The organism is Mesobacterium pallidum (assembly GCF_019966535.1).
Taxonomy (GTDB): Bacteria; Pseudomonadota; Alphaproteobacteria; order Rhodobacterales; family Rhodobacteraceae; genus Mesobacterium; species Mesobacterium pallidum.
Genome location: NZ_JAIMID010000012.1, coordinates 114425 through 171501, shown reverse-complemented (window position 1 = coordinate 171501; position 57077 = coordinate 114425). Strand labels below are relative to the sequence as shown.

The following is a 57077-nucleotide window of genomic DNA, read 5'->3' as shown; positions in this document are numbered from 1 at the left end:
CGTGCAATGGAATTAGATGTTCCTCGCGCGGATTGGCGTCGCGTGCGCCGGGTGCCCGATCCCAAGCAGCCAGCATGGCGCGGCGCGCCCCGGGGTCTTCATGGGTCACCGCACCCGTGAGCCATCGGTCGAAGTCGCCGCCGTTCACCGGGCCATCGGGTCCGCCCCTCATCGCCCGCATCATCTTGCCCATGTTGTGATAGGTGTTGCCGGACCCGATGATCAGAACACCTTCGTCTCGCAAGGGCGCCAACGCGCGACCAGCAGCAAGATGCGCCTCAGCGTCGAGATCGTCGCGCAGGCTCAGTTGGACGGTAGGTATGTCGGCCTCAGGCAAAGCCACCTTTAGCGGAACAAACACCCCATGATCGAAGCCACGCGTAGCGTCGGCCCGGGTTTCAAAACCCGCGCCATTCAATAGCTCGCTTGCACGGGCCGCCAGCGTAGGATCGCCTAGCGCGGGCCAGGTCAGCTGATAAGTATGGGGGGGAAACCCCTGATAGTCGAACAGCAGCGGCGGCGCGGAGTTGGTCTGCACGGTAAACACCCGTTCCTCCCAATGGCCTGAGATCACGAGAAGCGCCTTGGGCTTTGCCGGCAGGCTCGCAGGCAAAGCCTCAAGGAATCTGCGGTGCCTGTCCCAGGTGTCAGGCGGGTTCCAGTCCATGAAGAAGCAAGGGCCGCCTCCATGGGGAACAAACACTGTCGGCTGCCTTTCGGTCATTCTGTCGTCCTTTTGAACCCCAAGCCCGAGGGTGGATGGCCAGCGCCGTGGCAACTCCGCATCGGATTAATTCGTCTCTGTCGGAAACGTCGGCGCATATGCCGACTTTACCGCACGCACGCGATTGGCTGTCATCCACGAGGCGATCAGGAGCACCCAGGTCGCAAGAGCCGGTGGCCAGCCTGGATCGCCCGCGCCCACATGCGCCCCGAACGCCAACACCAGATGCCAGAACATCGCCGCGTAAGCCCAGTCCGCCAGCATCGCCGAAGGGCGCCAGAGAATCACCACCGCGCCGACAATCTTCAAAATCGCGAGCGGCCAGATGATGTATGTGGGATAGCTCAACACCTCGCGATACATGCCCGCGACCATATCGTGGGATGAGATGTAGAAAGTCGCCGCACCCAGATAGACCAGCGCCACAAGGCCGGTCGCGATCCAGTAGACATACTTTGCCACGTTGTCACTCATCACCGCACTCCCTGTTTGCAAGGGCTTGTTCAGCCGCAGTTTCCGCTCTAAGTACCTTTAGGTGTCTTGCATCGTTCGTGAAAGTAGGCACTTAAAAGTAACTAGATTACTTTAACCGCGAGGATAATCCACGATGAAGAGCGTCCAGCCCCCCTCATGCCCGATGGAGGCGCTTCTGCGTGTCATCACAGGCCCTTGGACGATCTATATACTCTGGGTTCTGTCCGAGCAGGGACCGCAGCGTTTCGGCGCGCTCAAGCGTTTGGTGCCCGGCATTTCCACCCGGGTCCTGACCGAGAGGCTGAGAATGCTGGAACATGCTGGCGTTGTATGGCGCGAGCAGGCCATGACCATCCCACCCGCTGTCACCTACGGGCTGACTGAGCGCGGCGCGGAACTGCGCGGCGTGCTGGACAAGCTTGGCTCGATCGCACGCCGCTGGGAGGCCGAGGGTGCCTTTGTCGGGACCGCAAGCGCGGCAGAATGACGGTACCCCTCCTGTTCGCGGGATAATCCCGCGCCCGAGAACAACTCAGGCAGAATCAGACCCGAAGCTCATGACGAATTGAAAACGGCGCTAGAAAAAGCCGCCAAGCGGCGCTTGGTGGGGTAGATCCGCACAGCTTTACGCTTTGCTGCTAAATCAACTTCTATCTACTATACTCACTAGACGGTACAGTAAAGCTTGTAACCGCCTAGTCCTGCCTGGGATAGAGAGAACGAGATGCCCGTGAGAAAAATGGCCGACGTCATGATTGGTGCGCGCGAGGTTTTCTTCCGATGCGGTTACGAAGGAGCCACGGTCGATGCAATTGCCGCTGAAGGAAAAGTGTCGAAGGCAACCATGTATTCGTATTACCCGACCAAGGAGCAACTGTTCCTGAGCGTGGTTGAATCCGAATGCGGTCGGCTTGCGGACGAAATCCTCCGGCCCTTGATCGCGTCTTTGGAGCCGCGCGCCCAGTTGGAAGAACTCGCCCTTCGCATGGTCGACCTCACCTTGGACGACACCTACATCCGTCTCCTGCGAACGTGCGTTGGCGCCTCCGAGGCACTGCCCGAAGTGGGTGAGGTTTATTTTCGCGCAGGCCCGAAACCTGCCCGCGAACTCGTCGGTCGGATTCTGGAGCGCCTTACGCGCGAAGGCGCGCTCGATGTCGATGACGTCCGGCGCGCGTCCGATCACTTCATACACCTTTGCGTTTCGGGGCTACTTATGCCGCGCCTTCTCGCAGTGAAACGAGCTGTCCACCGCGAGCAACATGCGCGCGAAGCGGTCGCTGCATTCCTGCGACTTTACGGTAGCGGCCACAGAGACAAATTTTCAGATTGAGCTCGCTTGCCAAATACGGGGCAGCGCATTAGCTCGCCCAATGACTTAACCGACCGGACGGTACAGGGTGACTGCACAAGTGGAAAAGCAACCGAAGAACGCCTCGCCGAAGATTCTCGGCGCTGCGCGGGCGATTGCGCTGCGAGAAGGCGCGGGAAAGATCACGATCGACGCCGTCGCTCGGGAATCCGGCCTCAGCAAGGGTGGGGTGTTGTACAACTTCCCCACCAAGAAAGCGCTTCTGGCCGGGCTGCTCGACGAAATGCTCGCGGAGCACCGCGAACGTCTGGCGTCGGTCCCGGAAGGGCACAGTTCCCGCACCCTGCGCGGTCATCTCGAGACAGTTCTGCAAGCCGTAAGCACCGATGATGACCTTTCGATGGCTATTCTCGCGGTTTCGGCGTCGGATCCGAATCTTCTGGACCCGCTGAGAAGAGAGCTGTCCCGTGATGTCGAGCGCATCCGTTCGGACGCGCAGGACGACACTGCGGCGATGGTTCTTTTTTTGGCGATCCAGGGTCTTCGTTTCCAGAGGCTTCTTCGCCTCGCGGATGGTGACGACGATCAGCAAGACGCCGCCATCGACAGATTGAAGGACATGATAAATGAGCTTGAATAGAACCAGATACTTCCGAGGAGGTGCCGCTGGATTGGTCGCCCTTCTTCTCGCCATTGTCCTTCTCGTGCAATTCAACCCGGACATCGCATCCAAGGTCTTCGCGCAGACTACGGATGAGGTTTCCGGTGCCGATGCGCAAGGGAGCGCCGAGCAAGACATGGCCCAACCGGTCACGGTCGAAGTATCGCGTGCCGAGCTTCGCGATAGCGATAGGGCGCGCAGCCTGGCAGGCCGCGTGGAGCCCGCCCGGACCGTGGATATTGCCTTTCAGGTTTCGGGTCAGCTTTCCGACCTCGCGGTAGATGCTGGGACTCGGGTCGAGAAAGGCGATTTAATTGCCGCGCTCGACCCAGTCGATTTCGAATTGGCCGTGGATCGGGCGCAGGCCTCTTTCGACCTCGCAAAATCCGAATACGATCGTGCGTTGAGTCTGACCGAGAGGGGGGTGGCGACCGACGCCCGACTTGAAACGAACCGCGCGCAGCTTGCTCAGGCAGAAGTCGCCCTGCGTGAAGCGGAGCGACGCTTGGCTCAAGCCACGATCACCGCGCCCTTCGACGCCATTGTCGCGCGCATCTTTCTGGAGGAGTTTTCGAACGTCACCCCTGCGGCTCCGATTGCCAGGTTGCAGGACATCAGTGAAATGCGGGTGCGGATTTCGCTGCCCGAGGAACTCGCCGCGATGGCACGGGCCCAGCCCGATGCATTCAGGGTAACCGCCTCTTTCCCCGCCGTGCCGGGATATGACGCAACTCTGTATCTGCGGAAATTCGTGACCGATGCAGACCCCACAGCCCAAACCTATGACGTCGAGTTTGCAATCGAGGGCGCCATCGACCCGAGATTGCTGCCCGGAATGACGGCGAATGTGCGCGTAGCCGCCGCCGCGGAGGGTGCGCAATCGCGGTTGGTAGTCGTCCCGGTCTCGGCGATCGACACGACGAGCCGGAGCGAGCCGTCCATCTGGCTGTATGACGAGGGGACCGGCCGGGTGTCCCGTAAGACGATCCGCCTGGGGCTGCCGAACGACGACGAAATCGTCGTGCTTGAGGGGCTCTCCGGAGACGAACTGGTTGTGTCCGGCGGGTGGTGGCGCCTGAAGGAAAACGAAACAGTCGCGGTTCGCGGCCTCTGAACGATCCTGGACCGGAAAACCGAAACCATGACAATGAGTATTTCCCGCGCAAGCATCCGACGTCCGGTCGCCGTTTGGCTGGCAATTATCTTTTGCCTTCTCGGCGGTTTGTGGGGGCTGAACACGGTCGGACGCCTCGAAGACCCGAGTTTCACGCTCAAGACGGCGCTCGTTTTCGTGCCCTATCCGGGCGCGACGGCGATGGAGGTGGAAGAGGAAGTCACCGATGTCGTGGAAAGCGCACTCCAACAGATGAAGCAGCTCGACCGGGTGGAATCGAAATCCATGCCGGGCATGGCCCAGATCACGGTCGAGATCGAGATGACCTATGGGCCCGACGAGATTCCGCAGGTCTGGGACGAGATGCGCCGCCGTATCCGCGACATCGAAGGAGAGCTTCCCTCCGGTGCGCAGTCTCCGATCATCAATGACGATTTCGGCGACGTCTACGGCATGTTCTACGCTGTGACGGCCGATGGGTTGAGCGCCTCGGAACAGCGAGACCTCGCGACTAAACTGCGGCGCGACCTTGTCACCGTCGACGGGGTGGCCAAGATCGAGGTTCAGGGGCTGGCTGAAGAGGAGATCATCATTTCGATCCCTTCGGCGCGCCTGACCGAACTGGGCCTGCCACCGGACCAGATCCTCGGTATCATCGCCGACGAAAACCAGGTTTTCTCCAACGGCGAGATCAGCGAAGGGCTGTCTCGGCTGGGCGTGTCCGTTCCGCCGGGTTATGTCAGCGTCGAGGGCATAGAGGCGCTGCGGCTCGGCGCCCCCGGAGAGGTCGGGCAGATTGCGCTCTACGACATCGCTCGCGTGGTCCGAGAGGAGACAGAGCGGCCGAGCCAGATCGTGCGTCACAATGGCACGCGGGCCTTCACCCTCGGGGTCTCGGCGCTCGTGGACCGCAACGTTGTCGAGGTCGGCAGATCGGTCGAGGCACGGCTGGACCAGCTGAAGACCGAATTGCCGGACGGCGTCGAGATCGTACCGATCTATGAACAGCATAAGGTCGTCGACGAAGCGGTCTCGAGCTTCCTCGTCGGCCTCGGTCAATCCGTGGCCATCGTCATCGGGGCGCTGATGCTGACCATGGGTTGGCGCGCGGGTTTGGTCGTGGGTGCCACGCTGGGCCTCACGGTTTTTTCCACACTGTTTTTCATGTCTGTCTTCGGCATCGAGATGGAACGGATCAGTCTCGGGGCTTTGATCATCGCCATGGGCATGCTGGTCGACAATGCCATCGTGATCGCCGAAGGCATGCTGATTGGCATGGCGCGGGGCAAGTCCGCCGAAGACGCCGCCGCCGATACAGAGACCGCGACAGGGTTTCCCCTGCTTGGGGCCACCGTGATCGGGATCATGGCGTTTTCGGGCATTGGGCTATCGCCAGACGCCACCGGAGAATTCCTGTTCTCGCTTTTCGCGGTTATCGCGATTTCGTTGCTGATGAGCTGGATCCTCGCCGTAACCGTTACACCCTATCTTGGGAAGCTCCTTCTGAAGGCGCCAAGAGACACCTCCAAGGACCCCTATCGCGGCTTAGTCTATTCGGCTTATCGCGGTTTCCTCTGGATGGCGCTGCGCGCCCGCGTGCTCGTAGTCCTGACGGTCGTCGGAATCACGGTCTGGTCGGTCATGGCCTTCGGCCAAGTCAAGCAGGCTTTCTTTCCGGCGTCGAACACCCCGATATTCTACGTCGAATTCCAGATGCCACAGGGCACGGACATTCGAGCCACGAATGAAGAAATGGCCCGGCTCGAGGCGATCATCTTAGGCGAGGAGATAGTGACGGACGTTACAACGCTTGTCGGGCGAGGGGCCAGCCGCTTCATGCTGACCTACAACCCTGAGCAGGCCGATGCGAGCTACGGTCAGCTGATCGTGCGTGCGACCGATGCCACACTCATCCCCGATGTTGCGGCGCGTCTCAATCGCGAACTGCCGGCGCAATTCCCCAATGCTCTTATCCGCGTCGAGGAGATCGTCTTCGGTCCGCCTGCCGGGGCCGATGTCGCCGTTCGCTTTTCGGGACCCGATCCGGTAGTCCTCCGGCAGCTATCGGATAACGCGCTTGCGATCTTCGACGAGGCCGGCACGATCACAAACCCGCGCACAGACTGGCGACAGCGCGAAATTCTCGTCGAACCCATCGTCGACGAGGCTCGCATGCGGTTGGCCGGTGCGACTCGCGGATCGATTTCCGACACCGTGCAATACGGGACCTCGGGCCTGCGGGTCGGCACCCTGCGCGAAGGCGATGCCGAAATCCCTATGTATCTGCGGCTTCCCGAGGTCGAGCGCGACGGGCTGGATCGTTTGCGCGATCTCTCCGTCTGGTCGCCGGGTGCAAATGGCTATGTGCCGATGGCCAACCTCGTCTCCGGCTTTGAGCCCCGCCTCGTCGAGGCCCTTATCCACCGCCGCGACCGTGAGCGTACGATAACGGTCCTCGGCGGTGCAGGCGGCGACCTGACAGCAGATGAGGCCTTTCGCAGTGTCCGCTCTGATATCGAAGCCATTCGGCTTCCCGAAGGCTACACGATGGAATGGGGTGGCGAGTTCGAAAGCGCGGGAGAAGCGCAGGCAAGTCTCGGCAAACAGCTTCCCTTGGGCTTTCTGGTAATGCTGACAATTTCGATCCTGATGTTCAACAAAGTGCGCCAGCCACTGATCCTGTGGCTCGTGGTTCCGATGTCGGTCACGGGGATGGTTCTTGGTCTGCTGTTCACTGGGCTACCGTTCACGTTCACGGCGCTTCTCGGCTTCTTGTCCCTTTCCGGGATGCTGATGAAGAATGCCATTGTGCTGGTGGAAGAAATCGATCAGCAACGCGCCGAAGGTGTCGAGGACTATCAGGCGGTAATCGATGGCTCGGTCAGCCGTTTGAGGCCCGTCGTGCTGGCTGCGGGCACAACGATTTTCGGTATGACTCCGCTCATATCAGACGCCTTCTTCGCATCGATGGCTGTCACAATCATGGGTGGCCTCGCGTTCGCCTCGATCCTGACACTGGTCGCGGTGCCGGTATTGTATGCGCTGTTCTTCTTGATCAAGCCGCCTAAACAAGAAAACGCTCCTTCAGGTTCCCCAGCGACAGCCTGAACGCAGATGCAGTTATAAGCGTTTCTCTGAGCGCCCTCGACCCGTCTTAAGGACGGTGTAGGCATGTTCCGTCGCCTCAAGCGCGCCTTCGAGAAAACCGCCGAATGTCGGAGCCACTTCGGTGCCGCCAAAGACGAGCGCTTCGTCCCACAGGCCTGAAAGAACGCACGGCAGGCCATAGTTCGGGTGGGCAAAAAAGACAGCGAAACTGCGGCTGGCAGCACGCCAGGCGCACTCCCGCTCCATGGTCTAGGCCTTCAAGGCATGGACCGAGGCCCAACTGCTACGCATTCCCGGCAAGGACGGTCTCGCGAAGGCCTTCCGCTATGGTCTCAGCTGCTGGCCGTCATTCGAGCTCTTCCTTGGAGATGGCCGCGTCGGCATCGACGACACCACCGCCGAGCGCGTCATGCGCCCGATCAGCATCGGGCGAAAAAACTGACTTTTTGCAGGCTCCGACAGCGGTGGCGAAACGCTGTCCCGGGCGATGTCCCTTGTCGAGACAGCCAAGATGAACGGCCACGATCCGCAAGCCTGGCTGGCCGAAATCCTCGACCGCATCCACAATCACATGACCAACCCGCTCAACGAACTGCTTCCATGGAACTGGACGCCGATGAACTGATCCGCGGTAACAACCGGGCGGTTACGTTTTCGGGAAGGTGATTACCTTTGAATCTTGAGGTCCGACTTCGCCTTTGCTAGGAATCGAACAACAATTAGAAAAACAGCAAAGTCGAAAGTGCAGATGTCTGGACCCCTTGAGCAACTGAGGATTGTAGAACTTGGTCACGTAATTGCCGGACCACTTGCGGCAGCTTTACTCTCGGATTTTGGTGCAGATGTCATCAAGATCGAAGCCCCCAACCGGACGGATATGATGCGCGACCTTGGACCCAAGGCAGAGGATGGGGTGGGCGTCTGGTGGAAGACTTTGGGCCGCAACAAGAAAACACTAGGCCTGGACTGGAAGTCCGACGAGGGCCGGGACATCCTGCGCAGGTTGGTTGAAGATGCCGACGTGCTGATCGAAAATTTCCGTCCGGGTGTGCTAGAACGTGCTGGTGTTGGGCCAGACGTGCTGCACGATTGGAACCCGGACTTGGTTGTCTTGCGGGTTTCAGGTTACGGACAGGACGGTCCGATGCGCGACGTGCCAGCGTTTGGGCGTGCTGCAGAGGCCATGAGTGGATTAGCGCATCTGACCGGTTTTCCCGACGGGCCGCCGATGCACCCCGGCTTTCCGGCGGCCGACAGCACGACAGGGCTGATGGGCGCTTTGGGAATCATGATCGCGCTATTTGCTCGCGAAAAGGGCATTGCACGCGGTCAGGTCGTCGATCTTGCGGTGTTCGAGGCGTTGCTTCGGTTGATGGACTATCCTGTTCCCGCATTGACTGGCGCTAACCTCTCGCCGCGACGCAATGGGCTGCGCCAGCCGATGGACTTTGCTCCGGGGGGGATGTTCCGAACGTCCGATGGGGTGTGGCTGACCGTTTCGGCAGGGAGCGCGGAAACCGCGCAGCGCCTGTTGCGGGCGGTCGGAGGCGATGCCCTCGCCGATGACCCGCGGTTCGCGACATTGGGCGAGATGTCGCGGCACATGACGGTGGTCTTTGACGCGATCAATGATTTCGTCACGCAGCACACGGCTAAGGAAGTGGAAGCGGTATTCGCCCGCCATGATGCGGTTGCCTCGCGTGTGTTGAGCGTCGAAGAGATCATGACGAACGAGCAGATACGCCATCGTGGGGACATCGTGTCGGTCGACGGCAAACAGACCAAGGTCATCGGCCCGATCCCGCATCTAAGCGCCACACCTGGCGAAGTTCGCTGGCTGGGACGACCGCTTGGCGCGGACAGCCGAAGTATTCTGCGTGATCTTGGCTTTGACGATGATCGGATCATTGCCCTTTGTGAGGCAGGGCTCGTTAGTCTGGAAGAGAAGGGGACACCGTGACATTTCGAATGACGGACGATCAGAAGGAAATTCGCGACCAGATTCTGCGGATTTGTGCAAGGTTCGACGGCGACTACTGGCTGGACCGGGATCGTAACGGTGGTTTTCCCCATGATCTGCACAGGGCAATGGCCGATGGCGGCTGGCTGGGTATCGCCATGCCAGAAGCTGTCGGCGGCGCGGGTCTGGGGATCACCGAAGCGACCATCATGATGCAGGCAATTGCCGAGTCGGGGGCCGGCGCAAGCGGAGCCTCGGCCATCCACATGAACATTTTCGGGCTCAACCCGGTGGTGAAGTTTGGGACCGATGAGCAGCGCGCGCGTATGCTTGGCCCTCTAATAGCAGGCGATGAAAAGGCCTGTTTCGCCGTAACCGAACCGACGACCGGGTTGGATACCACAAAGCTGAAGACCATGGCGGTGCGGCAGGGGGACAGATATGTCGTGCACGGACAAAAAGTCTGGATTTCTACCGCGCAGGTGGCGGACAAGATGTTGCTTCTGGCCAGAACAACGCGGCTAGAGGATGTGAGCAGCCCGACCGAAGGGCTGAGCCTATTCTATACAGATCTCGACCGAAATTTCGTTGACGTGCGAGAGATCGAAAAGATGGGTCGAAAGGCTGTCGATTCGAACGAAGTCTTCATCGATGGATTGCCGATTCCGGCTGAGGACCTGATCGGGGAGGAGGGCAAAGGCTTTAGGCAAATTTTGCACGGGTTGAATCCCGAACGCATCCTGGTGGCCGGTGAATGCATCGGTATTGCGCGCAACGCACTGGCGCGAGCGGCGCATTATGCAAACGAACGTGTGATTTTTGACCGCCCGATCGGCCAAAATCAGGGTGTTCAGCATCCACTCGCCAAAGCCTGGGCGCGAGTGGAATCTGCCAATCTCATGGTGATGCACGCTGCAGCCCTCTACGATGCGGGAGAACCCTGCGGCGTCGAGGCGAACGCTGCCAAGCTTTTGGCCGCCGACGCCGCGGTCGAGGCGACCGAAGCCGCGCAAATTACATTTGGCGGATTCGGATACGCCAAGGAATATCACGTGGAGCGACTGGTACGGGAGGCTCTGCTGTTCCGCATCGTACCGGTGACACCGCAGATGCTTTTGTCGTTCATAGCAGAAAAAGCCCTTGGGCTTCCAAAGTCTTACTGATCGGAGATGACGGGCGGGGCTGGTGCGAAAAGTTGTCTTGACCAATTTTCTAACACCCGTTAGATTACTGGCAGCTGCCCCTAATGGGGAATGGGAGGAGGCGTCATGAATAAGACGCAGTTTGGGTCTTCGAGGGAGGACCTATTAAAACGTGCAACCGTTTACGCAAGCGGTTTATTCACCGGCAAAGTCGTTGTGGTGACCGGGGCCGGAGGCGGATTGGGGCTGGCAATTGCGACTCTGTTCGCAAGGCTCGGGGCCAATCTGGCGATCAATGGACGCAACGAAGAGAAACTGGCTTTGGCCAAGGAGTTCCTTGAAAGTTTCGGGGGCGAAGTTTTCGCTGTGCCTATGACCATCCGGGAGCCTGAGCAGGTCGAGGATTTTGTCGCCAAGACGAACCAGGAGTTCGGGGCGATTGACGTATTGGTGAACAATGCTGGGGGTCAGTTTCCGCAAGCAGCGTTGGAGTTTAGTCCAAAGGGCTGGAATGCGGTCATAGACACCAACCTGAACGGCACGTGGTGGATGATGCAATCCACGGCGCGCCACTGGGTTGCCAACAAGCAATCGGGCTCCATCGTCAACATCGTGGCCGATATCTGGCGCGGCATGCCCGGCATCGCGCATACCTGTGCGGCCCGGGCAGGGGTAGTTTACCTGTCCAAGTCGGTTGCGGTGGAGTGGGCCCCGCACGGTATCCGAGTGAACTGCGTGGCGCCGGGTTGCTGCGAAAGCAACGGTTTCGGGAACTACCCTCCGGAGGGTTCTGCGACCTTTCAGGACTCCAACCCGATGCGGCACGCCGGGGACGAATGGGATGTCGCTGAAGGGGTTGTCTATATGGCGGCGAATTCAGGGAAATTCGTAACCGGAGAAGTTCTGAACATCGACGGTGGGCAGCAATTGTGGGGGGATCCATGGCCAACGGGGCGGCCGGACTACTTCCGGATTACCTGATGTTGGCCGTGAACCTTAGGGGGACAATGATATCTAGATGACGACAAGGATTAAAACAGCAATCGGAGCCGATGATGGGGCGATACTGGAGTGCAGCGGGGTCGAACGACGGTTCGGCGGCATCGTCGCTGTCACCGGTGTTGACCTCGTTATTCGACAAGGGGAAATCTTTGGACTTGTCGGTCCGAATGGCAGCGGCAAGACAACGCTAACAAACGCAATTACCGGATTTTACCCGCCAAACGAGGGCAGGGTCCGGCTGGCAGGAAACGACATTACGGGTACGGCGCCTCACAAGGTTGCCAAGCTCGGCGTTGCCAGAACGTTCCAAAATCTTGCCCTGTTCAACGGGATGAGCGTTCTGGACAACATCCTGCTCGGGCGGCACATCCACATGAGCCCAGGCGTTTTGCGTACGGCGCTATATTGGTGGGCAGCACAGCGTGAAGAAATCGAGAACCGTAAAATCGTCGAGGAGGTGATCGAGTTTCTACAGCTCGAGAGCATTCGGCATGAGTTGGTCGATGGTCTTCCGATCGGGTTGAAAAAGCGGGTCGAGCTGGCGCGGGCATTGGTGGCCGAGCCACAGATGCTGATTCTCGATGAACCGATGGCCGGCATGAACCAGGAAGAGAAAGGGTATATGTCCCGTTTCATTCTGGATGCCCGTGCCGAACGCGGCGTCAGCGTTCTGCTGATCGAACACCATATGGATGTCATCACCGGCATTTGTGATCGGATGCTGGCACTGAATTACGGTGAAATGATCGCCAGTGGCATCCCCAAGGAGGTTGTGAAGGACCCGCGGGTCATCGAGGCATATATCGGAGGGTCGCATGACTGATTTGACGAAGAACCGGTCTTCAGGCGGCGAAACGATTGGTGCACTTCTGGCGAAGAACGCGTCGCTCCACGGAAAGGATATCGCCCGTCGCGAAAAAGAGCGTGGGATATGGAAAGAAACCACCTGGGCGGAATACGCCCAAGAGGTGGTGGCCTGTGCGGCTGGGCTTGAAAAAATCGGCGTGAAGCCTGGCAAAGCAGTGCTTGTTCTGGGCGATAACCGTGCGCGGCTCTATGGCGGCATGCTGGCTGTTTCGTTGCTTGGTGCCTACGCCATGCCCGCTTATCCGGGCGCAACTCTTGAGGAACTAAAGCACTTTCTTGGCGAAGTCGAGATCGTCGCGGCCATTGCGGAAGATCAGGAACAGGTTGACAAGATCCTGGAACTGAAGGACGCGGGCGCCGAGGGCATCGACCACATCATTTATGATGAAGCGCGCGGTCTTGGCTTCTACGAGGTTGAAGGGTTGTTGTCCTGGGATCACCTGATCGAAGTTGGTCAGCACGATCTGAACGAAACCCCGGGCCTGCGTGAGGAACTGCTTAGTCGTGCGAAGCCGGAAGATCCGGCCATTTTTCTGCACTCCTCCGGAACGACGGGCGCGCCGAAGGGCATCGTACTGAGTCAGAAGAACGTTCTTGCTGCTGCTCGGAATGGACATGCGGCGGGTGCCTTCGACGAAAATGAGGAGATCCTCGCGTACTTGCCGATGGCCTGGGTGGGAGACTACGCCATAACCGTTGCCGCGGCACTCCTTTGGCGTTTCACCGTGAATGTGCCTGAGCGCCAGGAAACGGTCGTGCGCGACATGCGCGAGATCGCTCCGACCTTCTATCTGGCGGCTCCGAGAAGCTGGGACCAGATGCTGACGACAATCCAGGTGGGTATCGAAAATTCGACCCCTTTAAAGAAACGGCTGTACCATTTTTTCATGGATCGGGCCATCGCGGCGGAAACGCGCAAGCTGAATGGCAAAAGCGGCGGTGTTCTTGAGCCTTTGGGCCGACTTTTGGGCGAGGCAATCATTTTCGGTCCGGTCAAGGACCAGTTCGGAATGAGCCGACTCAAGAACGCGTTCACCGGCGGTGAAGCAATCGGCGAAGACACCTTTGTTTTCTACCGAGCCTTGGGAATCAAATTGCGCCAACTCTACGGCCAAACCGAAAACAGCGCGATCAATGCAATTCAGTCTCCGGGTGAAGTGCGCCTTCATACGGTTGGCAAACCCGCGCCCGGCGTCGAGGTGACCATCGCCGAGGACGGGGAGATCTTGGTACGCTCGGACAGCGTATTCGAAGGGTACTTCAACAAACCCGAAGCGACCGCCGAAGCCCTTGAGGGCGGGTGGCTGCATACAGGTGATGCCGGGTATTTGGAGGAAGATGGACACCTGGTTGTTCTGGGGCGCGTCTCCGAGGTCATGCATACGGCCGGAGGCGAGCGGTTTGTGCCAAACTACATCGAGAACCGGTTGAAATTCAGCCCTTATATTAAGGATGCTGCCGTAATCGGCGCCGGGCTTGACGAATTGACGGCTATGGTCTGCGTGGATTTCGAAGCCGTTGGCCACTGGGCAGAGGTGAACGGCGTGCCCTATGTGTCTTATGCCGATCTTTCTCAGCGTGAAGAGGTCGCGACGTTGCTTCGCGAGGCCTTCCAACGGGTCAACAAGGCCGTCACCGAACCATTGCGCCTGCAACGCTTTGTAAGTCTGCCGAAAGAATTCGACCCGGACGATGGTGAAATCACGCGAACCCGAAAACTGCGGAGGAAGGTCGTTCAGGAACGCTATGCCGACGTGATCGCGGCGCTCTACGACGGTTCAAAAGAGGTCCATGTAAGCGCGCAGGTGACTTACGAGACCGGGGAAGTAGGGAAGGTCGAAAGAAGCCTTCCCATCAGGGAGGTATAAATGGACTGGGTCTTTCTATCAGAGCTTGCGATCAACGGAGCCTTGACGGGTCTGCTGTACTCGCTATTCGCCATCGGCCTTGTGCTGATTTACAAGGCATCTTCGGTGCCCAATCTGGCTCAGGGCGGGTTGACCATGGTCGGGGCCTATGTGGTCTTGGCGCTGGCACGCGACGTGGGTTTACCCTTGTGGCTGGCCATCCCTCTGGCTGCGGTTGTCATGTTCGGCCTTGGGTTCGGCATTGAGCGTGTTGCTCTGCGCCGTCTCGCAGGTCGGCCGGTTGTCATGATCTTGATGCTGACACTCGGCCTCGACATTTTCCTGCGGGGTACAACGCTTGCGATTTGGGGCGGGACGTCACGTTCGATGGAATTGGGCGTCAGCTATGATCCACTGTTTTTTGACGACATCTTCATCAGCCGCATCCATCTGGTTGGTGCCGGTGTTGCGCTCGCCTTGTTTGTCGCATTCATGCTGTTTTTCCGAACCCGGACCGGGATCAAGTTGCGGGCGATCGCGGATGATTACATGGCTTCGTGGTCGGTAGGTATCTCGGTTGAACGCGGAGTTGGCCTGTCCTGGGCGCTGGCATCCGTTGTTGCCGTCGCTGCGGGCGTTATCTGGGGCGAGATTCAGGGTGTCGATCAGGCGCTGTCGCTGTTGCTTCTCAAAGGTCTGACAGTTGCCGTTCTCGGTGGTCTCGACAGTATCCTTGGCGCCGTGATCGCAGGCATCATCCTGGGCGTCGTCGAAAACGTTGTTTCTGATTTCCTCGATCCGCTTGTCGGAGGCGGAAGCCGTGAGCTTATCGTCGCCGCCGTGCTCATTCTTACCGTCATGATCCGTCCGCACGGGCTGTTCGGTCGTCACGACATCGAAAGGGTGTAAGGGATGTTTTACAGACTTTCCGGCGTCCATCACGCCAACTACGTTTCGGACAGCCGTATCTTCAAGGTGCCTGCCGACAGAAATCTGACAGCATTCATCTTTCTGATCGGTCTTGCCGCGCCATTCATCATCCCGTCGCTTTATCTGAACAGCTACATGCTTCCCTGGCTGATCTGGACGGCCGCCGCGCTTGGATTGAATCTGGTGACAGGTTGGGCAGGCCAACTTCACTTGGGTTATGCTGCGGTCATGGCCGTCGGAGCGTATTCGTCGATCCATGCCGCGCGTTTCGGGGTGCCGTGGGAATTCGCCCTGATCATCGGCGGATTGACGTCATCCGTGATCGGCAGCCTGTTTGCTTTTGCCGCTTTGCGGGTCAAGGGACTGTATCTCGCCCTTACCACTCTTGCGATGCAATTCGTGATGGACTGGGTTCTGACCCACTCTCCGGCGATCTCGGGGGGTTCACACGCGTCGCTCCAGTCACCGACATTGGCTCTGCTCGGGCAAGAGATTACCACTGATACTGGCTTCTACTATGTCGCCTTCGGCTGGTGTGTGTTGGTGACGATCTTCATGCTTAATCTCAAGCGTACTGGACTCGGTCGCGCCTTGGTCGCTGTCCGGGAAAAAGACTTTGCGGCCGCGATCCTGGGTGTGAACAGTTTCTACTACAAAATCCTCGCGTTCGCGACTTCGTCGTTCATCGCAGGCGTCAGCGGTGCGTTGCTTGTTGCCACCTTTTTCTTTCTCGCCGCACCCGAGCAATTTTCGGTTGCCGTTTCGATCCAGGTTCTTGCGATGGTGATTGTTGGCGGCCTTGGCAGCATTATCGGTTCCTATTTCGGTGTTGCCCTGATCCTTCTTGTTCCGGGTATCGTGAACGGTCTCGTCGTCACGCTGAGTGACGGGCTTGGCATGCAGATCGATGTTGAAACACTCGCTCACATCCCGAACGCAGTCTATGGCGCACTGATCGTCATTATCCTTCTGATCGAACCACTCGGTTTGGGAAAACTCTACGGCAACATCAGAGACTATCTGATGGTCTGGCCCTTCGATCAGTTCAAGAAATAGGGGAATGCCGATGCAAGAAAAAGTTGAAGCCCAGAACATTCTATCCATGAACAGCGTCGAAGTACTGTACGACAATGTAATACTGGCGATCAAAGGTGTTTCGGTCCAAGTCCCAAAGGGCGAGATGATCGCACTCTTGGGATCGAACGGAGCGGGAAAAAGCACCACGTTGAAAGCGATCAGCGGTCTTTTGAAGGCTGAGCGCGGACGCATCAGCCGAGGTGAGATAACGTTCCAGGGAGTGGACATTACCGAAGCGCTCGCGCAAGAACGCGTCGAGATGGGCATCTGTCATGTCATCGAAGGGCGGCGGGTCTTCGAACATCTGACCCCCGACGAGAACCTGACCGCCGCCGCGCCGCGCGGAATGTCCCGATCAACGCTGAATGCGGAAAAGGACAAGATCTACGGATATTTTCCGCGGCTTGCCGAACGCAAAAGTTCGCAAGCAGGCTATTTGTCGGGTGGTGAGCAACAGATGCTTGCCATTGGGCGGGCCCTCGTGACCCAGCCGAAGCTGTTGATGCTTGATGAACCAAGTCTCGGGCTTGCTCCGTTCCTGGTCGAGGAGATCTTCGGCATCTTGCAAAAGATCAATAAGGATGAGGGCCTGTCCGTCCTGCTGGTGGAACAGAACGCCCTGGCGGCTCTGGAAATCGTTTCGCAAGGGTACCTTATCGAGAACGGCCGCGTTGTTATGCACGGCACCGCCGAGGCGCTCAAATCTAACTCCGACATTCAGGAGTTCTATCTAGGCGGCGGAGAGACCGACTTTCACAACGTCAAGCACTACAGCCGACGCAAACGTTGGTTGAGTTGAGGTACTAATCAGAAGTTGTTCAGGGAGGAACAAATGAAGAAATTTACCAAAGCGTTGGCTGTACTATCCATGTTCGGAGGAGCAGTGTTCAGCACCCAGGCGCTGGCCGAGCCATTCAAGATCGGCATCTGCTACGACCTCAGCAAAGCCTATACCTTTGCCACGCCGCAGGTTTCGCAGGCCGCGATGGACCTTGCCAAGCTCATCAACATGAAGGGCGGCATCGGTGGCGAACCGGTCGAAGTCATCGTGCGTGACCACGGGAACGAACCGCAGCGCGGAATCGAGTGCTACTCGAAACTCAGCCGCGAGGGCGTCTTTGTTTTCGATACCCTGTCCACTCCGGTGTCTCTGGCTATCCTGCCGCGGGCCATGGAAGACGGGCGTATCCTGATGCAGTCTCTTGTCGGGCGCGGCGATGCCGTTGATGGCACCGTCTTCGATTGGGTCTATCCGATCGGGCCGACCTATTGGGGACAGGCCGCCAACGATGTCGCCTACATCAAGCAATTGCATGACGGCGATCTGTCAGATGTGAAGGTCGGGTTTGTTTACTTCGATTATCCCTTCGGGCAGGAGCCGATCGAGATCCTGGAAACCCTGTCCGAGAAAGAGGGTTTCGAGCTTGAACTGTACCCCGTGCCACTGCCTGGCAGCGACCAGGCCGGCGTGTGGTCGAAGGTGCGCCGCGACAAGCCCGATCATGTGATCGTCTGGATGCTGGGCGGTGCCCATGTGGTTGCCTCGAAAGAGATGAAGCGCAATCGCATTCCGATGGACAAATACATCTCGGTCAACTGGCTGAACGAAGTCGATATCGCCAACATCGGTAAAGAGGCCGCCAAAGGTATCAAGCGCGGGACCAATGTCGTGGGCGGTCAGGATATTGCCCTGTATCAGGAAATCATGGCCGAGCTTTATGACAAGGGCGAGGGATCCGGCCCGATCGAGAAGACGCAGGACGTTTTCTACAACACCGGGCTGGCCATGTATTCGATCATGTTCGAAGCCGCGCGCAAGGCGGCGGAAGCCGAGGGGCTGCCGATCACTCCGACATCCTACAAGGCCGGACTGGAGTCGCTTGAGGGCTATGACGCGAACGGGCTGATGGCCCCCGTTACGGTGACGGCCGAAGATCATGGCGGCGGGGGCAAGACCCGTATCGAAATGTGGGACGGAGAGACTTGGGTGCCGCAAACCGACTGGATCTCTGCGTACACGGACGTTGTGTGGGGTGTGGTTAAAGAGAGTTCCGCGAAATACGAGCAGTGAAAGACTGGTAGCAGGAAGGGCGACGCTACGCGGGGCGGCAGCGGCGTTTACAAAGCGGTATCACCGCCCCAAACCAAACCAACGGGAGAGAGAAAACATGAAAGTCAAACAGCACATTAAGGCAGTGGTACTTGCTACTGCGCTGGCAGCAAGCGCGACTGTTGCCTCAGCGCAGGACAAGGAGCCGATCCGCTTCGGACTCTGCTTCGACCTCAGTAAATCCTACACGTTCATTTCGCCGCAGGTGGCCCAGGCCGCGCAGGACCTGGCGATGTACACCAACGAAAATGGCGGTATCGAAGGGCATCCGGTTGAAGTCATCATTCGCGATCACGGCAACGAACCGCAGCGCGGTGTGGAATGCTACGAGCAGCTCAAGCGCGAAGGCGTTTTCCTTTTCAATTTTCTGTCCACGCCGGTCACGAACGCGGTTCTGCCGCGTGCGATGAAGGACGGCAACGTGTTGATGCAGTCCTTTGTTGGCCGCGGTGACGCGGTGGACGGCGAAGTGTTCGAATGGGTTTTCCCGGTCGGTCCGACGTACTGGCAGCAGGCGGCAAATGACGTTGCCTTCATCAAGGGTCAGATGGGCGGTGACTTGAGCAAGGCGAAGATCGGGTTCATCTATCTGGATTATCCCTTTGGCCAGGAACCGATCGAGATCCTGAAAACGCTTTCCGAAAAGGAAGGGTTCGAACTGGAGCTGTATCCCGTGCCGCTTCCCGGGTCGGATCAGGCCGGCGCATGGAGCAAAATCCGCCGCGACAAGCCTGACTACGTGATCAGCTGGCTGCTGGCGGGCGGGCATGTGGTCGCCTCGAAGGAAATGCGCCGCAACCGTTTCCCGATCGACCGCTATCTGTCGGTGAACTGGCTGAACGAAGTTGATATCGCCAATATTGGCGCACAAGAGGCGAAAGGCATCCTGCGCGGGACCAACGTGGCCGGTGGCCAGGAAGTTCCGATCGTCAAGACGATGCTGGACACCTACTATGCCAATGGCAAGGGCAGCGGTCCCGAGAGCCTGGTGCGCGACGTGTACTACAACACGGGCATGGCGATCTACTCGGCCGGTTTCGAAGCCGCGCGGATCGCAATTACTGAAAACGGTTGGCCGATCACACCGGAAAGCATGAAGAATGCCTATGAATCGATCGAGGACTTCGATGGAAACGGCATCATGGCCCCGGTTACAGTGACCGACAAAGACCACGGTGGTGGCGGCAAGACTCGGGTCGAACAGTGGAATGGCGAAACCTGGGTTCCGCTGACCGACTGGAGCGCCGACTATCTCGACGTTGTTTGGGATGTCATCAAGCACAGCTCCGCGACGTTCACCGTCGAATAAGACAGAGCTTCCCCGCGGCAGACATGTCGCGGGGAAGCTTTCCGCAGTTAGATTGTCCCGAGAAAGCGAAGCAGGTATCATGAGCCCCATTGACGTGAAGATCGAAGACGGAATTGCGACCGTCTGTATCAACCGGCCCGAACGTAAAAACGCGCTTTCCGTGGCGGCGACGAACGGGCTGACCGATGCTTGGGAAAAGATCGAGGCGGATGACAGCGTTCGTGTGGCCATTCTGACTTCTGCCGATTGCGGCGTTTTCAGCGCCGGACTGGATCTGAAGGAAGCCACACAAATCGCACGCGACGAGGGTGTCGATATTCTGACCAAGATGCGCGACCCGTTTCACGAGACCATGCGCGCCTGCAAGAAACCGATCATCGCGGCGATGACAGGGTCGCTGATGGCGGGCGGCATGATGCTGACCTTGAATTGCGATCTGCGGGTCGGTCTCAAGGGGACCAAGGTCGGTATCACCGAAGTAAAGATCGGTCGTGGATCGCCTTGGGCATCGCCAGCATTGTCCATGCTGCCGCAGCCCATCCTTATGGAAATAGTTCTGACCGGCGACTTGATGCCGATCGAGCGCCTGCACGAATACGGGTTCACCAACTATATCGAAGACACTCCCGATGCTGTCCGCGCACGGGCCTTCGACCTTGCCAAACGCATTGCCAGCGCGGCCCCGCTGTCGGTTGTTGCCGCGAAAGGCAGTGTTCGCGCAACCATGGATCTGGGCTGTGCCGGTGGCCTGAAAGAGGGCAAGCGCCTGCACGAGGTGGTTTACGCCAGCAACGACGCGATTGAAGGCCCAAAGGCCTTTGCTGAAAAGCGAGCACCCGTCTGGACCGGGACCTGATGGAGACTTGAATGACTGAGCTTATTCGCCTGGACAGGGATGGCCCTGTCGGAATCCTGCGGTTTCTTCAGCCGACAAAACGCAACCCTTACAGCATCGGGTTCGTCGAAGAACTGGTGGCGCTTCTGCGCGAAGCCGAACGGGACGCTACGATCCGTGTCGTTGTCATGACCGGCGGCGATCATTTCAGCAGCGGCGGCGATCTTGTCGGGTTTCAGTCCGAGATCGCCAAAGGCGCGCGGGCGACGTCGGAAATGGTGGACCTGGTTCACGATGGCGGACGCGCGGCCTATCTGTTTCGCAAACCTCTGATTTCCGCGGTATGCGGCGTGGCTTTTGGCGCGGGCCTCAGCCTGGCCTTGTCGGCGGATATTGTCGTTGCCGCCGAAGATGCCCGGCTGTGCGAAGTATTTGCACGCGTCGGCGGTTGTCCCGACACGGGATCAAGCTGGCTGCTTCAGCAGCGCGCCGGTGCGGGCGTTGCCCGGATGCTTGTGCTCACGGGCCGTGAAATCGACGGGCGCACCGCCAGGGACCTGCGCGTTGTCGAAGAATGCGTGCCGGCCAACCAGGTCGAGGTACGGGCGCTGGAAATTGCCCGCGAGATTGCAACGCACCCGATGTTTGGCGTTCAGACCGCCAAGCGTGTGATGCGCGCCGCAGCCGAGTGCAGCTATCTCGAGGCGCTGGATATCGAGCGCGATGCCCAAAGCGTTTTGCTGTGCGCGCATGACTTTCCCGAGGCCATGAAAGCGTTTTCGGAAAAAAGAACTCCAGAATTCAAAGACCGTTAGCTCGGTTGAAACCTTATCGCAAAACTCAAGGAGACCACGCCAATGAAGGTACTCGTGCCTGTGAAGCGCGTGATCGACTACAACGTGAAGGTTCGTGTCAAAGCGGACGGAAGCGGTGTCGATCTGGCCAACGTTAAGATGTCGATGAACCCTTTCGACGAAATCGCCGTCGAAGAGGCGATTCGCCTGAAAGAGGCCGGCAAGGCCGAAGAAATCGTCGTGGTTTCCATTGGCGTCAAACAGGCGCAGGAAACCCTGCGCACTGCGCTGGCCATGGGTGCGGATCGTGCCATTCTGGTGGTTGCCGCCGATGATGTGCACACCGACATCGAGCCGCTGGCCGTCGCGAAAATCCTGGCCAAGGTGGTCGAGGAAGAGCAGCCCGGTCTGGTTCTGGCGGGCAAACAGGCCATTGACAACGACATGAACGCCACCGGCCAGATGCTGTCGGCGATCCTCGGTTGGAGCCAGGCGACCTTTGCCTCGGAAATGGGCATCGATGGCGACAGTGCCGTCGTGACCCGCGAAGTTGACGGCGGCCTGCAGACCATCAAGGTCAAGATGCCCGCGATCGTCACTGTGGACCTGCGCCTGAACGAGCCGCGCTATGCGTCGCTGCCCAACATCATGAAGGCCAAGAAAAAGCCGCTGGATGAGAAAACCGCCGATGATTACGGCGTTGATGTCACGCCGCGTCTGGAAATCGTCAAAACCTCCGAGCCCGCGGCACGCGCGGCCGGTATCATGGTCGGCTCGGTGGACGAGCTGGTCGCAAAACTCAAAGAAGCGGGGGCTGTGTAATGGCTGTTCTTCTTCTCGCAGAAGTCACCAATGGTGAACTGGCAATCGACGCAACCGCCAAGGCCGTGACCGCGGCCAAGGCCCTGGGCGATGTGACCGTTCTGTGCGCGGGCGCCTCTGCTGCTGCCGCAGGCGACGCCGCCGCCATGATCGACGGTGTGGCTAAGGTTCTGGTCGCCGAAGACGCATCGCTGGGTCACCGCCTGGCCGAACCGACCGCCGCGCTGATCGCATCGCTGGCCGGTGACTATGAACATATCGTCGCCCCGGCCACCACGGACGCCAAGAACGTCATGCCGCGCGTTGCCGCGCTGCTGGACGTGATGGTCCTGTCGGACGTGTCCGGCGTTGTCGATGGCAACACGTTCGAGCGCCCGATCTATGCCGGGAACGCGATTCAGACCGTCAAATCGTCGGATGTGAAAAAGGTCATCACCTTCCGCACCTCGACCTTTGATGCCGCTGGCGAAGGCGGGTCTGCCTCGGTCGAAAGCATCGGCGCCGGGGACGACCCCGGCTTGTCGGAATGGGTCGAAGACAAGGTCGCCGCATCGGATCGTCCCGAACTGACCTCGGCCGGTGTGGTCGTGTCCGGCGGGCGCGGCGTTGGCTCCGAAGAGAACTTTGCCCTGATCGAGAAACTGGCCGACAAGCTGGGCGCCGCCGTTGGCGCATCCCGCGCCGCCGTCGACTCGGGCTTTGCACCGAACGACTGGCAGGTGGGTCAGACCGGCAAGGTCGTGGCACCGGATCTGTACATCGCCGCCGGCATATCGGGCGCGATCCAGCACTTGGCCGGGATGAAGGACAGCAAGATCATCGTCGCGATCAACAAGGACGAAGAAGCCCCGATCTTCCAGGTCGCCGACTTCGGACTGGTCGCCGACCTGTTCCAGGCCGTCCCCGAACTGACCGAGAAGCTGTAAGGGCCACGGCCCAACCCGCCAAAACGCATCAAAGGCCCGCCGAACCCCCGGCGGGCCTTTTTTGGTACGAGCCGAATGGGCGGCGAGCGGATCGGACGGACCAGGATGCGCGCGGTCCTAAGCCTTGTGACGCCTCGTCAGAACGGCTCCGGTTCATTGTCAAGAAGCAAAACACTTGTTAGATTTTGGCTCAACACAAGCTTGAATCGATAGGAAAAATTCATGTCTCTGATTAAGAACTCCCCTAGCTGGGCAGTGGATGAACACAAGATGTTCGCCGATAGTACACGCAGGCTTTTCGATGCAGAGATGGCTCCGAAGATTGAAAAATGGACGGAACAGGGAATTGTTGACCGCGACTTCTGGAAAACAGTCGGTCAGCAGGGTGTCATGGGTGGCTCGATTGCCGAAGAATATGGTGGGTTCGGTGGCGGCATCGGGTTCGACGCGATTACCGTCTACGAGCAGGGGCGCACCGGTGATACGGGTTGGGGCTATGGGATCCAGTCCATCGTAATCCATTATCTCAACGCATATGGCAGTGAGGAACAGAAGAAAAAGTGGTTGCCGAAACTGGTCAGCGGCGACAGCGTTGCGGCGATTGCCATGACCGAGCCTGGAACGGGCTCTGACCTCCAGAACGTACAAACCTATGCGGAAAAGGATGGCAACCACTACAAGATCAACGGATCGAAGATCTTCATCACCAACGGGCACGCGGCGGATCTGGTTGTGATCGTGGCAAAGACCGACCGCAACGCCGGCGCCAAGGGCCTTTCGTTGATCGTTCTGGAAACCGAGGGTGCCGAGGGCTTTCGCCGGGGACGGAACCTGAAGAAACTGGGTATGAAAGGTTCGGATACGGCTGAGCTGTTCTTCGAAGATGTACGCGTGCCTACGGCGAACCTGCTTGGTCCGGAAGAGGGGCAGGGGTTCTACCAGCTGATGAAGCAGCTGCCTTGGGAGCGGCTGATGATCGGCATTACCGCGCTCGGTTTTATTGATTTTGCGATCGATGAAACGGTCAAATATGTTCAGGACCGCAAGGCATTTGGAAGCCGGATCATGGACTTCCAGAATACGCGCTTCAAACTGGCGGAATGCAAAACCAAGGCCGAATTGCTACGTTCCTTCGTCAATGATGGGCTCGCGCGTCTTGAAGCGGGCGAACTTGATACGGCCACGGCTTCGATGGCGAAATGGTGGGGCAGCCAGACGCAGAACGAGGTCATGCATGAATGCCTGCAACTGCACGGTGGTTACGGTTTCATGATGGAATACCCCATCGCGCGTCTTTATGCCGACAGCCGGGTCCAGATGATCTATGGCGGCACCAACGAGATCATGAAGGAATTGATCGCACGTTCGATGGACGTTTGATCCGTCCGGTGCCGGGTGGGGCTATTCCCTACCCGGCCCCAGAATTTCGTCGCTGTGTTCCCCAAGTCGCGGGGCCGGGCGATGATCATGTCGCGCCGGGGTCGCTGAGAAGCGTATCGGCGGGCGTGTCGTCCAGATCGCACCTTCGGTCGGGTGATCAATCCGTTGAAAGAACCCGGTCGCGGCAAGATGGGGATCGTTCGGCAAATCTGACAGGTTGCGCACCGGCATGGCTGGTATGTCTGCCTGCTCCATCAGGGCAAGCCAGTCATTCGTGGTCCGGGTCAGCGCAATCTGCGCCACCATATCGTATACCGCGCCGATGTTGCGGCTACGGGTGTCCATGTCCGTGACCCAGACATGGTCGATCATGTCATTGCGCCCAACCGCCTTGAAAAACCGTGCCCATTGTACGTTGGTGTAGGGCAGAATGGTGATGTAGCCATCAGCGGTCTGAACTGGACGCCGGTGCGGAACCAGCATGCGGGCATAGCCGAAATCCTGCGGAGTCTCTTCAAAGGTGGCCCCATCCATATGTTCGGCCAACAGGAAGGCGGCCAGCGTTTCAAACATCGGAACCTCGACATGCTGGGCCTCTCCAGTACGTTCGCGGTGGAACAGGGCACCCATCACGGCATAGGCGGCGGTGACCCCGCCAAGCTTGTCGGCGAGAATTGTCGGGGCATAAGCGGGCGGTACCCCAGGGTCGCGCAAGGTTGCCAAGCTGGCCAATCCCGACACCGACTGGACGGAATCGTCGAATGCAGGCTTGGCGGCATAGGGCCCGTCCTGCCCGAAACCGGTGGCGGATACCATGATCAGGTTCGGGTTTTCCTGGCGTAGAGTTTCGGGATCCAAAGACAATCTGGCCAGCGCCGCAGGCCGAATGCTCGAAATCATCACATCGGCATCGATGAGCAGTTTGCGCAACTGATCGCGACCGGTTTGCGTTTTTAGGTCCAGTACGACACTGCGCTTGTTACGGTTGGCCCCCAGAAAAGCGGCACCCATCAGCTTGTTGCGCGATGGCTGGACCTGGCGAAGAAGATCGCCCTCGGGGCCTTCCACCTTGATCACATCGGCCCCCAGATCGCCCAGCATCTGCGTCGCCAAAGGTCCGAAAACCACAGAAGTCAGATCGACGATCTTCACGCCTTGAAGAAGCCCCGGTTTGTTCTCAGCGGTCATTTGGTTGTCCACCCTTTTAGTTGCCCACCGTTTTTATGAACGACGGCCGAACTCGGCGCGAAGGGCTTTGCCTTGCGCATCGAAGGCCGGGCAGGGGCCCAGTGCCGTTTCGCCGAGGCTGCGCCGGATCGGGGGGGTCGGGACGTTGATTTCACCGGAAGGCGTGCGAATTACGGACCGGTCAAGCTGGGGGTGACCGGACAGGGTCGCCACGTCGTTCACCGCGCCCGAGGCAATGCCCGCAGCGTCAAGCCGCTTCAGCATCTCGGCGCGGTCATGCGAGGCGAACACGGCCTTGATGAGAACTTCGAGCGCGGGTTTGTTTTCAATTCGCGACGTGTTGTCATGGAACCGGGGGTCGGTTGCCAAAGCCGCATCGCCCAGTATGTGTTCACAGAACCGTTGCCATTCGCCGCTGTGCTGAACGGTAATGACGACAAGCTGACCGTCCTTGCATTCATAGGCCCCGTACGGGCAGATGACCGTGTGGTTCAGTCCGACACGAGGTGTCGGCTTGCCAAGGTGATCGTGATACAGCAGCGGAACCGACATCCAGTCGGCCATCACATCAAACATTGCCACGGAAACGCCGCTGCCCTTGCCGGTGCGATCACGCCCGACAAGTGCTTCGCAGATTCCAGCATGGGCTGTCATACCGGTGGCGATATCGCAGACCGACACGCCCACCCGTCCTGGTCCGTCGGGTGTACCGGTCACTGATGCCAGACCGCTCTCGCATTGCACCAGAAGGTCATAGGCCTTGGCGTCGCGCATCGGGCCGTCTTCGCCATATCCGGTGATGTCGCAGGTCACGAGACGCGGGAAGCTCTCTCGCAGAGTCGCGGAATCGAGCCCGAGCTTGGCCAGCGCGCCAGGCAGCAGGTTCTGAATAAACACATCTGCGTTTTCCAGCATCCTGAGCAGGATTTCACGGTCTTCGTCGGCTTTAATGTCCAAGGCGACCGATTCTTTGCCTCGGTTCAGCCATGTGAAATAGGCGCTTTCACCGTTGGCGGCGGTATCGTAGGCGCGGGCGAAATCGCCTGCGCCCTTGCGTTCGATCTTGATCACGCGCGCGCCGGCGTCGGCCAGCCGCGAGGAGCAAAAAGGCGCGGCGACTGCCTGTTCCAGCGCAACGACGAGTTTGCCGGAAAGGGGGGCTAAGTCTGAACCTGGCATGAGTTTCTCTCAATTGATCCTGAAAGGTTGACTAAATCTAACAATTGTTAGAAAGATTATCAATACGCTTAAACAATGACTGGGTCGCTTGAAGGAGAACACCTATGCAGGATGCCAAAGGACCAGACCAGCTTTTCCAACGCGCGCTGGCAGAGGGCGAGATTCTGCTGCCCAAGTGCGACGACTGCAGGGCCTATCACTTTTTCCCGCGAGTCTTGTGTCCACATTGTCATGGCACCGCGATTTCGTGGAAGCAGGCTGGCGGCAAGGGACGGGTCCACACCACAACAGTCGTGCGCCGAAAGCCCGAACGGGGCGGCGACTACAACGTATGCGTCGTCGAGCTGGACGAGGGTGTCCGGATGATGAGCCGGGTCGAGGGCATTGCCCCGGGTGAGGTCGTCATCGACATGCCTGTAACCGCATTCGTGGGCGAGGCCGAGGGTGTTCCGGCCGTGCTTTTCAAACCGTCGGAGGGATAGGCCATGACCACTGAACTTCGGGGAAAATCCGCCATCGTGGGAACCGGTCATGCCGGTTTCGGAGAGGCCCATGGCCTGACGGCCTATGATGTCATGGCGCAATCCGCGCTTGCGGCGCTTGGCGATGCCGGGCTGAAACTGTCCGACGTCGACGGGCTGTTCTGCACCATGATGGAAGACAGCATGCCGGCGCTTATGGCGGCGGAGTATCTGGGCATCCAGCCCCGGTTCATTGATGGCACGATGTCGGGCGGTTCGTCCTTCGTAAACTACCTGACGTCCGCGACCATGGCGCTGGACGCCGGTCTGTGTGATGTCGCGCTGATTGTTTATGGCTCCAACCAGCGCACCGCGTCGGGCAGACTGGTGACCGCTTCACGTCCGCCGGCCTACGAGGCGCCGTATAATCCGCGCTATCCGATCTCGGCCTATGCGATGGCGGCGGCGCGGCACATGCATGAATATGGTACCACCCGCGAACAGCTGGCCGACGTGGCCGTTGCCGCGCGGGCCTGGGCGCAGCGCAACCCCGAAGCGTTCGAGCGCGGCCCGCTGACCCGCGAGGACGTGTTGGGTGCGCGCATGGTGGGCGATCCATTGACCGTGCGCGACTGTTGTCTTGTCACCGACGGTGGCGGCGCGATCGTAATGGTCCGCGCGGACCGCGCCCGGGATTTCCCGAAGGCACCTGTCTATGTGCTGGGCAGTGCTGCGGCAAGCTCGCACCGGCAGATTTCCCAGATGAAGGATTTCACCGTGACCGCGGCCCGCGACTCGGGCGCGCGCGCCTTTGCGGCGGCCGGAGTGACCCCTGCGGATATCCAGGCGGTCGAGCTCTATGATGCCTTCACCATCAACACGATTTTGTTTCTCGAAGATCTTGGGTTCTGCGCGAAGGGCGAGGGAGGGGCCTTTGTCGAGGGCGGACGCATCGCGCCTGGCGGCGTGTTGCCGGTGAACACGAATGGCGGCGGCCTGTCCTGCGTGCACCCCGGGATGTACGGCATCTTCACAGTGATCGAGGCTGCTCGTCAGATCCGTGGCGACGCGCCGGGCATTCAGTTGAAGGATATCGACCTGGCGCTGGCGCATGGCAACGGCGGTGTGCTGTCCAGCCAGGTCACGGCGATACTTGGATCGCAAAACACGCTCTGACGGCAACTAAGGGAGGAAAGTAAATGCCATTGGATTTCGAGGCATTGTCGAACTGGGACTTTGAGGAAATCGAACAGACGCTGACCGAACGGGATACCATCCTGTATGCACTCGGCCTTGGGTTCGGCGAGGATCCGACCGACAAAAAGGAGCTGGCCTATGTCTATGAGGACGGGCTCAAGGCAGTTCCCTCGATGGCGGTCATTTTGGGGTATCCCGGCTTCTGGCTGCGCGATCCCAAGACCGGCGTAAACTGGCAGAAAGTGCTGCACGGCGAACAGTGGCTCGACATCTACAAGCCGCTGCCGACAACTGGCCGGATTGTCGGCCGCAGCAAGATCGACTTCATCGCCGACAAGGGCGAGGGCAAGGGAGCCGTCATTTACCAAAGCCGTGATATTATCGACGCGGACAGCGGTGAAAAACTGGCGCGCGTGGCGATGTCGGCTTTCTGTCGCGGTGATGGGGGGTTCGGCGGTGAAAACCAAGCGGGTCCGGCACCCGCAGTGCTGCCTGATCGGGCGCCTGATCATGTATGTGATATCGATACCCTGCCGCGCCAAGCCCTTATTTATCGTCTCAGCGGTGATTTCAATCCGCTTCATGCTGACCCGGATGTTGCCCGTTCTGTCGGGTTCGACCGCCCGATCCTGCATGGTCTGGCGACCTATGGGCTGGCGGCCCGGGCGATTCTAAAGACGTTGCTTGACTATGATTCTGCCCGGCTTGTCGGTCTGGATGTTCGGTTCTCGGCGCCGGTCTATCCCGGCGAAACCGTGCGGTTCGAAATCTGGGAAGAGGACGGCGAGGCCCGGTTTCGAGCATCTATTCCGGCACGCGACGTGGTTGTTCTGAACAACGGCGCGGCGCGCTTCGCCTGAGGCAGTGAAGATGGCTCAACCGCTCAAGGATATCCTGGTGCTGGATTTCAGCACCCTTCTTCCCGGTCCGATGGCGACGCTCATGCTGTCTGAGGCCGGCGCCGAAGTGATCAAGTTCGAGCGTCCCGGAGTCGGCGAGGACGCGCGCCACACGGAGCCAAAGATCGACGGAGAGAGCATCGGATTTGCTGTGTTGAACCACGGCAAGCGATCGGTGGCCATCGACCTCAAGTCAAGGGGCGCAGTGGAACGTCTGCGCCCCTTAATCGAGAAGGCCGATGTTCTGGTAGAGCAGTTCCGTCCCGGCGTGATGGACCGGCTCGGGCTTGGTTATGATGCTCTGCGCGAGATCAATCCCGGTCTCATCTATTGTTCGATCACCGGCTATGGCCAGACCGGACCAAAGGCCAGCGCCGCCGGCCACGACCTCAACTATGTTGGTGATGCGGGTATCCTGTCGCTCAGTCGCGGACCCGATGACCAGCCAACGGCACCGTTCGGGCTGGTCGCCGATATCGGAGGCGGAACCTATCCTGCGGTGATGAATATCCTGCTGGCCCTGATTGCGCGGCAGGCGAGCGGGCAGGGGACGCATCTGGATATCGCAATGTCCGAGGGAGCGTTCGCCTTTGCCTATTGGGCCCATGCCGAAGGTGTGATTGCCGGGCAGAACATCAAGAACGGTGGCAGCCGCCTGACGGGTGGCCTGGCCCGGTATCGGCTTTATACGGCCGCGGACGGGCGTCAGATCGCCGTCGGCGCGTTGGAAGAAAAGTTCTGGCAGTCGTTCTGCGATGTCATTGGTTTGCCGGTGGCGCTTCGCGATGACTGGTCCGATCCAAATGCCTGTGCCGCGGAGGTTGCACGTCGTCTGAGGGAACATCCCTCGACCCATTGGGAGGCTTTGCTGGCAGCGGCAGATTGCTGCTGTTCGGTCGTGAAAACGCCCGCCGAGGCGGCACATGACCCGCATTTCAAAGCGCGTGACGTGTTCGGGCGGGCCGTAAAAATCTCCGGCCGGAACGCGCCTGCTTTGCCGCTGCCAATTGCGCCGGAGTTCCGTTCTTCGGGAAATTCGGTCGGAGTTGCAGCCACTCTGGGCGAAGACAATACGCGTTATGGCGTGGACCAACCAAAGACAGAGTAAATCCCGTTGACGGGCAGGTTTTGAATCGGTAATCTAACATATGTTAGAAAAAGGGAGGGGCCAATGGACAAGTCTGACGATGACCTGCCGACAGAAGCTGAGCGTTATGTCATGCCATCGCGCTTTGTGGAAAGCGATAGCTTGGAAGTGCAGGGTTTCGTGACATCGGCTTTGCGTGATCTTCCTGTGGACGCAACCAATCGCGACAAGGCAATCCGCCTGTTCGAAGCGGTGCGCGACGATATTCGCTATGATCCCTATTGTTTTGCGCTGGATGAGGACTCTTACCGTGCCAGCCGTATCGCTGGGGCGGAAGCGGCGTTTTGCGTTCCCAAGGCAATTCTTCTGGCGGCTTGTTTGCGTGCTGTGGGTATCCCCGCCGCTCTGGGGTTTGCGGATGTGCGCAACCACCTGAATACACCCAAGTTGCAGGAGTTGATGGGGACCGATCTCTTTATCTACCACGGCTATGTTCAGCTGTGGTTGGGGAATGAGGCCTACAAAGTGACACCTGCATTCAACATGGAACTGTGTGAAAGATTCGGGGTCAAACCCCTGGTCTTCGACGGCTATCACGACGCGCTCTTTCACGAGTTCGACGAACAGAATCACCGGCACATGGAATATGTGAACGACCGTGGTCTCTATTTCGACGCGCCGATGGGTGAGTTCCTGGTGGCGTTCAAGGAAACCTATCCGAAGCTGGAAGAATTCAACCGCATCCGGATATCCAAGGATGCGAGCGGATACGATGACGGTTTCGCAAAGGAGGGTGCCTCTTGAGGTATCTGGAAGACTTCTCGCCGGGCCAAGTCTATCGCTTTCGCAGCGCTCCGATGAGCGCGGATTCAATAAAGGCGTTTGCCAAGGAGTGGGATCCGCAGCGGCTGCACACCGATGAAGACTATGCAACCGCCATACATGGCAGCCTGATCGCCTCGGGCTTTCAGACGATGCTGGAAGTGTTCAGGCCGGTCATGTCTGAAATGATGGTCGATGTCGCCAATATCGGTGGCATGGGCTTTGACAATCTGCGCTGGCTGCGGCCGGTGCGCCCGAACGAAACCCTTGATGTCGAACTGACGGTCAACGCGGTCACGCCGTCAAAAAGCAAGCCCGACAGAGGTGTTTTGCACTATACGCTCAGCGCCAAAAACCCTGCGGGCGAGGTCGTTTTTTCGACCGACACCCCCGTGATGATTCAGCGAAAACAAAATGACACAGACTGATATCCTTTCCAGCGAACAAGAAGACCTTCGCCTGTTGCGCGAGAGCGCGCGCACGTTGTTTGAACGGGCGGGCGGAAGTGACAGAGCCCGAAAACTTCGTGATGCCGGGGGCGGTTTCGATGCTGAGATGGTCCGGGAACTCGCCGAGGCCGGTGTTTTCGGCGTGGCGGTGCCCGAAGATCAGGGCGGGCTTGGCATGGGCCTAGCCGCCGGGGGTGTCATCGCCGAGGAAGTCGGCCGTGTGTTTGCCCCGGAACCGGTCGTGTCGACGATAGGTCTGAGCCTCGGCCTTCTGCGCCGCCTTTGTCCGGATCATCCGAAGATGGCACAGCTCATCGGCGGCGAAATTTCATTGGCGGTTGCCTGGCAGGAACGCGGCCCCGACGGGGCGCCTGCCGATGCGACCTGCCGATACGCGGACGGAAAGCTGACCGGTGGCAAGGCCTGGGTCGTCGGTGCGATCGGTTCGCACGGGTTCCTTGTCGTGGCCGAACAGGATGATGGTCCGGTTCTGGTTCTGGCTGAGGCAGACGCGCAGGGGCTTGTCATCGACAAGCGGACGCAGGCGGATGGCAGCTCTCTGGGCGAGCTTTCGTTTTCGGGAACTCCGGCCGCGGAATTGGCCAGCAGCGGTGCGGTTCTCACTGCACTGGCCGAGGCTGTCGCCGATGCAACGGCGCTTGCCGCGGCCGAGCTTGTCGGCGTGAGCGAGCGCGCCTTCGAGATCACGCTCGACTACATCAAGACGCGGGAGCAGTTCGACAAGCCGATCGGATCATTCCAGGTCATCCAGCACCGTGCCGTCGACCTCAACGTGATGTGCGAGGTCGCGCAGGCCGGAGTGCGGGAGGCGCTTGCGCAGATGGACAGCGAAACCGATCCAAAAGTCCGGGCGCGGCTTGCCAGCCGGGCCAAGGCTCGCGCGGTCACCGCCGCCAAGAAGATCACGCGCGACGCCATCCAGCTGCACGGGGCCGTCGGTTATACCGACGAGTTCGACATCGGGCTTTATCTGAACCGAGCGCTGGTTCTGTCCGCTTGGCTGGGCGATGACGCCTACCACAGACGGCTTTGGTTCGAGGCGCGAGAACAGGAAGGAGCCGCACAATGACCGACTGGAACGCAATGAGCGATGCGGATTTCCGCAAGGAAGTGCGCGCGTTCTTCGAGGCGGAATATCCCGAAGAGCTGCGCCACCTGCCGCACCGACCGAAGTTCGCCGAGATCGAACATTGGCACCGCAAGCTTCACGCCAAGGGCTGGGTTGCGCCAGCCTGGCCCGCTGAATTCGGCGGTATGGGCCTAAACGCTGCTAAGCTGCTGATCTTTTATGAAGAGCAGCAGCGCTGGGGCGTCAATCGCGGCCGCGACATGGGCGTGCAGATGGTCGGGCCGCTGATCATCAAATTCGGCACCCAGGAACAAAAAGATTACTGGCTGCCGCGTATCCTGAGTTGCGAGGACATCTGGTGCCAGGGCTATTCCGAGCCCGGTGCCGGGTCCGATCTTGCCAATCTGCGCACACGCGCGGAAATTGACGGCGACGATTTCGTCATTAACGGCCAGAAGATCTGGACGACGATGGCGCATGATGCCACGCACATCTTCATGCTGGTGCGCACCGATCCCGATGCGCCGAAGAAACAGCAGGGCATCAGTTTCCTTCTTGCTCCGATGGATCAGCCGGGGATCGAGGTGCGCACGATCACCACCCTTTCGGGTGAGACCGAATTTTGCGAGGTGTTCTTCGACAATGCCCGCACTCCCCGGGAAAACCTGGTCGGCGAACTGAACAAGGGCTGGACGATGGCCAAGGCGCTTTTGAGCTTCGAGCGCATCTTCATCGGCTCGCCAAGTCTGGCCCAGAACGCTCTGGGACAGCTTGAAAGCTTTGCCCGTGGCCGTGGCGCGTTTGACGATCCGGTGTTCCGTGACCGCTTTGCCCAAGCGGCACTGGATGTGGAAGATCATGCCGCGCTTTATGCCCGTTTTGCAGATCAGCTCAAACGTGGCGAGACGCTCGGTGCGGATGTGTCCATGCTGAAGATCTGGGTGACTGAATGCTTCCAGCGCATCACCGAGCTGATGATCGAAGCAGCCGGTCCCGATGGCGGCTCCATCGGGCCGCTTCAGGTTGGCAATGTTAGCGTCGACGTTTTGTCGAGCTTCTACAAGGCCAGACCTACCACGATCTACGGTGGATCGAACGAAATCCAAAGAAACATCCTGTCCAAGGCCGTCCTGGGACTGCCTGGCTGAACCCATACCCTGAGGAGGAAAAGACCTATGTCGGAGCGTTACGCAAAGTACGACAAACTGAAATTTGACTACCCGGCGGATCGCGTCCTGCGCATCACGTTCGACCGGCCCGAGACATTCAACTCGGTCGATGCCGAAACCCACACCCAGATGACGGACATGTGGATCGACATCGACCGCGACCCCGACATCAACGCGGTCATCGTGACCGGCGCGGGCAAGGCGTTTTCGGCGGGCGGCGATTTCAGCCTGATTGAGAAGATGATCGGCGACTCGCACGAGATCATGAAGACGTGGAAAGAAGCCAAGGATCTCGTCTACAACATCATCAACTGCAACAAGCCGATCATTTCCGCGATCAATGGCCCTGCGGCAGGCGCGGGCCTTGTGGTTGCCATCCTGGCCGACATCTCGATCGCCGGGAAACGGGCAAAGATTGTCGATGGTCATCCGCGTCTGGGCGTTGCCGCTGGCGATGTCGCGGCGATTATCTGGCCGCTGCTGACCTCGATGGCCAAGGCGAAATACTATCTGATGACCTGCAAGCCGGTGTCGGGCGAAGAGGCCGAGCGCATCGGTCTGGTGTCAATGTGCGTCGAGGATGACGAGCTTCAGCAGATCGCTTTGGACACGGCTGTCGAACTGGCCAACGGCTCGCAAAGCGCGATCCGCTGGACCAAGTATTCGCTGAACAACTGGCTGCGCCAGGCCGGGCCGATCTTTGATGCGTCGACCGCGCTGGAGATGCTTGGTTTTATGAGCGAGGACGTCAAGGAAGGTGTGTTGTCGCACCGCGAGAAGCGCGCGCCAAACTTCCGCAAGGACTGCCCGCTTTAACGCCCGATTGGACGAGGAGGCATGGAAATGTCTGATGATATCTACAAAGATATAGCGCAAGCCTATGCCGCTGCGGCCGAAAAAGCTCCTGGCCTGAAATCGCGATTTACGGCTGCCGGATTCGATCCGGCAGCCGTCACATCGGTGGCGGACCTCTCGCGACTTCCAGTGATGAAAAAAGAAGAGCTTCTGAAGATCCAGCGCGAGAACCCGCCTTTCGGCGGATTCCTTGCCTCGGATCTGAAGGATATTGGACGGATCTACGTGTCCCCTGGCCCAATTTTCGAGCCGGCCCTTTCGGGCGAGGGAGGTCATGGCCTGGACCTGCTTTTCAAGGCGGCAGGCGTGGGGCCGGGGGATATCATCCTGAACACCTGGATGTATCATCTTGTGCCCGCAGGCTTGCTGTTCGACGAAGCGGCACAGGCCGCAGGTGCCACGGTGATTCCCGGCGGCGTGGGCAATACCGAGCTTCAGGCGCAGATCATCGTCGAAACCGGCGTGACTTCGATCTGCGCCTCGACCGCGTTTTTCCTGACGCTGGCGGACAAGGTGATCGAAACCTATGGCCGCGACGCATGGAAGGTGAAGACAGCCTTCCTCGGCGGTGAGATGGGCGACTGGATGGCCAAGCGCCGCCGGATCGAGGCCGAATACGGCGTGTCCACCTGGGCCGCCTATGCCACCGCCGATCTAGGCCTTGTCGCCTATGAGGATGGCGGCGAAGGCTATCTGGTTCATCCCGACCGCGTGGTGCAGATCTGCGATCCGGTCAGCGGCGAACAGGTCGCCCATGGCGAACCGGGCGAGGTTGTCGTGACCGCGCGCGATGCCACCTGGCCGATGATCCGGTTCGGCACCGGCGACAGCGCCTTTGCCCTGGAAAGCAACGCGGATGGCACCGTCAGCCGGATTTCAGCATTGCAGGGACGGGTCGGGGCAGCGGTCAAAGTGCGCGAGATTTTCGTTTATCCGCGCGTGGTTGAAGAAGTTGTCATCGGCACGCCGGGCGCAAAGGCCGCGCAGGCCGTGGTAACGCGCGAGAACGATCGCGACATGATCCGCCTCTCGCTTGTGCTGGAAGACGGTGCCGACGCTTCTGCTGCGGAAGCAGCCGCCGCCAAAAACTTCAAACTGCATACACGAATTCGTGTCGACGAAGTGAACATTGTTTCGGAACTACCCGAAAATGCAGAACTGATCGTCAACCAAAAGGACCGCTAAGATCGGGTCTCGATCATTCGCGACAACCGCAGAAACAGATGGGCGGCCGGGCAACCGGCCGCCCTCTTTCGTCAGGAACAGAGCGCATCTTTGGCGACCTGGTATTCCCGGTCGAGACGGTCGACGTAGTCCGCCGTGGTCATCACCTCTTTCACCGCTCCGATCCCCTGACCGCTGCCCCAGATGTCACGCCAGGCCTTGGGGCGAATGTCGCCGGTGGCCAGATCGAGTTTGTTGCCGATCCCGGCCAGGTTGTCCGGATCGAGACCGACCGCCCGCACCGACGGTTTCAGATAGTTGGCATGCACGCCGCTGAAATAGTCGGTATAGACAATATCATCGGCCCCGCCTTCGACGATCATTTGCTTGTACTCCTCCGACGCGACCGCCTCGGTCATGGCAATGAAGGGGGATCCGATATACCCAAAATCCGCACCCATGGCCTGCGCCGCCAGAATTGAGCGCCCGGTCGCGATGGACCCGGACAGGGCAAGCGGACCATCGAACCATTCCCGGATTTCCTGAACCAGCGCAAAGGGTGACAAGGCCCCGGCGTGGCCGCCAGCGCCGGCGCAGACCGCGATCAGGCCGTCGGCGCCCTTGTCGATCGCTTTCCTGGCGTATTTGTTGTTGATTACATCGTGCAGTACAGTGCCGCCGCACTCATGTGCCGCCTGGTTGACGTCTTCCCGTGCGCCCATTGATGTGATCCAGACAGGCACTTTCCAGCGCGCACATATTTCGACGTCCCGCTCAATCCGATCATTCGATCGATGGACGATCTGGTTGACCGCGAATGGCGCGGCGGGCCGATCGGGATTGGCCTGATTGTGCGCGTCAAGCTCTTCAGTGATGCGCTTGAGCCAGGCTTCAAGCAGCGGCGGTTCACCTTCGGACTCGCGTGCGTTCAGCGCCGGAAAGCTGCCGATGACGCCGGCTTTGCACTGGGCGACGACAAGATCCGGCCCGGACACCAGGAACATGGGCGAGCAGATCACAGGCAGGCGCAAGCGGCCGAGAGGGGTGTCGGAGTACATTGTCTATTTCTTCTTTGCTGTTTCAACAGGGGGTGCCGAGGCCCGTAGCCGTGACGGGCGCGCATGGGAAGGGAAGCCGAAAAAACGTGCCAGCAGACCGCAAGGAAATACACAGAACGGGTGAATTTTACACATGTCTGATTTTCCGCACCGGACTATTGCCCGTCGCTCAATGCCACTCCTATCGTGTTCCATGCTAGCCCATTCCTGGGAGGAGGAAGCGGTGCCATTGCTCTACAGCCGCTCGGAAAGCGTTGGTCGGATGACTTTCGATTTTCCCGAGAAGAAGAATGCCCTTGATCAAGACGCACGCAAAGAGATGGAACGCATCGTCACCCAGGTGCGCGACGATGACCGCGTGCGCGCGCTGTTGATCACGGGTGCCGGGGGCGCGTTTTGCGCCGGAGGCGATATCAGCACCTTCGCCGGTTCTTCGCCTGTGGCCATGCGGGACCGCATGAAACAACAGCACCGCGTAACCCGGATGCTATATGATCTTGAAAAGCCGGTCGTCGCGGCGGTTGCCGGGCCGGCCTTTGGCGTGGGGTTCAACATTGCGCTTCTGGCTGACGTGATCCTGGCCGCGCCCTCGGCCCGCTTTTGCCAGGCCTATGCGCGCGTGGCGATCGTGCCCGACGGTGGCGGGCTTTACTTGCTGGCGCGGACGGTCGGGACGCAGCGGGCGAAGGCGATGTTCCTGACGGCCCAGGTGATCGATGCCCAAGAGGCGCACGACCTTGGGATCGTCCACGCAATCCACGAAGAAGACGCGCTCGACGCAGAGGCCGATGCGCTGGCCGTGCGTCTGGCCGAAGGGCCGACCCGAGCCTTTGGGCTGGGCAAGTCGATGCTGAACCGTGGCATGGATTGCGATTTCGCGACCTATCTCGAGATCGAGGCAACCGCCGAAGCCCATATCATGCAGACCGCAGATCACCGCGAGGCGGTCGCCTCTTTCAAGGAAAAGCGCCCGCCGGGCTTTGTCGGATCATGAACGCGGCGCCCGATTGTGGCCCGCTGGCCGGTCTTCGGGTGATCGACCTCGGGCAGGTCTACCTTGGGCCCTATTGCGGTCTGATGTTCGCGCTCATGGGGGCCGAGGTCATCAAGGTCGAGCCGCCCGGCGGCGACAGTATCCGCGGCATCGCGGGCGGGCGCGAGAACCCCGCAGCGATGATGCTCAATTCCAGCAAACAGAGCGTGACGCTTGATCTGGGGTCCGAGGGCGGGCGCAGCGCCCTGCTGGCGCTGGCAGATTCGGCCGATGTTCTAATCGAGAATTTCCGTCCCGGTACGATGGAGAAACTGGGGCTGGGGTGGGAAACACTCTGTGCCCGCAATCCGCGCCTGGTCATGGGGTCAGGAAAGGGTTACGCGGCCGATTCCGTCTATCGCGATGCGCCGGCGATGGATTTTCCTATTCAGGCCCTGACCGGGCTGATGTCGGTGACCGGGTTTCCCGATGGTCCGCCGGTGAAATGCGGCGCAGCGATCACCGATTTTCTGGGCGGTATCCACCTTTTTGGTGGCATTATGGCGGCGTTGCATGCGCGCGGCGCGACAGGGCGCGGGGACTTTGTCCAGATCGCGATGCAGGACGTCACGCACCACGCGCTGGCGTCGAATATCGCAAGCTATCTGCTGGCGCCTGACGGGTTCGCCGACCGGGCCGGCAACAGTCAGGCCGTGCTCAAGGTCGCACCCTACGACCTGTTTCCGGCGCGCGACGGGCAGGTGGCCATCATGTGCCTGAATGATCGCCACTGGCAGCAGCTGACCCGGGCCATGGGTCGCCCTGATCTGGCCGAAGATCCCGAACTGGCCGCGGGACCCGCGCGCTGCGCGCGGCGTGCCCAAGTCGATGGCTGGGTGACGGCGTGGACCTCAAGTCAGACCCGCGCCGAGATTTTCGCGGCCCTGAGCAGCGCACATGTGCCGGGCGCCCCGGTGCGCACGCTCGCTGAGGTGGTGTCGGACGATGACATGCGCGCCCGCGGCATGATCCATGACCTTCCGCATCCAGACCTGGGCACGGTCCCTGTTCCAGGGCTGCCGATGCGTTTCGCGGCTCACCCACAGGTCGCCCCTATCCCCGCACCAACCGTAGGCGCCGATACGGCGCGCATCCTGGCCGCGCTGGAACAGGACCTGCCCTCTGCTCAATCAAAGGACACCTACTGACATGTTCAAGCTCGATCCGGAATTGGAGGATTTTCGCAACGAGGCACGCAAGCTGGCTGAGCGCGAGTTTGCTCCCAGGGCCGCCCATTGGGACGAAGCCGAAGAGTTTCCAGCCGCGAACCGCGACAAGCTGGCCGAACTTGGCTATCTGGGAATGTTCATCCCTGAAGAATACGGCGGCTCCGGCGCGCCAGTGATCCAGGGCACGGTGTTTCTGGAAGAAATGGCGCGGGTCTGTTTCAACACGGCGCTGGTCTCGCAACTCTACCTGAACGGCCCATCCCGGGCAATCAGCGTTCTGGGCAGCGACGAGCAGAAAAAGCGGTTCCTGCCAGACATGGCGGCCGGCAAGAAATTCATCGCAATCGCCATCAGCGAGCCAGAGGCGGGGTCGGCGGTGACAGACCTGCGCACCACGGCCACAAGGGACGGCGACGGATGGGTGCTGAATGGCAACAAATGCTGGTCCACGGGCGCCCATGTGGCCGATTATGCGCTGGTCTTCTGCCGTTTCGGCAAGGCCAGCGGGGCGAAGGGGATTGGTGCCTTTGTCGTCGATCTGAAGAAGCCGGGCGCGCGGATCGGCCACATATCGCTGAAGATGGGTGGCCGGGGGCTGACCGAGGCCGAGATTATCCTTGAAAACTACAAGGCCGGTCCCGAGGATGTGCTGGTCGAAGGGGACCCGGAAAGCTCGCGCTCCTTCGCGCTGTTGATGAGCAGTTTCGGACCCGAGCGGGTGGGCAACGCAGCGATGTGCGTGGGGCTGGCGCAGGGCGCTTTCGATGCTGCAAAGTCGTATTCCGAGATTCGCCATCAGTTCGGGCGCCCGATCAAGGAATTCCAGGGCCTGCAATGGAAAATCGCCGACATGGCCACACAGATCCATGCTGCGCGTCTGATGGTCTATCGGGCCGCGACCAACCCCGCGCCGAACGGCTTTCCCGATCCGATGGATGCGACCATGGCCAAGCTTTACGCCAACGAAATGGCGCAGAGGGTCACGAACGAAGCGCTGCAGATCCACGGTCACAATGGTTACACGCGCGAATACCCGCTGGAACGTATGGTGCGTGACGCGCGCGGCTTCGCGCTTGGCGGTGGCACCGTCGAAATCCTGCGCAATACGATCGCCGCCATGGTCTACGGCCACAGCTTCGACCAGCGGCGGGGGTAGGGCGGATGCATCCCTCGTTGCTAACGACAGAACAGGTCGCTCTCAAGGATGCCGCGCGCAAACTGGCGCTCGGGGAATTCCGGGACCGCGCCGCACGCTGGGACCGCGACGGCATCTACCCCGAGGAAAACCACCATCGCCTGGGCGCGCTTGGCTATCTGGGCATGACCATTCCCGAAGAATACGGCGGTGGCGGTACGCCGCTGGTGGATTGCTATCTCGTGATCGAAGAACTGGCCAAGGTGGATTTCAATACCGCGCTGATCGTTCACGATCAGAACGTCTCGCCCCGGATCATCGCCACCTGCGGCAGCGAGGCGTTGAAGCAGGCTTTCCTGCCCCGCTTCGCCGCGGGCGAGATCGAATGCGCGATCTCCTGGTCCGAGCCCGAGGCCGGGTCGGACGCCACCGCGGTGACGACATCGCTGCGCCCGGACGGGGACGGGTTTGTGCTGAACGGCGGCAAGATCTTTACCACTTTCGGCGACAGGGCCGATTACCTTCTGGTCTATGCTCGGTTCTGCGAAAGCAAAGGCGCGCGAGGCATCGGAACCGTTTTGGTGCACCGCAAAAGCCCCGGCGTTTCGGTCCATATTCTTGAACAGAAGATGGGCGCGCGCGGCTGCAACGAATGCGAGATCCATTTCGACGATGTGCGGGTGCCGTCCGAAAACGTCGTGACCGAAGGGCTGGCCGGCAACTCCAGCGGCTTTGTCCGCCCGCTGGGTGTCTATAACGCCACGCGCGTCGGCATGGGGATACTGGCGCTTGGTGTCGCCGAGGGGGCGTTCGACCTTGCACGCGACTACATGAAGACCCGCCGGCAATTCGGCAAGGCGCTGTCCGAGATGCAGGGGCTGCAATGGATGATGTCGGACATGAAGGTGCAGATCGAGGCCGCGCGGTCGTTGTGTTATACGGCGCTGTCGCTGATCGACCGCGGCCAGCCCGATCCAACATTGTCTTCGATCGCCAAGGTTCAGGCCACCGAAATGGCACAGCGCGTCACCCATGACGCCATGCAGATGTTCGGTGGCTACGGCTATTTCGGTTCGCTTCCGTTGGAGCGGATGGTGAGGGATGTGCGGATGCTGACGATCACCGGGGGAACGACCCAGATACATAAGAACGGGATTGCTCGGGCGCTGTTCACTGACTGACGAATCTTCGCCAAAGGGAGGGGTGGTCATGACAAGCGATATCACTGTGGAACACTCAGAAGGTCTGGCCGTCGTGTCGTTGAACCGGCCCGACAAGCTGAATGCGCTGACCCTCGACATGCGCGTCGAACTCCTGGACGCGTTTCGCGATATCCAAACTGACCCGCGGATTCGCGCCGTATTACTGCGGGCCGAGGGCCGCGCTTTTTGTGCGGGTGCGGATATTTCGACCATGGGCAAGGACGATGTCTGGGGTGATCGGGCGCGCTTGTACAGGGCGCACCAGATGATCCTTTCCATATTCAATTGCGAGAAGCCTGTGGTTGCCGCGGTGCGCGGTCCGGCGGTCGGGATCGGTCTGAGCATGGCGCTCGCCTGCGACGTTATCCTGCTCTCCGAGACGGCAAGATTCGGTCAGGTTTTTCGCAAGATCGGGCTGGCCCCCGATGGCGGCGCGGCGTTTTTCCTTCAGAATCTGATCGGTCGGCAACGTGCGACGGACCTTGCCTTCTCAGCGCGGATGGTGCCGGCGGATGAAGCCCTGAGCCTGGGATTGGCAAGCCAGGTTCATCCCGATGATGCCCTCGACCGGGCGGCCCTGGACTATGCGACAGACCTGGCCGCGGGGCCAACCTTTGCCCTGGCCGGTACCAAGCGGCTGATGCGCGCCGCGATGCAACCGTCTCTGGAGAGCTTTCTTGAAACAGAAGCCATCATTCAGGGGCAAATCATCAAGAGCGCGGATCACGCCGAAGGCATCGACGCCTTTCTGAGCAAGAGAAAACCGGTTTTCCGTGGCGTATGACCAAGCGGATTGGCCCTTTTTACGACAGGGAAGAGATAGTGATGGAAACAGTCATTGCACGACTTGGCAGGGTGTCGCGGATTATCACCTATATTGCGACTGCCCTGGCGGCCCTGATGATGGTCCACGTCACGCTCGATGTCATCCTGAGCCAGTTCATCGCCGAGCCCCTGCCGGGCACGGTGGATTACGTGTCGTATTATTACATGGTCGGGCTGGTCTTTCTGCCGCTTCCCTTCGTCGAATACACCAACGAGCACATCAAGGTCGACCTGATCCACGATCTGCTCCCGACGGGGGCGAGGACCGCTCTCGACATGCTGGCTCTGGCGCTGTCTGCGGTGTTCTACGGGCTGCTCACCTGGCAGACCTGGATCGATGCCGTCGAAAAATACCTCATCGGCGAGCAATCCATGGGCATGGCGGCGGTGACCGTCTGGCCCGGTCGCTTCTGTCTGCCTCTTGGTGCGGGGCTGATGGTTCTGCTCTTGCTGGCCAAGCTGATCCAGAGGCCTTTCACCGACGCTGGCATGGCCGGCCCCAATCACGACATGTACGAATAGGAGTGGAACGGTGAGCTTTTTCCAGATCGGCCTTTGCGGCATCGTTTCTGTCATCCTGCTGGTCTTGCTGCGCGTTCCGATCGCGGTCGCGCTGGGTATCGTGTCCTTCTTCGGGTTCTGGGCGATGCTGGGAAGCGGCGCGGCTTTCGGCCTGCTGACGGCGGTGCCCTATGATTTTGCCGCGCACTGGACCCTCAGTTCGATCCCGATGTTCCTGTTGATGGGATACGTCTGTTACCAGACCGACATCACGCGCGGGATCTTCAAGGCCGCCCGGGTCTGGCTGTCATTCCTGCCGGGCGGGCTGGCGGTCGCCAGCGTGGGCGGCGCGGCGCTGTTTTCGGCGGCGGCCGGCTCCAGCCTGGCCTGCGCCGCGGCAATGGGCCGGATCGCGGTGCCGGAAATGCTGAAGCGCGACTACGATCCCGGGCTGAGTACCGCCGTGGTTGCCGCAGCCGGCACCATGGGGTCGCTCATCCCGCCGAGCATCCTTCTGATCATCTACGGTATTTTTGCCGAGGTCGCGATCAGCAAGCTGTTTCTGGCCGCGATCGTGCCGGGCGTACTGACGATGCTGGGGTACTGGGCCGTGATCATCGTTCGTGTGTGGATCAATCCCGCGCTCGCGCCGTCGCTCGACGAAAGCGCGACATGGTCCGAACGGCTGGAGGCCCTGAGCGAGACATGGCCCGTGATCTTGCTGGTGGTGGGCGTTTTCGGCGGTCTGTTCACCGGGATATTCACACCCACGCAGGCCGGGGCTGTCGGGGCGGCGTTGTCCTTCGTGATTGCGGCGGCGCGCGGCACCCTGAACTGGAAAGTTTCCAGGATCGCGCTGATGGACACTGCAAAAATGACTGCGGCGATCTTCATCATCGCGGTCGGTGCCAACCTGTTTTCGAGGTTTCTGGCGATCAGCGGTATCCCCGAAGCGATGACCGACCTGGTGATTGATATGGGGGCCAGCTATGTGATGCTGGTTTTCGGCACGGCCGTGATCTTTTGTCTGCTGGGCATGATCCTCGATCCGCTGGGCATCCTGCTGCTGACGCTGCCGATCCTTCTGCCGATCTACGAGGCGAACCATATCAGCCTGATCTGGCTGGGCGTGCTTGCAACCAAGCTGGTCGAGATGGCTCTGATCACCCCACCGGTGGGGCTGAACGTGTTCGTGATCAAGGGCATCGTCGGTGATGCGGTCCCGATTTCACTGATTTTCAAGGGTGTTTTGTGGTTTTTGGCTGCGGATGTGGTGGTCCTGATCATCATGGTCGCCTTTCCCGAACTGATCATGTTCCTGCCAGAGCTCGGCAACTGATTTGGCCATCCCGGCCGTGACGAACCCCGCGCAATAGCGGGGTCTTGAAAAAGAGGAGGAGACCACATGAAACTGACCAATGCGTTTGCCGCGCTGGCGGCGACGACCGTTCTAGCGGCGACACCGGCCCTGGCCGAAAAGCGGGTGACTATATCCAACTGGACGTCACCCAATCACGCGACATCGCGTGGCCATGCCGCCTTTGCCGAAATGACCGAATCTGAATTTCCGGATGCCTTCGACTTCAAGCTGTTTGCCGGCGGCGCCTTGCTTGGCCCCAAGCCAACACTGTCCGGCCTGCGCGACGGCGTCGCCGATGTAGGTCTGCTGGCGTTGACCTATTTCAGGTCGGAAATGCCCTATGCGCAGCTCGTCGCCGATCTCGCTCTTTTGGGCGAGGACCACTATGCCATGGCCGGCGCGACCAGCGAATTCGTGATGCTGCACTGCCAGCCGTGCAAGGACGAGTTCGCAAAGAACGGCATGGTGGCGCTGAGCGGGATCAGCACTGCGCCTTATGTATTGCTGACCACCAAGCCGATCGTCGAAATCAGCGATATGCAAGGGGTCAAGCTGCGCACGGGCGGGTCGGTCTGGGACCGCTGGGCGACACGCCTTGGGGCAGAGCCGGTAAACGTGCCGTCGAGCGAGATGTACGACACGATGAGCCACGGTGTCGTCACCGCTGCGGTGCAGCCGGTCGGTGCGCTCAAGGGGCACAGTCTGATCGAGGTTGCCAAGCACCTGACGGAGTTGCCGTTGGGCACCTATCATTCCGGTTCGATCTTTGCCGCCGGCCCGAAATTCTGGATCTCACTTTCGCCGGAGCAACGCGAGCAATTCGTCAAGAACATACCCGAGGCCGTGGCGCAGACCGAGGTGTACTACGAAACCGACGATCTCGACGTGCTGAAAGAGGCGGGTGGGCTTGGCCTGCAGGTACACCAGCCGTCGCCTGAGTTTCTTCAGGATCTCATTGATTTCCGCACCGCCGATCTTGAAGAGATCGCCCGCATCTCGCGCGAGGAACGCGGCATCGAAGATCCGGAACCGCTGATCGCAACCTATCGCGAGCTGATCGAGAAATGGCACGGTCTGGTTGAGCCGCTGCAACCGATCCGGGACAATCATCAGCCTTATGCAGACCTTCTGCGTCAGGAGATTTATTCCAAGATCGACTTCGCAACCTACCCGAACTGAGCCGTTTCAGGCCTGAATACACAGCGGCCCTTCGCAAGAAGGGCCGCTTCATTGCTTCCTTCGTCTGTTCAGAGGGTGGCTTCGGTGCCCAGGATATTCGTCACCTGGCTGGACAGGACACCGCCGTTGCCGTGGGCCAGGGCCAGTTCGGCACTGCCGATCTGGCGATCGCCAGCATCGCCGCGCAGTTGCCGCACCGCCTCGACCAGCGTGAAGATGCCGTACATCCCGGGATGCACGCATGACAGGCCGCCACCATTGGTATTGACCGGCAGGTGGCCGCCAGGCGCGATGCCGCCGTTCGCCACAAACGCACCGCCTTCGCCTTTCTTGCAAAAGCCCAGATCTTCTAGAAAAAGGATCACATTGATGGTGAACGCGTCGTAGAGCTGGACCACGTCGATGTCCGCGGGTTTGACACCCGCCATGTCCATGGCCGTTCGCCCTGATTGCGCAGCGCCGGTCACGGTCAGGTCCGCCATTTCGGAGATGTCGCGGTGCGTCGTGCCCTCGCCGCCGCCCAGCAAATACACCGGAGGTCTGGGGTGATCCTTGGCCGTCTCGGCCCGGCGCATCACAATCGCGCCACCGCCATCGGTCACAAGGCAGCAGTCGCGCACCCGCAGAGGGTCGGAAACCGGCCGCGAGGCGATGACATCCTCGCGCGTCAGAGGATCGCGCATGAAAGCGTCGGGGTTCTTTTGGGCCCAGGCCCGGGCCGCCACCGCCACGTCGGCCAGCTGTTCGCGCGTTGTGCCGAATTGCGTCATGTGACGGTCTGTGGCCAGCGCATAGGACGACAGCGGGAACAACGGTCGGTAGGGGGCCTCGTAGGTCGGCAGGCCAAGCGCAGTCATCAGCTTGCCCGAGGCGGTGCGCTGGTTCGATCCGTAGCAGATCAACACGGTATCAGCGAGCCGCAATTCGAGCAGCATCGCGGCCCAGAGCGTGTGCGACAGGAACGACGAGCCGCCCATGCGGTTGTTCATCGTGAACCTGGGGTTCAAGCCCAATTCCTGCGCCAGTGTAAGACCCGACAGCATATCCAGCGGCTGGCAGGTGGCAACGGCATCGACCTCGCCAAGTGCGATCCCCGCATCGGCAAGCGCGCCGTGCACCCCCTCGATTGTGATCTCCATCGAGCTTTTGCCATGGGCCTCGCCGCAGCCTGCCAGCGCTGCACCGACGATGGCGGCTTTTCCCCGTAAACTCAATTTGCTTCTCCTTCTGGCCGGAAAACCACGGCGGGGTCACCTTCGGCGCCTTCGCCGATCGACGCGGTTACTTTCAGCCCGGCGACAATCTGGTCATGCGCGATACCGTCGATGCGCGACATCATTCGTACCCCTTCCTCCAGGTCCACCAGAACCACGTTGTAATCGCCGCCTCGTTCCGGTTTTCGGCGCACGACCGTTCGCGCATAGACGGTGCCCCTCCCGGTTGGCGCGAACCATCCCAGATCCGCGCTGCCGCAGGCCGGACAGATCACGCGCGGATGGAATACATGGGTGCCGCAGCCGCCACATTTCTGAATCTCGAAGACGCCCTCGGCCAGCTTCGCGGCGAAGACGGCGTCCGGCCCTGGGCCTTGTCCAATGCCGGCCATCTCAGAACCCGATGTGGAAGCCACCGTTCACGCTCAGGTGCTGGCCGGTGATATAGGATGCCGCGTTGGACAACAGGAAACAGACGGGCTGCGCGACTTCTTCAGGGGTGCTCATCCGTCCCATCGGAATCTGCGCCATATACCTGTCGGCGAATTTTTCAGAGCGGATGGTCTCAGTCATTGGTGTCTCGACCATTCCGAAACAGACTGAATTGACGTTGATGCGGTAACGGCCCCATTCACGCGCGGCGCTCATTGTCAGGCCCAGAACCCCGGATTTTGCCGCGCCATAATTGATCTGACCGATGGTGCCGCGACGCCCGGCATCGGATGAGATATTCACGATGGCACGGCGCGCGGCGCTTTCGGGGTCTTTTTCGACCCGGTCCTTGTAATAGGTCCCCACGGCCTGAAGGCAGGCGAAGACACCGGTGAGGTTCACGTCGATGACCTGTTGCCAGGTGGCCCGGTCCATCTTGTGGATCATCGCGGCGCGCACGATCCCGGCGTTGTTCACAAGCCCGTTGATGTCGCCGAATTCGTCGAAGGCGAATTTCACGAGCTTCCCGGGAAAGTCCGGGTCGGCCACATTCCCCACGATGGCGCGGGCATTGCCACCGATCTGTTCGGCGGTTTCCTTGACGCCGTCCTCGTTCAGATCGTTCACCACGACCTTGGCGCCCAGCTCTGCCGACAGCGCCGCCACACCGCGGCCGATACCCTGTCCGGCGCCTGTGACGATAACCACTTGATTGTCCAATGCCATCGGGTTGATCATTTCTGTCTCCTTTTGTCCTTCGTTTGTTTGGTCTCGCTCACCATCGGTTCACTCAGGTGGTCACGACGGTGGTGCGAGCCGCTTGATCACGGCATCGCCATGGGCCAGATGGTGCCCGTCCTGATTGAAGATCTCGCCCTGTACAAAAACCAGTTTGCGTCCGCCCCCGACAATGCGCGCGCGGGCCGTCAGCGTGTCTCCTTCGGTCGCCGGGGCGACGAAACTGGTGGTAAGCGAAAGCGTAAGGCAGCGATGACCTGGGCGGCCATCCCCCGCGTAGGCCGCGCAAAAGGTGACCGCGTTGTCCAGCATGGTCGCGTAGACACCGCCATGCACCGAAAAAGCGCCGTTCAGGTGATCGCGTCCGATGGCCAACCGCAGCTCGGCTTTGCCATCGGACCACGAGACGAAGCGCACGCCGAGCAATGCGTTGAACGGGGCGGGGATGTCCGGTCTGCCGTCTTGTGCGCTCATATTACGCTGTCTCCTGCTTGGCCGAGACCATCACCAAAGCGACAGCCACTGCCGCCATAGCGGCACCTGCGCCCACCGCGCCGAGGATCGGAACCGCCAGACCCGCGTTCGAGGGAAAGGCGAAGGCCAGACCGGCAATACCAAGAAGGACGCGGGCGATTGTTCCTGGCAGTCCGGTTTCGATCCGCCCGACGCCAAACAGATACCCCTGAATACCGGCGCAGATCAGCAGAATGCCGAGACCGGCGCGCAGAACCGTAAGCAGGCTTTCGAGTGGACCGGCTTGCAGGATGAACGCCGGATCAAGGACGAAGAAGAAGGGAATTATATAGACGATGCTTCCAAGCTTCATCGCTTCGAAGGCCGTCGCAAAGGGTTTGGCCTGGGCGATGGCCGCCGCGGCGAAAGCCGCGAGCGCGACGGGGGGGGTGATATAGCTCAGCATGCTCCAGTAAAGGATAAATAAATGGACGCCGATCGGATCGAGCCCGCCGGCGACCAGGGCGGGTGCCAGCGACACCGCCAGAATCACATAGGCGGCGGTCACGGTCATGCCCATTCCAAGAATGAAACTGGTCAAAGCCCCCAGCAGCAGAAGCAGAAAGATGTTGCCGCCCGCGATGAACAGCAGATCGTTCGAGATCGTCCCGGACATCCCGGTCACCGCCAGTCCGCCGACGATCAGCCCGACCGCCGCAAGAATGGCAACAAGTTCGACGAACAACTGTCCCGTGGCGATCAGAAAATTCATCAGCTCCTTTCGCCCCCAGCGTGATTTTGAGAGCAGCTGGTTCAGGACAAGAAGCAGCGCGGTCGCATAGAATGGAGCGATCGCCTCGCGCTTGAGGTAGAGCAACATCCAGATCAGCAGCCCGAAGACGGCGAGAAAGTACCAGCCTTCGCGCAGCACCTTGCCGATCCTGGGAAGGTCGGCGCGCGGAACGCCTTTCAGTCCGTTGCGCGCCGAGTATGCGTCGATTTGTGCGAACAGGCCGAAAAAGTAGAACAGCGAAGGAAGCACCGCCGCCACAACGATGTTGGTGTAGTCGGTCGCCAGGAATGTCGCCATGACAAAGGCCGTGGCGCCCATGATAGGGGGCATCAGCACCGCCCCCGTCGACGCCGCCGCTTCGATCCCCGCCGCATAAGTGGGCCTGAACCCCACCTTTTTCATCGCTGGAATGGTAATTGATCCGGTCGTCAGCACATTGGTGATCACGCTGCCGCTCATCGAACCGGTCAGCCCGCTGGTCAGAACTCCTACCTTGGCCGGCCCGCCCCGGACATTTCCGAGCGCGGCAAAGGCGATGTCGATAAAAAACGGACCTGCGCCGGTATGTTGCATCGCAACGCCGAAGATCATGAACCCCACGACAAGATTGACAAAGCTGCGCATCGGTATGCCCAGCACACTTTCGCCGCTCATCGCGTGGAAGATCGCCGTTTCGACGGGCGAGCGCTGGAAGCCCTGGATCGGGCCGGGCGCATAGTTGGCGATCATGGGGTAGATGGAAAATACCAGGATTACCGCGAACAGCGTCCAGCCGCCGGTGCGGCGCGCGGCCACGAGCAGCAGGAACCAGAAGGCGAAGCTGGCGATCACGGCATTAAGAGGAGCGGCGAAATCCCACCCTTTGTTCACCACGCTGCGCCCGTAGTAGGCAAAGAAGGCGCAGGTGATCAGGGCCAGCAGGGCCAGAAAGTAATCCCACCATCGCGTCGATCCGTAAGGATCTGACTTTGAACAGGGAAAGACAAGGAACACCAGTGGCAGCGTCAGCAGAAGCATCACGTAGAGGTAGTGAATTTCAAGCAACCGGACGTTCATGAAGAAGCCCAGATTGAACAGATGGTTGACCGACGCCGCGGTCAAAAGCAGCGCCGAGACGACGAGCGACCAGCGAACAAACGCGGGCAGGGTGCCCATACCGGTCGGTTGCGCCGGCGCTTCCTGTGTTTCCTGTGCCATGCCCGTATTCCAGTTTTGTGCTGCGTTGCTTTGTGCAAGGCGCCTGTGGGGCGCCGCGCTGTGTCGCATCAGCGGAAAAAGACTTCGTGGCCGGCCGCTTCCAGTGCGTCGGCACGGGCTTTCATCCATGCAGCGGCAAATTCTTCTTCACCCTCTGGAGCGTCCCCGACAAATGTGCCCCAGGCCCGCAAGAGCACCTCTTGCCGTTCCACCAATTTGTCCTGGTTTGCCTGGGCTTCCGGTGTCCACAGACCCTTTTCCTTGAAGTAGGCAACGCTGCCATCGCTCCATGGCATCACCCAAGACAGGATCTGGCGATCAATCGCATACGCATTGGCACCGGGGGCGGCATCCTTGTAATCGTCGAACCCTGCGTCAAGCGCGGCTACGATGTTGCGCACCTCGGTGGAATCCTGATCGGAGTTAGTGACCAGGATCGGATAGGGGTACTGCGCCATGGGCAGTGGGGAGGCAGGGTCGATGCCCGGCCCCACAGACACCATATGCGGTGTCACGAAGGGCGTTACGCTGGTGTAGCGTTCCCATGCTTCTGTCTGGTCCGCGGGTGTTTCAAGCCATTTCAGGCCGCGCGGGCTTGACTCGATCTGGTAGTTTACGGTGGTCGTCGTCAGTGCAAAGGCGGCATCCACACGGTCTTCGAGAATGCCCTGGAGCGTGTTCACATAGCCCGAGAATTCCACTGCCTCCACGTCGTCCCATGTCAGGTCCGCAAAGGCCAGCAGCCCCTCCATGTTGACATCGATCGCCGGCGAACTGACGGCGCGACCGACCCGTTTGCCCTTGAGGTCCGTAATCGTCTCGATGCCGGCATCGGCCGCGACGGCGACACCCAGACCGTAGTCGCCGACAGCCTGAAGCACCGCGCGGATCGGCTGCGGGCCCCATTCAGGCGCAGCAAAAAGGAAAACCCCTTCGGCAGCGAAATAGGAGGCGATGCCGCACAGGCAATAATCGACCGTCCCGTTTTTGAGCGGCGTCATCCGCGAGACGTCGTTTCGCCCCGGAAGCACGCGGACCGTCGATCCGTATTTGCTGCGCATCATGTTGCCGATGGCTATGGAATGCGCATGACCGGCCGATCCCGTGTCATAGGCCGACCAAGCGATCACGTCAGGCAGATCGATGTCTTGCGCGCCAGCCGAGGTGGCCATTGCCAGGCATGCGGCAGCGATCCCGGTTATCTTGAACTTCATGATATTCTCCTCCTTGTTGGTCGTTGGTCCCGGGTGGCGCCCATTCAGATCAAAGCTCTGAAAACGCGACATCCTTGTCGACGCGTATTTCAGGCGGCAGCCCGAGAATGCGTTCGCCAATGATCGTGCGCTGGATCTCGTCCGATCCCCCCGCGATCCGGTTGCCCGGCGCGGTCAGGTATTCGTTTCGCCAGCGCGCCACGTCATCCCCGACCTTGGCTGATATGCCCGCCGAAGTTCCCGCCAGATCCATCCCGAAAGCGCCCATTTCCTGCCGCAGCTTGCCCAGCAACAGCTTGCCGATCGAGCCCTCTTCACCCGGTGCCTGGCCGCGCGAAAGCGACGTCATGACCCGGTAAGAGGTGAATTCCAGTCCGCGTTGACGCGCGATGAAATCGGCAATGCGCGCGCGCACCTCGTCGTCCTCGATGGCCGGGCGACCGTTCCGTTCGACACGGGTAGCCAGATCAATCAATTCCTCGGCCCGCGCACCGCCACTGGCCCGGCCGACGGAAATACTGAACCGTTCGTTCATGAGTGTGGTCAGCGCCACTTTCCACCCTTCGGATACACCGCCCAAGCGGGCGCTGTCTGGCACGCGCAGGTTGTCGATGAACACTTCGTTGAAACTGGAGCTGCCCGAAATCTGGCGAATAGGACGGGTTTCGATGGCCGGGTCGGACATGTCCACAAGGAACATGGTCATTCCCTTGTGCTTGGGCACCTGTGGATCGGTGCGCGCCAGCAGGATGCCGTGAGTGGAATAATGCGCCCCCGAGGTCCAAACCTTCTGACCGGAGATCACCCATTCGTCGTCTTCGCGGCGTGCACGGGTGCGGATACCGGCCAAATCGGACCCGGCGGCGGGTTCGGAAAAAAGTTGGCACCAGATGTCTTCGCCCGTGAGAGCCCGGGGCAGGAATCTTGTTTTCTGGTCTTCGGTGCCGTGGATCATGACCGTAGGCCCGACCAGCCCGATCCCGATCAGAAAGACGTTGGGCGGGACGGCGTAGCGCCCTTCCTCTTGATTCCAGATCACTTGCTCGATCGGAGTGGCGTCACGCCCACCGAAAGCACGGGGCCATGTCAGCCCCGCCCAGCCTGCGTCGGCCTTTCGTGCCTGCCAGTCGCGCGCACGGGCAACTTCGTCGGCGTCGCGGGCCATGAAATGGTCCTGGGCCTTTTCGCTTCCATTGCGGCGGGTCGCGGTGGCATCAAGCCAGTCGCGCGCCTTGGCGCGGAACGCGGCTTCTTCCGGGCTGTCGCTGAAATCCATCTGCACTTTGTCCTTGTCAGTTCGCGGCCCTTTGGCCGTCCGCCAGATTGCAAAGCAGCCGCTCGCGCCACAAATCGGCCAGGCCGAGTTCGGCCTTCAACTGCCATCCTCGCCGCAGAAACAAATGCGGGTCGGCCGCCCAGGTGAACCCGATCCCACCGTGAAGCTGCACCGATTCCTCAGTGGTGAATTGCACTGCATCGAGAGCCGCGAGGCGTGCTACCGCCGCCGCTTCGGACAGCCGTTCATCCCCGCTCGCCAGCGCCCAGGCGCCGAAAAAAGCATTGGACCGTGCCAGCTCGATCTTGGCGAACATGTCCGCGAGCCGGTGCTTGACCGCCTGAAAACTGCCGATCTGGCGTCCGAACGCCTGCCGCTCGCAGGCATAGTCTCTGGTCAGGAAAAGCGCCCGCTCGGCCAGGCCGATCTGTTCGAAGGCGGCCAACACTGCGGCGCCGTCCAGAAGAGTCCGGATCGCTGCGGGATCGGACCCGGGAAGCAGTTCAACCGGCGTGTCGTGAAAGACGATCTCGGACGTCGGACGGGTGCGGTCGATCGCATCCAGCGCGCTGATCGACACCGAGGGGTCCGAAAGATCCGCCAGATAAAGGCGCGCGGTGCCGCCTTCGTCCAGGGCGGCGACGATCGCGAATGACGCATCGGATGCGAACGAAACTGGCGATTTCCGTCCCGAAAGGCGATCCTGCAGCACTTTTGCCGAGACCCGTTCCGGTGCAGACCCTCCATCCTCGGCAAGCGCGACGGTAACGATCATGCGGCCTTCGGCGATCCGGGGAAGCAGATTTTCCCTTTGGCTTTGCGTGCCCAAGTCCTGAATCGCGGGGATCGCCAGGCCAAGAACCGGGCCAAAAGGTATGGCGGCCAGGCTACGGCCGATCTCTTCGGCGACAATGGCCAGTTCGATCGCCCCCATCGCCGCCCCCCCGTAGTCTTCGGCAATTGCAAGGCCCAGCCATCCGCCGTCCGCCAAGGCGGTCCAGGTTGCGGAATCGAACCCGTCGGCAGCCTCAAGACAGTCATGCGCCACCGCGAGAGTGGCGTGATCGCTCAGCATTCGTGCCAGCGTGTCGCGTATGGCATCGTGTTCGTCGGAAAAGCCGAAATTCATGCTGGTCCTCTTCGGGTCATGGCATTTGGCGCCTGTTCACAAAAAGGTAAGGTACGCGTTCGGTATGTCCCAAACGCTATCCGGCACCAGCCGCGTAAAACCACATATGTGCTGTGGCGTGGAAAAAGGGGCCACTGGAGCGAAGAATGCGATTCATCAAGAATGTGCTCAATCGACGTGAAAGCCGCAAAAACGAGGCAGTCGATTGATTGCTGCGGAGCTTGCCGCCTAACGTGAAGGAACCGGGGCGTGTTCCGGGCGCAGGACAGATGTGGCCGAACCCTCTCAGAAAATGGAACTGATCAAGGGAATTGTGCGAAATGGAAACTGTAGGACTCGGGTTTTGTTATGAAGATTTGCCAGTGGGGCGCAGGTTTCGGACCATTGGCCGCACCGTCACCGAAACCGATATCACGAATTTTGTAAGTGTTACCGGCATGCTTGAGGTCTTGTTCATCAATCGTGACTTCCGAGAGAAGGAATCCAATATCCCCGGTTTCGCCGCGCCCGGTGCGCTGGTCTATACCTTTATGGAAGGGCTCTTGACCCAATCCACAATGCAACATACCGGCTTTGCCTTTCTGGACATGGAACTGAAGGTCATGGGGCCCACATTTGCCGGGGACACCATCCATTGTGAGGTCGAGGTAACAGAATCGCGCCGGTCGAAGAGCCGTCCGAACCGCGGATTGGTGCGGACGCGAAACAAGGTGTTCAAGCAAACCGGAGAACAGGTATTGGAGTATACGCCGTTGCGGATGATCAAGGCCCGCATGACGGATAAAGAGCCAGGAAAGGCATAGGCCTGTTCCGGATAGCGGCACTGGAGACATGACTATGAAAACCGCGCAATCTGGCCCAGCCGAAGCCGCCGGGCGCACATCGGAAGGGCCCCGGTCCTTGACGCGTATCCTTGCGTTGTTCGATCTTTTGGCGCGCTGCAAACGTCACATGTCTCTTTCGGAACTCAGCATCGCGATTGATTGCCCCAAGAGCAGTTTGCTGGTGCTGCTTCGGCCCCTCACCGAGAAGGGGTATCTGATGCGCGAGGAAGACAATTACTTTCTGGGTCCGAGGATTTTTCAGTTCGCCCAGTCAATTCTGACCAACCACCCGTTCGAATCGGTCCTGCGCGGGGTGATGAATGATGTGGTTAACCAGACCGGTGAAACCATCCTGTTTGCTGTCCGGGACGGCGAGAAAGTCATTTATTCGTCGGTCATCGAAAGCCCCCAGCCCGTTCGGTATGTCGCCCAACAGGGGATCAACCGGCCATTGTTCTGTTCGGCATCGGGGCTGGTCATGCTGGCCTTTGACACGCAGCAGGAACTGGACGATTATTTTCGGCGCACTGAATTAAAGCCGCTGACGCCTAATTCGATCACCGATGAAAATGAACTGCGCGGGTTAATTTCGGAGATTCGCAAAACCGGGTATTCCAGTACAGCTGGAACCGCGCATGTAGATGCAGCGGGGTTCGGGGTTCCGGTCTTTCGCGCCGACGGACACTTGGCAGGAGCATTGGTGATTGGTGCTCCTCTGGAGCGCGCCAAGCGTAACAAGAAGCGATATGTTGCCGCTGCCAAAACGGCCGCTGAACAGCTCTCCCGAGCACTCGGCTATCGTTCGGAGGTTGGGGAAACCGGCCGGCACTAGACGTGTGCCGCCCGCCGTTGTTGTCATTCCGCAGGCGGGATCATCTCAGTCCGAGTCCCCGCGCAATGATACCGCGAAGAATTTCGCGTGTGCCGCCGCGCAACGAAAACGACGGAACGGCGAGTTCGGTATACGCCAGAACAGCCGCATAGCTATCGCTCCCGCCAGGCACCGCCGGGCGCGACACAAGACTTCGGGCCAGGCGCGGAATGTCCTGTTCGAAAAGCGCTCCCAGATCCTTGACAATGGCAGCCTGAAGTGACGGGTTCTCTCCTTCGTTCAACATTCCGGCCACCGATCGTGACATCTGCCGCAGCACCATCAGATGCGCGGACAAACGGCCAATCTCGGCCTGCTGCGCTTCGGTTGCGTCGTCGCGCAGCAATCGGATCAGTTCCTCGATCAGGGCAAACGACGACAGGAACCGCTCGGGGCCGCTGCGCTCGAACGCCAGTTCGCTCATGACCTGCGACCAGCCCTCGCCCTTTTCGCCCAGCAGCGCATCGGAGGGCAAAAAGGTATCGTCGAATACCACCTGGTTGAAATGATGCTCACCGCCCAAGTCGATGATCGGGGTGATCTGAATGTTGTCGGTGGCCTTGAGATCGACCAGAAATTGGCTCATCCCGCCGTGGCGGTCGTCGCTCTTGCCGGTGCGGCAGAACAGGATCATGTAATCGGCGACATGCGCATAGGTCGTCCAGACCTTCGTGCCGTTGATCCGGAACCCCCCGTCGACCTCGGTGGCCATCGTGCGCGTCGCCGCCAGGTCCGAGCCGGAATCCGGCTCGCTCATCCCGATGCAGAAACACAGTTCGCCCGCGGCGATGCGCGGCACGATCCGGCGTTTCTGATCGTCGGTGCCCTTGGCAAGTATGAGCGGACCGCTCTGCCGATCTGCGATCCAGTGCGAAATCACCGGGGCACCGGCGGCCAGTAGCTCTTCGGACACGACATACCGCTCAAGCGCGCTGCGCGCGTGGCCGCCGTATTCCTTTGGGAAGGTCATGCCGACCCAGCCGCGCTGCGCCAGCTTTCGTGAAAAATCACGGCTGAACCCATTCCACGACTGCGCGCGTTTTATGGGCGGGAAATCGGCCAGTTCGTCGGCCAGGAACGCGCGGACCTCTTGCCGGAGGTCGTCATAGTCGGCGCCGGGCGGGGGGGGAGAAAAAGCGGTGAGGGTCATGCCTGGGTCCCTTTTGCAGCGCTGTCTGTGATGAAATGCCAGAAGGTGTCGTGGGGGCTCGACAGGGCGGCCCGCCCAAGTTCCCTGGTCCAGTCAAGCTCGGTGCCGAACTCGTCACGCCAGCCCCAAATCCGTTTGGTGAAATGGTGAAGCGCGTGTTCCTGGGTATAACCGATGGCCCCGTGAATCTGGTGGGCCAGGGCCCCGACCTTCTCGGCCGCTTCTCCGGCGCGGGCCTTGGCGGCGGCAACGGCCAGCGCAAAGGCCGGTGTGTCATAGCTGCCGGCCGCCATCTCGGCGGCCGTGCGCGAGGCTGCGGTTTCTCCGGCCATTGTCGCAAGATTGTGCTGGATCGCCTGGAACCTGCCGA

The 57077-nt window shown here is 60.1% G+C and carries 56 protein-coding genes and 1 pseudogene (2 of these 57 running past the window's edge); 41 read left to right on the top strand and 16 right to left on the bottom strand.

Translation table 11 applies throughout. The features are described from left to right. A protein-coding gene (locus MF270_RS17815; RefSeq protein ID WP_136340168.1) for a DODA-type extradiol aromatic ring-opening family dioxygenase crosses the window boundary here: on the bottom strand, positions 1-724 show its 5' portion. It extends 92 nt beyond the left edge of the window; 724 of the gene's 816 nt are visible here — the first part of the coding sequence; its start codon is at positions 722-724; its stop codon lies beyond the left edge, outside the window. 66 nt (positions 725-790) lie between these two features. Then, positions 791-1198 (bottom strand): DoxX family protein, encoded by a 408-nt coding sequence (locus MF270_RS17810; protein WP_043753122.1) that lies wholly within the window; start codon positions 1196-1198, stop codon positions 791-793. A gap of 133 nt (positions 1199-1331) precedes the next feature. On the opposite strand from MF270_RS17810, the gene MF270_RS17805 reads away from it, so the two are divergent. The 5 genes from MF270_RS17805 to MF270_RS17785 all read left to right on the top strand — a co-directional run bounded on the left by MF270_RS17805 (position 1332) and on the right by MF270_RS17785 (position 7393). Next, the gene (locus MF270_RS17805; RefSeq protein ID WP_229737775.1) at positions 1332-1685 is read left to right on the top strand and encodes a winged helix-turn-helix transcriptional regulator; all 354 of its coding nucleotides are present in this window, start codon (positions 1332-1334) and stop codon (positions 1683-1685) included. 252 nt (positions 1686-1937) lie between these two features. After that, complete coding sequence (locus tag MF270_RS17800) at positions 1938-2531, top strand: TetR/AcrR family transcriptional regulator (RefSeq protein ID WP_234163373.1); 594 nt, start codon at positions 1938-1940, stop codon at positions 2529-2531. A 67-nt stretch (positions 2532-2598) separates the two neighbouring features. Next, a complete protein-coding gene (locus tag MF270_RS28375; protein WP_234163372.1) occupies positions 2599-3150 on the top strand; it encodes a TetR/AcrR family transcriptional regulator in 552 nt (183 codons plus the stop codon). A gap of 31 nt (positions 3151-3181) precedes the next feature. Further along, positions 3182-4285: an efflux RND transporter periplasmic adaptor subunit gene (locus MF270_RS17790; RefSeq protein ID WP_234163371.1), complete on the top strand. Its 1104-nt coding sequence runs from the start codon at positions 3182-3184 to the stop codon at positions 4283-4285. A gap of 27 nt (positions 4286-4312) precedes the next feature. Further along, the gene (locus MF270_RS17785; protein WP_152467182.1) at positions 4313-7393 is read left to right on the top strand and encodes an efflux RND transporter permease subunit; all 3081 of its coding nucleotides are present in this window, start codon (positions 4313-4315) and stop codon (positions 7391-7393) included. 12 nt (positions 7394-7405) lie between these two features. Here MF270_RS17785 and MF270_RS17780 read toward each other — a convergent pair whose 3' ends face one another. Beyond that, complete coding sequence (locus tag MF270_RS17780) at positions 7406-7639, bottom strand: hypothetical protein (RefSeq protein WP_336246031.1); 234 nt, start codon at positions 7637-7639, stop codon at positions 7406-7408. Between MF270_RS17780 and MF270_RS17775 the strand changes: the two are divergent. The 16 genes and pseudogenes from MF270_RS17775 to MF270_RS17700 all read left to right on the top strand — a co-directional run. Beyond that, positions 7596-8018: pseudogene (locus MF270_RS17775) on the top strand (IS66 family transposase); the annotation flags it as partial. The gene MF270_RS17780 and the pseudogene MF270_RS17775 overlap by 44 nt on opposite strands. 123 nt (positions 8019-8141) lie before the next feature. After that, positions 8142-9353 (top strand): CaiB/BaiF CoA transferase family protein, encoded by a 1212-nt coding sequence (locus MF270_RS17770; RefSeq protein WP_050685825.1) that lies wholly within the window; start codon positions 8142-8144, stop codon positions 9351-9353. An 8-nt stretch (positions 9354-9361) separates the two neighbouring features. Next, positions 9362-10516, top strand: coding sequence for an acyl-CoA dehydrogenase family protein (locus MF270_RS17765; RefSeq protein ID WP_082204796.1), 1155 nt, complete (start codon positions 9362-9364; stop codon positions 10514-10516). Positions 10517-10621: 105 nt separating this feature from the next. Continuing rightward, on the top strand, positions 10622-11476 hold the full coding sequence (locus MF270_RS17760) for an SDR family oxidoreductase (protein WP_050685930.1): 855 nt from the start codon (positions 10622-10624) through the stop codon (positions 11474-11476). Positions 11477-11513: 37 nt separating this feature from the next. Next, the gene (locus MF270_RS17755) at positions 11514-12320 is read left to right on the top strand and encodes an ABC transporter ATP-binding protein (protein ID WP_050685828.1); all 807 of its coding nucleotides are present in this window, start codon (positions 11514-11516) and stop codon (positions 12318-12320) included. Beyond that, positions 12313-14232, top strand: a complete 1920-nt coding sequence (locus tag MF270_RS17750) for an AMP-dependent synthetase/ligase (protein WP_238367128.1) — start codon at positions 12313-12315, stop codon at positions 14230-14232. Before MF270_RS17755 ends, MF270_RS17750 begins: the two co-directional genes overlap by 8 nt. Then, the gene (locus tag MF270_RS17745) at positions 14233-15120 is read left to right on the top strand and encodes a branched-chain amino acid ABC transporter permease (RefSeq protein ID WP_050685832.1); all 888 of its coding nucleotides are present in this window, start codon (positions 14233-14235) and stop codon (positions 15118-15120) included. Positions 15121-15123: 3 nt separating this feature from the next. Further along, positions 15124-16197 (top strand): branched-chain amino acid ABC transporter permease, encoded by a 1074-nt coding sequence (locus MF270_RS17740; protein ID WP_028095207.1) that lies wholly within the window; start codon positions 15124-15126, stop codon positions 16195-16197. A 10-nt stretch (positions 16198-16207) separates the two neighbouring features. Then, a complete protein-coding gene (locus tag MF270_RS17735; protein ID WP_050685932.1) occupies positions 16208-17017 on the top strand; it encodes an ABC transporter ATP-binding protein in 810 nt (269 codons plus the stop codon). Between the two features lie 33 nt (positions 17018-17050). Beyond that, a complete protein-coding gene (locus tag MF270_RS17730; protein WP_027238720.1) occupies positions 17051-18289 on the top strand; it encodes an ABC transporter substrate-binding protein in 1239 nt (412 codons plus the stop codon). Between the two features lie 97 nt (positions 18290-18386). Continuing rightward, positions 18387-19637: an ABC transporter substrate-binding protein gene (locus MF270_RS17725; RefSeq protein WP_027238721.1), complete on the top strand. Its 1251-nt coding sequence runs from the start codon at positions 18387-18389 to the stop codon at positions 19635-19637. 79 nt (positions 19638-19716) lie between these two features. Then, positions 19717-20493 carry an enoyl-CoA hydratase/isomerase family protein gene (locus tag MF270_RS17720; protein ID WP_027238722.1) on the top strand — a complete coding sequence of 259 codons (777 nt, stop codon included), beginning with the start codon at positions 19717-19719 and terminating at the stop codon, positions 20491-20493. An 11-nt stretch (positions 20494-20504) separates the two neighbouring features. Next, the gene (locus MF270_RS17715) at positions 20505-21287 is read left to right on the top strand and encodes an enoyl-CoA hydratase/isomerase family protein (protein WP_050685834.1); all 783 of its coding nucleotides are present in this window, start codon (positions 20505-20507) and stop codon (positions 21285-21287) included. A 42-nt stretch (positions 21288-21329) separates the two neighbouring features. After that, positions 21330-22088 (top strand): electron transfer flavoprotein subunit beta/FixA family protein, encoded by a 759-nt coding sequence (locus tag MF270_RS17710; protein ID WP_027238724.1) that lies wholly within the window; start codon positions 21330-21332, stop codon positions 22086-22088. Then, positions 22088-23014, top strand: a complete 927-nt coding sequence (locus MF270_RS17705; protein WP_050685836.1) for an electron transfer flavoprotein subunit alpha/FixB family protein — start codon at positions 22088-22090, stop codon at positions 23012-23014. The genes MF270_RS17710 and MF270_RS17705 overlap by 1 nt, the downstream gene beginning before the upstream one ends. A gap of 222 nt (positions 23015-23236) precedes the next feature. Beyond that, positions 23237-24394, top strand: coding sequence for an acyl-CoA dehydrogenase family protein (locus MF270_RS17700; RefSeq protein ID WP_103911560.1), 1158 nt, complete (start codon positions 23237-23239; stop codon positions 24392-24394). 21 nt (positions 24395-24415) lie between these two features. Here the strand turns inward: MF270_RS17700 and MF270_RS17695 are convergent, their stop codons facing one another. Beyond that, positions 24416-25582 (bottom strand): CaiB/BaiF CoA transferase family protein, encoded by a 1167-nt coding sequence (locus MF270_RS17695; RefSeq protein ID WP_050685936.1) that lies wholly within the window; start codon positions 25580-25582, stop codon positions 24416-24418. Positions 25583-25615: 33 nt separating this feature from the next. Beyond that, positions 25616-26761: a CaiB/BaiF CoA transferase family protein gene (locus MF270_RS17690; RefSeq protein ID WP_050685839.1), complete on the bottom strand. Its 1146-nt coding sequence runs from the start codon at positions 26759-26761 to the stop codon at positions 25616-25618. Between the two features lie 104 nt (positions 26762-26865). On the opposite strand from MF270_RS17690, the gene MF270_RS17685 reads away from it, so the two are divergent. From MF270_RS17685 to MF270_RS17640, 10 genes are all read left to right on the top strand, one after another. Continuing rightward, positions 26866-27243, top strand: a complete 378-nt coding sequence (locus MF270_RS17685; protein ID WP_050685841.1) for a Zn-ribbon domain-containing OB-fold protein — start codon at positions 26866-26868, stop codon at positions 27241-27243. A gap of 3 nt (positions 27244-27246) precedes the next feature. After that, positions 27247-28398: a thiolase gene (locus MF270_RS17680; RefSeq protein ID WP_057817220.1), complete on the top strand. Its 1152-nt coding sequence runs from the start codon at positions 27247-27249 to the stop codon at positions 28396-28398. A 23-nt stretch (positions 28399-28421) separates the two neighbouring features. Further along, complete coding sequence (locus MF270_RS17675; RefSeq protein ID WP_173644469.1) at positions 28422-29279, top strand: MaoC/PaaZ C-terminal domain-containing protein; 858 nt, start codon at positions 28422-28424, stop codon at positions 29277-29279. A gap of 10 nt (positions 29280-29289) precedes the next feature. Beyond that, positions 29290-30426 carry a CaiB/BaiF CoA transferase family protein gene (locus MF270_RS17670; RefSeq protein ID WP_050685940.1) on the top strand — a complete coding sequence of 379 codons (1137 nt, stop codon included), beginning with the start codon at positions 29290-29292 and terminating at the stop codon, positions 30424-30426. Positions 30427-30489: 63 nt separating this feature from the next. Beyond that, positions 30490-31209 carry a transglutaminase-like domain-containing protein gene (locus MF270_RS17665; protein ID WP_050685846.1) on the top strand — a complete coding sequence of 240 codons (720 nt, stop codon included), beginning with the start codon at positions 30490-30492 and terminating at the stop codon, positions 31207-31209. After that, positions 31206-31655: a MaoC family dehydratase gene (locus MF270_RS17660; RefSeq protein WP_238367127.1), complete on the top strand. Its 450-nt coding sequence runs from the start codon at positions 31206-31208 to the stop codon at positions 31653-31655. The genes MF270_RS17665 and MF270_RS17660 overlap by 4 nt, the downstream gene beginning before the upstream one ends. After that, positions 31642-32766 carry an acyl-CoA dehydrogenase family protein gene (locus MF270_RS17655; RefSeq protein WP_238367126.1) on the top strand — a complete coding sequence of 375 codons (1125 nt, stop codon included), beginning with the start codon at positions 31642-31644 and terminating at the stop codon, positions 32764-32766. Before MF270_RS17660 ends, MF270_RS17655 begins: the two co-directional genes overlap by 14 nt. After that, positions 32763-33914, top strand: a complete 1152-nt coding sequence (locus tag MF270_RS17650) for an acyl-CoA dehydrogenase family protein (protein WP_238367125.1) — start codon at positions 32763-32765, stop codon at positions 33912-33914. The genes MF270_RS17655 and MF270_RS17650 overlap by 4 nt, the downstream gene beginning before the upstream one ends. A 27-nt stretch (positions 33915-33941) precedes the next feature. Further along, on the top strand, positions 33942-34751 hold the full coding sequence (locus MF270_RS17645; RefSeq protein ID WP_027264323.1) for an enoyl-CoA hydratase/isomerase family protein: 810 nt from the start codon (positions 33942-33944) through the stop codon (positions 34749-34751). Between the two features lie 27 nt (positions 34752-34778). Continuing rightward, positions 34779-35975: a phenylacetate--CoA ligase family protein gene (locus MF270_RS17640; RefSeq protein WP_223228105.1), complete on the top strand. Its 1197-nt coding sequence runs from the start codon at positions 34779-34781 to the stop codon at positions 35973-35975. A gap of 71 nt (positions 35976-36046) precedes the next feature. On the opposite strand, the gene MF270_RS17635 is transcribed toward MF270_RS17640, so the two are convergent. Then, positions 36047-37012: an NAD(P)H-dependent flavin oxidoreductase gene (locus tag MF270_RS17635; RefSeq protein ID WP_027264325.1), complete on the bottom strand. Its 966-nt coding sequence runs from the start codon at positions 37010-37012 to the stop codon at positions 36047-36049. Positions 37013-37205: 193 nt separating this feature from the next. Between MF270_RS17635 and MF270_RS17630 the strand changes: the two genes are divergently transcribed. The 8 genes from MF270_RS17630 to MF270_RS17595 all read left to right on the top strand — a co-directional run bounded on the left by MF270_RS17630 (position 37206) and on the right by MF270_RS17595 (position 45416). Further along, complete coding sequence (locus tag MF270_RS17630) at positions 37206-38006, top strand: enoyl-CoA hydratase/isomerase family protein (RefSeq protein ID WP_036051562.1); 801 nt, start codon at positions 37206-37208, stop codon at positions 38004-38006. Beyond that, the gene (locus MF270_RS17625; protein ID WP_027264327.1) at positions 38003-39193 is read left to right on the top strand and encodes a CaiB/BaiF CoA transferase family protein; all 1191 of its coding nucleotides are present in this window, start codon (positions 38003-38005) and stop codon (positions 39191-39193) included. The genes MF270_RS17630 and MF270_RS17625 overlap by 4 nt, the downstream gene beginning before the upstream one ends. Position 39194: 1 nt before the next feature. Further along, positions 39195-40370 carry an acyl-CoA dehydrogenase family protein gene (locus MF270_RS17620; protein WP_027264328.1) on the top strand — a complete coding sequence of 392 codons (1176 nt, stop codon included), beginning with the start codon at positions 39195-39197 and terminating at the stop codon, positions 40368-40370. A 17-nt stretch (positions 40371-40387) separates the two neighbouring features. After that, entirely contained in the window at positions 40388-41530 is a 1143-nt protein-coding gene (locus tag MF270_RS17615; RefSeq protein WP_027264329.1) for an acyl-CoA dehydrogenase family protein, read from the top strand. Positions 41531-41558: 28 nt separating this feature from the next. Then, the gene (locus MF270_RS17610) at positions 41559-42335 is read left to right on the top strand and encodes an enoyl-CoA hydratase/isomerase family protein (RefSeq protein WP_027264330.1); all 777 of its coding nucleotides are present in this window, start codon (positions 41559-41561) and stop codon (positions 42333-42335) included. A gap of 41 nt (positions 42336-42376) precedes the next feature. Further along, positions 42377-42898, top strand: a complete 522-nt coding sequence (locus MF270_RS17605; RefSeq protein WP_027264331.1) for a TRAP transporter small permease subunit — start codon at positions 42377-42379, stop codon at positions 42896-42898. Positions 42899-42908: 10 nt separating this feature from the next. After that, complete coding sequence (locus MF270_RS17600; RefSeq protein WP_027264332.1) at positions 42909-44216, top strand: TRAP transporter large permease; 1308 nt, start codon at positions 42909-42911, stop codon at positions 44214-44216. A gap of 66 nt (positions 44217-44282) precedes the next feature. After that, complete coding sequence (locus tag MF270_RS17595) at positions 44283-45416, top strand: C4-dicarboxylate TRAP transporter substrate-binding protein (protein ID WP_027264333.1); 1134 nt, start codon at positions 44283-44285, stop codon at positions 45414-45416. Between the two features lie 68 nt (positions 45417-45484). On the opposite strand, the gene MF270_RS17590 is transcribed toward MF270_RS17595, so the two are convergent. The 8 genes from MF270_RS17590 to MF270_RS17555 all read right to left on the bottom strand — a co-directional run bounded on the left by MF270_RS17590 (position 45485) and on the right by MF270_RS17555 (position 53862). Then, the gene (locus tag MF270_RS17590; RefSeq protein WP_027264334.1) at positions 45485-46630 is read right to left on the bottom strand and encodes a thiolase; all 1146 of its coding nucleotides are present in this window, start codon (positions 46628-46630) and stop codon (positions 45485-45487) included. After that, positions 46627-47022 (bottom strand): Zn-ribbon domain-containing OB-fold protein, encoded by a 396-nt coding sequence (locus MF270_RS17585; RefSeq protein ID WP_027264335.1) that lies wholly within the window; start codon positions 47020-47022, stop codon positions 46627-46629. The genes MF270_RS17590 and MF270_RS17585 overlap by 4 nt, the downstream gene beginning before the upstream one ends. 1 nt (position 47023) lies before the next feature. Then, positions 47024-47800, bottom strand: a complete 777-nt coding sequence (locus MF270_RS17580) for an SDR family NAD(P)-dependent oxidoreductase (RefSeq protein WP_027264336.1) — start codon at positions 47798-47800, stop codon at positions 47024-47026. 60 nt (positions 47801-47860) lie between these two features. Continuing rightward, complete coding sequence (locus tag MF270_RS17575) at positions 47861-48274, bottom strand: PaaI family thioesterase (RefSeq protein WP_036051569.1); 414 nt, start codon at positions 48272-48274, stop codon at positions 47861-47863. Position 48275: 1 nt separating this feature from the next. Further along, complete coding sequence (locus MF270_RS17570; protein ID WP_027264338.1) at positions 48276-50243, bottom strand: TRAP transporter permease; 1968 nt, start codon at positions 50241-50243, stop codon at positions 48276-48278. A 68-nt stretch (positions 50244-50311) separates the two neighbouring features. Continuing rightward, positions 50312-51457 carry a TAXI family TRAP transporter solute-binding subunit gene (locus MF270_RS17565; RefSeq protein WP_027264339.1) on the bottom strand — a complete coding sequence of 382 codons (1146 nt, stop codon included), beginning with the start codon at positions 51455-51457 and terminating at the stop codon, positions 50312-50314. A 49-nt stretch (positions 51458-51506) separates the two neighbouring features. Continuing rightward, entirely contained in the window at positions 51507-52733 is a 1227-nt protein-coding gene (locus tag MF270_RS17560; protein WP_027264340.1) for an acyl-CoA dehydrogenase family protein, read from the bottom strand. A 16-nt stretch (positions 52734-52749) separates the two neighbouring features. After that, a complete protein-coding gene (locus MF270_RS17555; protein WP_027264341.1) occupies positions 52750-53862 on the bottom strand; it encodes an acyl-CoA dehydrogenase family protein in 1113 nt (370 codons plus the stop codon). Positions 53863-54182: 320 nt separating this feature from the next. On the opposite strand from MF270_RS17555, the gene MF270_RS17550 reads away from it, so the two are divergent. Further along, positions 54183-54665: a MaoC family dehydratase gene (locus MF270_RS17550; RefSeq protein WP_036051571.1), complete on the top strand. Its 483-nt coding sequence runs from the start codon at positions 54183-54185 to the stop codon at positions 54663-54665. 28 nt (positions 54666-54693) lie between these two features. Next, positions 54694-55518 carry an IclR family transcriptional regulator gene (locus MF270_RS17545; protein WP_027264343.1) on the top strand — a complete coding sequence of 275 codons (825 nt, stop codon included), beginning with the start codon at positions 54694-54696 and terminating at the stop codon, positions 55516-55518. 40 nt (positions 55519-55558) lie between these two features. Here MF270_RS17545 and MF270_RS17540 read toward each other — a convergent pair whose 3' ends face one another. Together MF270_RS17540 and MF270_RS17535 are read right to left on the bottom strand one after the other, a co-directional pair. Further along, positions 55559-56707: an acyl-CoA dehydrogenase family protein gene (locus tag MF270_RS17540; protein ID WP_027264344.1), complete on the bottom strand. Its 1149-nt coding sequence runs from the start codon at positions 56705-56707 to the stop codon at positions 55559-55561. Then, positions 56704-57077, bottom strand: partial view of an acyl-CoA dehydrogenase family protein gene (locus MF270_RS17535; RefSeq protein WP_238367134.1) — the 3' portion only. 625 nt of this gene lie beyond the right edge of the window; the window shows 374 of its 999 coding nt (coding positions 626-999); its start codon lies off the right edge, out of view — the gene reads right to left on this strand; the stop codon is at positions 56704-56706. The genes MF270_RS17540 and MF270_RS17535 overlap by 4 nt, the downstream gene beginning before the upstream one ends.

Coding starts and splice junctions, on each gene's coding strand:
- MF270_RS17805 (WP_229737775.1), top strand. CDS start 1,332: ATGAAGAGCGTCCAGCCCCCCTCATGCCCGATGGAGGCGCTTCTGCGT.
- MF270_RS17725 (WP_027238721.1), top strand. CDS start 18,387: ATGAAAGTCAAACAGCACATTAAGGCAGTGGTACTTGCTACTGCGCTG.
- MF270_RS17710 (WP_027238724.1), top strand. CDS start 21,330: ATGAAGGTACTCGTGCCTGTGAAGCGCGTGATCGACTACAACGTGAAG.
- MF270_RS17655 (WP_238367126.1), top strand. CDS start 31,642: ATGACACAGACTGATATCCTTTCCAGCGAACAAGAAGACCTTCGCCTG.
- MF270_RS17685 (WP_050685841.1), top strand. CDS start 26,866: ATGCAGGATGCCAAAGGACCAGACCAGCTTTTCCAACGCGCGCTGGCA.
- MF270_RS17540 (WP_027264344.1), bottom strand. CDS start 56,707: ATGACCCTCACCGCTTTTTCTCCCCCCCCGCCCGGCGCCGACTATGAC.
- MF270_RS17765 (WP_082204796.1), top strand. CDS start 9,362: ATGACGGACGATCAGAAGGAAATTCGCGACCAGATTCTGCGGATTTGT.
- MF270_RS17770 (WP_050685825.1), top strand. CDS start 8,142: ATGTCTGGACCCCTTGAGCAACTGAGGATTGTAGAACTTGGTCACGTA.
- MF270_RS17555 (WP_027264341.1), bottom strand. CDS start 53,862: ATGAATTTCGGCTTTTCCGACGAACACGATGCCATACGCGACACGCTG.
- MF270_RS17705 (WP_050685836.1), top strand. CDS start 22,088: ATGGCTGTTCTTCTTCTCGCAGAAGTCACCAATGGTGAACTGGCAATC.
- MF270_RS17750 (WP_238367128.1), top strand. CDS start 12,313: ATGACTGATTTGACGAAGAACCGGTCTTCAGGCGGCGAAACGATTGGT.
- MF270_RS17810 (WP_043753122.1), bottom strand. CDS start 1,198: ATGAGTGACAACGTGGCAAAGTATGTCTACTGGATCGCGACCGGCCTT.
- MF270_RS17720 (WP_027238722.1), top strand. CDS start 19,717: ATGAGCCCCATTGACGTGAAGATCGAAGACGGAATTGCGACCGTCTGT.
- MF270_RS17740 (WP_028095207.1), top strand. CDS start 15,124: ATGTTTTACAGACTTTCCGGCGTCCATCACGCCAACTACGTTTCGGAC.
- MF270_RS17695 (WP_050685936.1), bottom strand. CDS start 25,582: ATGACCGCTGAGAACAAACCGGGGCTTCTTCAAGGCGTGAAGATCGTC.
- MF270_RS17715 (WP_050685834.1), top strand. CDS start 20,505: ATGACTGAGCTTATTCGCCTGGACAGGGATGGCCCTGTCGGAATCCTG.
- MF270_RS17755 (WP_050685828.1), top strand. CDS start 11,514: ATGACGACAAGGATTAAAACAGCAATCGGAGCCGATGATGGGGCGATA.
- MF270_RS17665 (WP_050685846.1), top strand. CDS start 30,490: ATGGACAAGTCTGACGATGACCTGCCGACAGAAGCTGAGCGTTATGTC.
- MF270_RS17565 (WP_027264339.1), bottom strand. CDS start 51,457: ATGAAGTTCAAGATAACCGGGATCGCTGCCGCATGCCTGGCAATGGCC.
- MF270_RS17675 (WP_173644469.1), top strand. CDS start 28,422: ATGCCATTGGATTTCGAGGCATTGTCGAACTGGGACTTTGAGGAAATC.
- MF270_RS17630 (WP_036051562.1), top strand. CDS start 37,206: ATGCTAGCCCATTCCTGGGAGGAGGAAGCGGTGCCATTGCTCTACAGC.
- MF270_RS17570 (WP_027264338.1), bottom strand. CDS start 50,243: ATGGCACAGGAAACACAGGAAGCGCCGGCGCAACCGACCGGTATGGGC.
- MF270_RS17545 (WP_027264343.1), top strand. CDS start 54,694: ATGACTATGAAAACCGCGCAATCTGGCCCAGCCGAAGCCGCCGGGCGC.
- MF270_RS17670 (WP_050685940.1), top strand. CDS start 29,290: ATGGCTCAACCGCTCAAGGATATCCTGGTGCTGGATTTCAGCACCCTT.
- MF270_RS17575 (WP_036051569.1), bottom strand. CDS start 48,274: ATGAGCGCACAAGACGGCAGACCGGACATCCCCGCCCCGTTCAACGCA.
- MF270_RS17785 (WP_152467182.1), top strand. CDS start 4,313: ATGACAATGAGTATTTCCCGCGCAAGCATCCGACGTCCGGTCGCCGTT.
- MF270_RS17780 (WP_336246031.1), bottom strand. CDS start 7,639: ATGGAGCGGGAGTGCGCCTGGCGTGCTGCCAGCCGCAGTTTCGCTGTC.
- MF270_RS17580 (WP_027264336.1), bottom strand. CDS start 47,800: ATGATCAACCCGATGGCATTGGACAATCAAGTGGTTATCGTCACAGGC.
- MF270_RS17690 (WP_050685839.1), bottom strand. CDS start 26,761: ATGCCAGGTTCAGACTTAGCCCCCCTTTCCGGCAAACTCGTCGTTGCG.
- MF270_RS17645 (WP_027264323.1), top strand. CDS start 33,942: ATGTCGGAGCGTTACGCAAAGTACGACAAACTGAAATTTGACTACCCG.
- MF270_RS17730 (WP_027238720.1), top strand. CDS start 17,051: ATGAAGAAATTTACCAAAGCGTTGGCTGTACTATCCATGTTCGGAGGA.
- MF270_RS17635 (WP_027264325.1), bottom strand. CDS start 37,012: ATGTACTCCGACACCCCTCTCGGCCGCTTGCGCCTGCCTGTGATCTGC.
- MF270_RS17605 (WP_027264331.1), top strand. CDS start 42,377: ATGGAAACAGTCATTGCACGACTTGGCAGGGTGTCGCGGATTATCACC.
- MF270_RS17735 (WP_050685932.1), top strand. CDS start 16,208: ATGCAAGAAAAAGTTGAAGCCCAGAACATTCTATCCATGAACAGCGTC.
- MF270_RS17585 (WP_027264335.1), bottom strand. CDS start 47,022: ATGGCCGGCATTGGACAAGGCCCAGGGCCGGACGCCGTCTTCGCCGCG.
- MF270_RS17700 (WP_103911560.1), top strand. CDS start 23,237: ATGTCTCTGATTAAGAACTCCCCTAGCTGGGCAGTGGATGAACACAAG.
- MF270_RS17620 (WP_027264328.1), top strand. CDS start 39,195: ATGTTCAAGCTCGATCCGGAATTGGAGGATTTTCGCAACGAGGCACGC.
- MF270_RS17610 (WP_027264330.1), top strand. CDS start 41,559: ATGACAAGCGATATCACTGTGGAACACTCAGAAGGTCTGGCCGTCGTG.
- MF270_RS17550 (WP_036051571.1), top strand. CDS start 54,183: ATGGAAACTGTAGGACTCGGGTTTTGTTATGAAGATTTGCCAGTGGGG.
- MF270_RS17760 (WP_050685930.1), top strand. CDS start 10,622: ATGAATAAGACGCAGTTTGGGTCTTCGAGGGAGGACCTATTAAAACGT.
- MF270_RS17640 (WP_223228105.1), top strand. CDS start 34,779: ATGTCTGATGATATCTACAAAGATATAGCGCAAGCCTATGCCGCTGCG.
- MF270_RS17595 (WP_027264333.1), top strand. CDS start 44,283: ATGAAACTGACCAATGCGTTTGCCGCGCTGGCGGCGACGACCGTTCTA.
- MF270_RS17560 (WP_027264340.1), bottom strand. CDS start 52,733: ATGGATTTCAGCGACAGCCCGGAAGAAGCCGCGTTCCGCGCCAAGGCG.
- MF270_RS17680 (WP_057817220.1), top strand. CDS start 27,247: ATGACCACTGAACTTCGGGGAAAATCCGCCATCGTGGGAACCGGTCAT.
- MF270_RS17745 (WP_050685832.1), top strand. CDS start 14,233: ATGGACTGGGTCTTTCTATCAGAGCTTGCGATCAACGGAGCCTTGACG.
- MF270_RS17650 (WP_238367125.1), top strand. CDS start 32,763: ATGACCGACTGGAACGCAATGAGCGATGCGGATTTCCGCAAGGAAGTG.
- MF270_RS17625 (WP_027264327.1), top strand. CDS start 38,003: ATGAACGCGGCGCCCGATTGTGGCCCGCTGGCCGGTCTTCGGGTGATC.
- MF270_RS17800 (WP_234163373.1), top strand. CDS start 1,938: ATGGCCGACGTCATGATTGGTGCGCGCGAGGTTTTCTTCCGATGCGGT.